This window comes from Mycobacterium sp. 852014-52450_SCH5900713, assembly GCF_001667075.1.
Classification (GTDB): Bacteria; Actinomycetota; Actinomycetes; order Mycobacteriales; family Mycobacteriaceae; genus Mycobacterium.
This window is the reverse complement of the sequence record NZ_LZIL01000023.1, coordinates 1-51746: the sequence shown is the minus strand read 5'-3', so window position 1 is coordinate 51746 and position 51746 is coordinate 1. Positions and strand designations below refer to the sequence as shown.

Here is a 51746-nt window from a genome sequence, read left to right as displayed (position 1 = left end):
GTTTTTCCGGGTTATCCCAATTTTTTTACACAAATTTTTTTCCTCACCCCCGGGGGGGGCCTACCGTTTTTTTAAAAAATTTTGTTAAACTCAACGCCGAGGAGGTTCTCCAATGACCGTCACCGTCATCCAAATCGGGCTCGATCCCGACGTGATCGACTACTCGTCACCGGACTTCGCGCAGTTCGCCGGGCTGTCCAGGGATGCGCTGCGGTTGGCCAACGACGACAACGTCGCGGGGTTGCGCGCCGCCGGCTACGAGGTTGATAACTGCCTGATCGGCTTCGGGGCCGCGGGCGCCGGCAAGGCGCGGCGCTGGCTGGAAGCCAAGCGCTACGACGCCGTGTTGATCGGGGCCGGGATACGCCTGGTCGCCGGCAACACCCTGCTGTTCGAGTCGATCGTCAACGCCGCGCACGTGACCCAGCCGGGCTGCCGCTTCGTCTTCAACCGCGCGGCGCAGTCCACCCCCGGCGACATCCGCCGCTGGTACCCGCAGCCGGAAGGAGCGGCGCGATGACGGCCCACGACGTCGACGTCCTGGTGGTGGGGGCGGGCCCCACCGGCCTGACCGCCGCGGGTGACCTGGCTCGCGCCGGGCGCTCGGTCACCGTGCTGGAACGCTGGCCGACCGAGAACCCGTCGAGCCGCGCGTTCGCCACCATGGCGCGCACGCTGGAACTGCTCGACGCGCGCGGGCTGGCCGACGACCTGCTGGCCCTCGGGCACCGCGCGCCGCGCGTGCGGCTGTTCGCCGGAGCGCAGATCGACCTCACCCATCTCGACTCGCCCTACTCGTTCGTGTTGGTCACCCCGCAGACCAACGTCGATGCGGCGTTGCGCCGCTACGCGCAGGCCCAGGGCGCCGAGATCCGGCGCGGCATCGAGGTGATCGCGCTCGAGCAGGACGCCGAGGGCGTCACGGTCACCGCCCGCCCCAAGGACGACGAGGATCCGGCGCACCGGCAGACGTGGCGGGCGCGGTACGTGATCGGCGCCGACGGCGCGCACAGCACCGTTCGACGGTTGGTGGGCGCCGGATTCCCCGGCAAGACGGTGCTGACGTCGATCGTGCTGGCCGACGTCAAGCTGGCCCACGGACCGGCCGGCGGGGGCCTGACGGTCGCGGCGCCCGGAGACGTCCTGGCATTTCTGGCCCCCTACAACCGCCAGGACCCGGATGGCTCGTGGTATCGCGCCATGGTGTGGGACCGCGATCATCAGGTGCCCGACGGCGAACCGGTTGAGGACGCCGAGATCGTCGAAATCCTGGCCCGCGGCATGGGCACCGACTACGGCATGGTCGAGGTCAGCTGGAAGTCCCGATTCCATTGCGACGAAAGGCAAGTCGAGCGGTACCGCCACGGGCGGGTGTTCTTGGCCGGCGACGCCGCGCACGTCCACTCCCCCATGGGCGGCCAGGGCATGAACACCGGCGTTCAGGACGCAGCCAACCTGGCGTGGAAGATCGACGTGGTGCTCGGCGGCGCCGACGACCGGCTGCTGGACAGCTACCACGACGAACGCCACCCGATCGGCAAGCGCGTCCTGATCCAGTCCGGGCTGATCGCCCGCGCCGCGACGCTGCATCCGCGGCCCGCGCGGTGGCTGCGGAACCTGTTGGCGCCCAGGCTGCTTCGGGTTCCGGCCGTACGGGACCGGGTGGCGGGCAGTTTCGCGGGCACGACGCTGCGCTACGGCCGCCGCGGCCTGGTCGGCACCCGCGCCACCGCGATCCCGCTGACCGAGGGACGGCTGACCGAACTGCAGCGCACCGGAGGTTTCGTCCTCGTGCGCGAACACGGCGCCCCACCGGTTGATGCGCTCGGGATGCTGCAGGCGGAGCGGACCGACCGCGGGCCCGCGGTACTGGTGCGCCCCGACGGGTACATCGGCTGGGCCGGATCATCGGCCCAGGCGCCGACGCGAATCCCGGAGCTGACCGCGACGCACGCGGGGTGAGTCTATTGCTGCTTCTCCCCGTGTGGCTCGACGAACGGGCGCAGGTGGATCCGCGTCTGGTGATCGGGGGCCCCGGCCTCCCCATCGGAATGCCTGCCGCGCGTGTAGTCGCCTTGCCACGGCACCTTTTCACCCAAAGCGATGTTGGTCGCGGCTTGTGCCTGCCCCAACTCGTTGCGTGAACGCAGGAAGAACTCGTGCTTACGGCGCACTTCCTCGTCGGAGTCGATCGGCCTGATTTCCGGGGCGAACTCTTCCAGCTCGGCCCGGCGCTGCGGGACAATCATGCAGATCGGTTCGTCGACATCGAAGCGCACCGGCATCATCTTGCGGGTGATCTGCCAGCTCATGCTGAAACTCGATGTGGCCCAGTCCGTTTCGACTATCCCTTCCAGCGGGGACACGGCGTCCTTCGGGTAGTTCGCCGGCCCGCGGACCAACAGGTTGTAGCCCGGCGGGGTGCGGAACAGCATCGGCAGGTGCCAGGTCAGGATGCCGTGACCGAAATGGCTGAACGGCAGCAGTTGACCGGGGTCGCGCCGGTCAGGCGCGATGATCACCCCCAGGCTGTCGTCCCCGCCCATCCACGTGGCGGTGAAGGCGCTCGGATTGCGCAGTTCCCAGCCACTTTGGTTGGCGATCAGCATCGGCAGGCACCGGTTCGGCCAACCGTTGCGCATCTGCGACATCCACGGCCGGCTGATGGGGGCCGGTGTGATCGGCGGCGCGTTGTCCTGCGTGGTGAACGCGATCAGCGGGCGGGCCTGCCCGCCGGGCTTGTCACTCATCGACTCCTCGATTCGCTGCTTGTCGCAGACGTTGTCCGGACAACTACCCAGTGTGCCCTGCGAGCGCAACCTCAATTGTGCGAGCGGGCAGATCCCACCATGGCCGCGGGTCGGCGGGCTGCGCGGGCGGGTGGGCCAGGCGGCAGTGCCACCAGCCGACGTCCCGCCACGCCCCATCCTTGAAGCCCACACCATCGAAGACGCCGACGCGGGTGAAGCCCATCGCCTCGTGCAGTCCGACGCTTGCGGGATTGGGCAGCGTGATGGCGGCGAATGCGTTGATATACCCCTGTGCGACAAGCAGTTTGAGCAAGGCGATGTAGATGCGGCGACCATACCCCTGGCGGCGATACGGCCTGCCCAGGTACAACGACACGTCAACAGACCAGCGGTAGGCGGCCCGGTCGCCGTGCGGGCCGGCGTAGGCGTATCCGACGATGGTGTGGCCAGTCGTCATGACCAGCCAAGGCAGGCAGGTCAACGTGGCGGTCAGCCTCGACCGCATCTCCTGGGCCGTCGGCGGCACCGCCTCGAAGGAGATCGCGGAGTCGCGCACGTACGGCGCATAAATGTCGGCGATCGCGTCCGCATCCTCCGGCGTTGCCATTCGGATCATCAGAAGAGCTTGCCCATCGCCTTCTCGGCGCCCCGGGGGTGGGTGGTGTTTTGCGTCGCGGCGAGCAGCCATCGGCCGTCGGTCCGCTGACCAACCTAATTGTTGCTTGGTGGCGGCTGCGTCTGGAAGGGTTCGTACCACCACCAGTCGGCACGCTCGCCGGTGGGCCCGGGGCACGGCGGGACGGCGGGCGGGGCAAGGTTGGGCGCACGCGCGAGCGATCCCGCACTGAGCGGTCGGCCCGAGCTGTCGGTGACGACGGGATCGTCGGCGGGTCCGGTGATCGTGATGACCCCCCAGTGGTGCAACCGGTGGTGATAGGGGCAGACCAGCACCAGGTTGGCCAACTCCGTTGGGCCGCCGTCTTCCCAATGCCGGATGTGGTGTGCATGCAGACCGCGGGTAGCGCCACAGCCGGGAACCACGCAGGTGGGGTGGCGATGCTCGAGTGCGCGGCGAAGCCGCCGGTTGACCTGGCGGGGCGCCCGGCCGGCGCCGATGACCTCACCGTCGCGTTCGAACCAGACCTCACACGTGGCATCACAGGTCAGGTATCGGCGTTCGGCGTCGGTGAGCAGCGGACCCAGATGCAGCGCGGCTGCGCGCTGCTCGACATCGACGTGCACCACCACAGTGGTGTGATGCCCGTGCGGCCGGCGGGCCGCCTCGGCGTCCCATCCGGCCTCGACCAGGCGCATGAACGCCTCGAGGGTGCCTGGCAACGGCGGCATGGCATCGGATGCGCGGCTTCGATCGCCGCGATCGCGCTTCCACTCGGCGATCAGCGCGTCACGATAAGACGCCAACGCCGCGTCGAACTTCGCCGCATCCAGGTGCGCGAGTTTGATCCGCCAACAGGTGAATTCATCGCTGGACGTCTTGGTGATCGACGGTAGCGGTTGCGGGCGAGAATCGGGTTCGGGTCGCGGTTCCAGCTTGACCGCCGTGCGCAGCTGGCTGACCGTGGCGACCCTGGCCAACTCCGCGTAATGCTCATCAGAGCCGTCGCTCGCCCGCGCTGCGATGACCCCGACTTGATCCAGCGACAATCGACCTTCCCGCATGCCCTGGGCGCAGCGCGGGAACGCTTCGAGCCTGCGCGCGACATCGGCGATCGTGTGGGCGTTCGCCGACGAGCAGCCGAGCTTCCAGGCGACCAACGCCGCGACCGACCGCGCACCCGTGACCCCGCACAACGCGTCGCGATCCAGCTCCGCGACGATCTCGACGATGCGGCCATCGATCGCGTTGCGCTGACCGGTCAACTCCGCCAACTCGTCGAACAACACCTCAACACGATCCGCTGGTTTGACCACCGCGGGAGACGATGCGATGGAGGACATGACGTCATCATCGCAGAGGGGTACGACAAGTCTCGGCTACCAAACCCGCGGAGTGCTGCCATCATTCGGCCAGTGGGGTCTCCGGGGCCGGTTGGGCCGGCGGCGCGTTGTCCGCGGCGGTGAACGCGATCAGCGGGCGGGTCGGCCCGCCGGACTTGTCACTTGTTCGACGGCCTTGAAGCCAGGTTGATTCGATGCGGTCTGCACCCATGGCGGTACCCGCCGCGGTTTCAATCGGTGCGGTCGGCCCAGCCCTCCGGAAGCTGGTCGGGGGCTACATCGATCACCGATTCGTCGTCGGCACCGACACGCTCGAACAGTGTGATGTAGGCGAATTCGGGCACGGTATAGATCGGGTAGGTCGGCCCCTCGTCGCGGTAGGCGCGCATCTCCTCGAGGTGATCGTTTTGGAAGCACACCGTGCGGTCGCCGTGCTGGCGGATCCACTGGGGAAAGAAGATCACCCCGTGGATGCGCCGCCTGCCGGGCATGACGTTGACGGCCACCGACGTGCCCGTGGGCTCGGTCCACGAGATCTTGTAACTGTCGTCGTCGAGCGCCACCAGGTCGACCTCTTGGCCCTTGACCCACCGCCCACCGACATGGCCGGAATGGATTCGATAGTCGATGGTCCGGTCGTTCTTGACATACATCTCGTAACGCCAGCCGTTGGCGTAGGTGTAGATGAACCGGCATCCAACGATCCCCGATAAGTCCTGCGGCGGAATGGGATTGTCGACGGCGGTCATGGTCAGATTCCGTTCAGCGGCCGGTTGGTTGGACGGGTCGCCAGTGCCCACGATCGCGCAGAAGCGTCAGTGCGGTCAGGCGGGGACGGCGCGAAATTCTGAATGCCTCCCGATTCTGTCGGTGGTAAGTACCATACGGCGAAGGTACGTGTGAGGGGCGTCGCGGAATGCACTGGATCGGCGTGTGGTGGCGTCAGCCCGACCACTACGAGTGGTTCTCTGATTACCTAGGCGCACGCGGATTGAAGCCGTTCGTCCGCTACCTGATGGTCGCCATTCTGTCTATCCTGGCCGCGGCGACGTTGCTGATGCTGAACAGCCCTTCGGGTATGCGGACGCCCACGCGGCGCGTCATCGCCGCGGCGTTCGTCGCCTGTTTGGTGGCAATGGCGCTGGTGTGGGCACGGCGCTGGCCCGGGCGCGTTCAATCACAGGTGTTTTCGATCGTGGGCACACTCGGTATCGGCGCGGCGTGCGTGCTCGAGGGCGACCCGCGCAGCGGGCTGCTGGGCTGCGCGGCATTCGGTGGCCTCGCGGGCTACGTCGCTTTTTGTCACTCGGCCCGCCTCCTGGTTTCACACTCGGCACCGCTTTGGGTACGGCGGCGGTGTGCGCCGCGCGGATCGCCTGGTCCGGTGACGCATCAATGGCGGCGGCCAACTTTCTGTTGCTCAGCGCGGGAATCCTGGCGGTGCCCTTCTGCGGACAGGTGCTCGTGCATTGGTTGTCGGTGGACGCCCTGAAGTCCTCGACCGATCCGCTCACCGGCTTGCGCAACCGCAGGGGCTTTTATCGAGCGGCGTCGAGAGTGTCAGCCGCCGACCGCCGCTCGCCGTGCCTGAGTGTCTTGATGGTCGATCTCGACAACTTCAAGCGGGTGAATGACACCTACGGTCACGCTACCGGGGACCGCATCTTGGTAGCCGTGGCCGACAATTTGCGGCGCATCGCCGATGAAGAAACGCTGATCGCCCGGGTAGGCGGAAAAGAATTTTTGGTCGCCCAGACGATCGAAACCGAACAAGCGCTTCGGGTGGCGGAGGCCATCCGCCAGGCCATCGCCGCCACCCCCTGGGGCGTGACAGCCAGCGTGGGCGTTAGCGGCTTCCGGCTGCCGGCCAACGGCGAAACTGTCGATCGGCCGATTATCGAACGCCTGGTACACGCGGCAGACCTCGCGATGTACGACGCGAAACGTGCTGGCGGGAACCGGGTTCGGCATGCCGACGTTCCCGTACCGCCGGTGCGCTGAGGGCCCCGCTGATTCGCCGTCCGCGCGGAACGCACGCCGTTTACCGCGCCCCGGCCAGGCCCGCGATGGTGTTGACCCGCCGGACGGCCGTGGCGATCTCGTCGGCGAACTCCCGCCGCCGCCGCGCGATATCCAAGTCCTCGAAGCCGTCCACCAGCTCGCGGTGTCGGGCCAACCGCAACGCGGTCTTGAACAGCTCCATCGACCTCGACTCGGCGCTGGCCATTCTGCGCTGCAGCTCCCACTGCTTGCCGACCTCGAGGCACTCGGCGAGAAAGGCGTTCTCGTCGAAGGATTCGTCCTCGTAGGCGGCCAACCGGTCGGCGACGATGTGGTAGGCGTCCAGGAACGGGCGCAACACCAGGTGCGCCAAGAGCAGGTCGGCCTTTTCCAGTAGCCCGCGCACATCGGCCGCGCTGGCGGCCTTGCTCGTGTCTTCCACCCGCCCGAGCAGTCGCACTTCGTCGGCGAGCTCCTTTTCGAATTGCGCGCGCGCGGAGAAGAGGAACTCGAATTTCAGCAACTCGCGCAGGGCCAGCGCCTCGTCTCGTACGCGCGTCGGCTGCACCAGCCCGTCGACCGAACCCTCGGCGTCTTCGATGGCCGCCAGCAACGCCGTCTCGGCGATCGCGCGATCGACCACGATGTGGATGGCCGCGTTGCGGTAGAACGCGGCGACCAGGTGCTGCTCCGCGCCGATGCCCCAAACCGGTTCGGTGCCGGCGTCATACACGCTGACCACCCCCGAGGCGACGAGCTGGTGCAGCGTCCAGCGGATGGTCGAGCGATTCGTCAGATCGGCGGCGCCCGCCACGCACCAATTCCGGGCCGCGATGTAGCTCGCCAGCGGCCGCACGGTGGCCAGCACCTCGCTGATGGACAACGAGCGGTCGGCGCCCAGCAGCGCGAGGCTCACCACCGCGGTGGGGGTGACCGGGGTGGCGCGGTTGATCCGGTGCTCGACATCCAGCGCGATGCGTTCGATCTCGGTGCCCGTTCCGGACTCCTCGGCGCGCAGCTCCTCGAGACGCTTGCGCAGCGGCAGCGGTTCGCCGAAGTCCAGGTACGCGCGGCCGAGCCGCTCACCCTGCTGCCGCGCGAGCCGGATCAGGAATCGGAAGTCCTCGGGCCGCTTCGCGGCTCCGTACGCCTCGGTGGTCATCGCCTCGACCTCGTGCAGCTGGTCGTACACGATCGAGGTAGGTACCAAATACACCTCGGGGCCGTCGATTTCGTCGACGGCGTCGCTGATGTAGCGCAGGATCCCGTACACCGGGGGACGCAGCTTGCCGGTGCGGGTGCGGCCGCCTTCTATCGACCAGGTGAGGTTGGCGTGGTTCTGCACCAGCTGGGCCGCGTAGGCGCGTAACACGAACCGGTACACGGGAATGTCTTTGGTCTGGCGCCGGATGAAGATCGTGCCGGTGCGCTTGGCCCAGGCGCCCATCGGGAAGAAGTTCAGGTTCGCCCCGCCAAAAGTGAGCGCTGGAGAGAGCCGGTTGGCCTGAATCACCTCCGGCAGCAGCAGGCCGTCCAGATAGGAGCGATGCGAAAAGGCAAACGCCAGAGTGGCTTTGCGATCCAACTTGCGCAGCTGCGCGATCTGGTCCTCGTCGACCAGGACGTCGTAGGCCCGCATCAGCCAGTTGCTGAAGCTGCGCCACGCCTTCACCGCGCGCTCGTCCAGCGAGGGCGCCATCTCGCGCAGGTAGCCCGCGGCCTCGGCGCGCACGCCGTCGTGGTCGCGCCCGAGCTCCTCGGCCAGCCCACTCAGCCGCTCGTCATACCACGGGGCGGCGAGCAGTTGGACGACCTCCACCGGGTCGGTCGTCAACGGTGTCGTCGACTCCTCGACAATGCCGGTGCGCTGCAGCAGCTTCCGCACACCGACCCGGCCGAATTCGCGAGCGGTCGCGCCCGGTCCCCCGCTCATGCCGGCTGCACCGTCGCGGCGGACGACGGCTCGTGCACGCCCGGGTGCAGTTCGGGCGCGTAGAGTTCCTCGATCTCGCTCGCGTACTTCGTCATGATCGGCTTGCGCTTGAGTTTCATGGTCAGCGTGATCTCGTCTCCCCCAGGCTCCCAGAGCTCGGGCAGTATCCGGAAACGTTTGATCTGCTCCACCCGGGACAGTTTGGCGTTGCCCTCGGCCACCCCCGCGGCGATCCGGGAGATGACTTCAGGATGGTTCGCCAGGGCCGCGGGCGACGCGGCGGCCAGGCCGTGCTGGGCCGCGTACGGCCCGACCGATTCGGCGTCGAAGACCATCAGCGCGGCGTTGTACGGCCGCCCATCACCGATCGTGATCATCACGCCGACCATCGGACACGCGGCCAGCACGGTGTTCTCAATGTTGGCCGGCGACATGTTCTTTCCGGCCGCATTGATGATCAACTCCTTCTTGCGGTCGATGATCCTCAGGTAGCCGTCGTCGTCGACGTCGATGATGTCACCGGTGTGCAGCCAGCCGTCGGCGTCGATGGCCTCCGCCGTCTTGGCGGGCTCCTTGCGGTAGCCCCTCATCACCAGCGGACCGCGCACCAGGAACTCACCGTCGTCGGCGATCTTTCCCTCCAGACCCGGAAGCAGCTTGCCGACCGTGCCCAGGCGCGCATCGCTAGGGTGGCTGATAGTGGCGACGCAACTCAGCTCCGACATCCCCCAGCCCTCCGCGATGGGGATGCCGATACCGAGGAAGAACGCCAGCGTCTCCTTCGGGATGGGCGCCGCACCCGACACCGCCCAGCGGAGGTCCCCGAAGCCAAGCCGCTCGCGCAGCTTCGACAGCACCAACTCGTCGGCCTGGGCCCATTCGGCGGCCAGCTCGTCCGGCATCGGCTCGCCGGCCACCAGGACGGCGGCGCGCTTGTCGGCCACCGACATCGCCCACTGCAAGGCCTGACGCTTGACCTCGTCGGTCTCGCTGCTGACGGCGAATTCGATTCCGGCCTTGAGCTTTTCCCACACCCGCGGCACCCCGCCCCACACCGTGGGGCGCACGTCGGGTAGCGCGGCGGCGATGGCCCGGACATCGGAGACAGCCGTGACCTGGGCGCCGAAAACCTCCAGGGCGTACAGACCCATCACCCGGTCGGCGATGTGGGCAGTCGGCAGATACGACGTGACCCGCTCGCCGAACTGGAACGGCAGCACGGCGTTGAGGGCGTACGCCTCGAACAGCAGATGGGCATGGGTCATCTCCACACCCTTGGGATTTCCGGTGGTCCCGGACGTGTAGATGAGCGTGACGACGTCGTCGGGTCGCACCGCCCGCCAGGCCGCCTCGAAGTCGAAATCCTGTTGCGCGGCGGCGTATAGGTCGTCCACCGAAATGGTGCCGGGCGGCGAACCGTCGATGCAGACGATGTGCTCGATCGGCGCGCCGCTGGCGCGGATGCGGTCCACGTATTGCTCCTCGCAGATCGCCACCTTTGTGCCGGCGTTGTCGAACAGGTAGGTCAGCTGCTCGGCGGGCAGCGTGTTGTACACCGAAAACGAAGTGGCGCCGAGGTGTTGGGCGCCGATCTCGAAGGGGTAGAACTCGACGCGGTTGGCCATCATCAGTGACACCGTGTCGCCCCGCGCGACCCCCAGGCCGGCCAGGCCGGCGGTGACTTTGCGCACCTGCGCGGCGAGCTCGCGCCACGTCATGGTCTGGGTGTCGCCGGGCGTGCGGAGCGCGACGGTGTCCGGATCGATCGACGCGTTGCGCTGGAATGCCTCGCATAGGGTGCCCGGGCGCTCGGCTGTCGTCATGTGTGTCCTCTCAGCTCTGCCTTCGTGAGCGTACGTCCGTGATCGGGGACGCGGAATGGATCACGCTGGATCCGGGCGCCAGAGCTGCAGCGTGCTTGATATGCCGGCGGGCAACTCCAGCAGTTCGATGGGGGTGCCGTCGGGGTCGTAGATGAAGAACATCCGCACCCCGCCGATGTCGACGGGCGGCTCGGCGCGCACGTCGGGATGTTCGCGCCGAACGGCGTCGAAGGCGGCGTCGAGGTCGTCGACCCGGAACGAGATGTTGGTGTAGCCCAGGTGCGGTCCGCTCGGGCAGTCGGGGACGGCGCCCAGCGACAGCAGCTCGACCATGGCGGCACCGATCAGCCCGCCGACCATGCGCCCGCGTTGCGCGGCCCCGCCGGTCACCGAGTCCAGCCCCGCGCCGTCGAGTTCGACGTCGAATACGACGTCCATGCCCAGCACGGCGGTGTAGAACGCGAGCGACACCTCGATGTCGGAGACGCCGATGCAGACGTGGGAGAAATTGCGCACGGCGATGGGCTGGTTCATGGAGCTCCTTTGCTCAGGCGGGCAACGCGGTATGAATTCCACAGGTACATGCGTCAATTGAGGGACACGTGCAGCGCATGCCCCATTCGATGACCGCCCGGGCCTGGGCCAACGACTCCATTTGGGCATCGATTTCGGCGAGCTTGGCCTCGGCCAGGGCGCGGCTGGCCGGCCGCCCCGGTGCGTCGTCGGCGAACAACAGCTGGATCTCCTCCAGCGCGAAGCCGGCCGATTTGCAGAGCCGGATCACCTCGAGCCGGGCCAGCACCGAATCGTCGTAGCGGCGCTGCCCGCCCAGCCGCCCGGGCGGCGGCACCAAGCCGATCTGTTCGTAATACCGCAGCGTCGTCGCCGCGACCCCGGCCTGACGCGCCACCTCGCCGATCGTCAGCCGTGGACTCATCGGCCCTCCTTCGACGCTTGACTTAGAGCCAACTCTAAGTCGTTGACTGGTGTCATGCACACACATTCACTCGACGGACTGGGCGCGGCTCGCTACGCGCTGCTCCGATCGTTCCGCCGCGACGGATCGCCGGTCGACACACCGATCTGGTTCGGGCTGGACGGCGACGCGCTGGTGTTCCGCACCAAGGTGGGGCCCAAGACCAGGCGGCTGACCACGCGCCGCGACGTCGAACTCACCGCCTGCGACCATCGCGGCCGGGTCCGTCCGGGCGCGAAGCCGGTGGCGGGCCGCGCCACCATCCTGTCCGGCGACGACGCCGAGCGGGCCAACCGCGTCCTGAACAAACGGTATGGCTGGCAGTGGAACATCGTGCCGCTGATCAAGGTCCCGGGCGTCACCAACGTTCACCAAGACCTGTGCGTGCGCGAGAAGCTGAGCCGCGCGCGCGACCGCGGCGTATGGCCCGACAGTGTCATCGTGCGGGTGGACGTACCATGACGCATGACCCCGTCCGCTCCCCCAGCCTGCGCCAATGTTGCTCCGCCGCAACCGGATTGGTTTGGGGCGCGGTGCGTCCCAGACGGCCCGACCACACGTTCCTGCGCAGCATCGCCGACGCCGGACTGCCCGGGCCCCGGCGCACCGTCACGGTGACTGCGCTGCCCCAGGTGCCGCGCTCGGTGCCGACCGCGGCGATCGTCGAGGGCACGTTCACCCCGCGGCGCGTCGGGAACTCGATGACCTCGTTCATCGTCAGCCATCCGGACGCCACCTTCATCGTCGACCCGGCCGTGTGCCGCGACGTCGAGCGGCGGGCGATCGCCCAGCTACCCGCGGTGCTGCGGGTCGCGGTCCGCCCGCCCGCCGACACCGTTCCCACGGTCACGGCCCTGCACCGGCTGCCGGAGCCGCCGGCGTTGGATTTCGCCTTGCCGACCCACGCGCACTGGGATCACGTTTCGGGCCTGCTGGATATGCCGGATCTCCCCGTTCACCTACACCGCACCGAGCGGGACTGGATCGGGTCCGGCCCCGTCGCGCCGGTCGGCGGTGTCCGCGATTCGCTGCGCGGACGGCCCGTGGTCGACTACGAGCTGGACGGCCCACCGGTGCTGACCTTCGCCCGAAGCCGCGACCTGTTCGGGGACCGGTCCGTCCTCCTGGTCGACCTGCCCGGCCACACCCCGGGCAGCGTCGGGGTGCTCGCCCACACCGGGCGCGGCTGGATCCTGATCGCCGGCGACGCGGCCTGGCACTGGCTGCAGATCGAGAAGGTTCGCCAAAAGTCAAGCTATCCCGGCGTTTTGGTCGACGAGGATCGCGACGAAGCCTTCCGGACGCTGCAGCGGCTGCACCTGGCGCGCCACGCGGTGACGATCATTCCCACCCACGACCATCAGGCGGCGCTGGGGTTGACCGCGTAGCTGCCGCCGAGTGTGCGGCTGGCCGCACATTCGGCCGCGAGGGTGCGGCCCGCCGGGACAGCTAGCCCGCGAGTGTGAAGCCAGTTTCACGCTCGGCCGCGGGTGTGAAACTAACTTCACGCTCGACTACGGCGAAGGGGGCGGAACTGGCCTCGGCGGCCGCCGGCCTAGCTGCCCAGGCACCCCGGGCCGAGCAACTCCTTGAGGTCCCCCATCAGTGCGGGCGACGGCGTGACCCGCAGCGAGGCGTCCAGCTCGAGGGTGGTGATCCGGTCACCACTGATGAGCCGCAGATGCACCTGGGAGGTGCCGGGGTGGCGCGCCAGCACCTGCTTGAGCGCGCTGACCTTGTCGATGGTGCACTGCCGGGTGGGCAGGCTGACAGCGATCGGCCGGTTCGGCTGGGCGTTGGAAAAGTCCGGCACCACAAGCTCGTTGGCGATCAGGCTGATCCGGTCGTCGCGGATGGCCACCTTGGCGTTGATCAGCACCACCGCGTCGTCGGCGATGTCGGCGCCATAGGCGGAGTACGCGTGCGGGAAGAACATCACCTCGATGCCGCCGGTAAGGTCCTCGAGTTGGGCTGAGGCCCAAGGCATTCCGTTTTTGTTGACCCGCCGGTTGACCGACGCCAGGATCCCGCCCACCCGCACCTGGCTCTCGTTGGGGACGTCGCCGTCGAGGATGGCCGGGATCTGGGTGTCCACCTGGGCGGCGAGCAGGTGTGCCACGCCGTTGAGCGGGTGGCCCGACACGTACAGGCCGAGCATCTCCCGCTCCAGGGCCAGCTTGTGTTTGTCCTCCCACTCGTCTTCGGGCACCTTGATGGTGAAAACAGAATCGGTGACGCTGCCGTCACCGCCGCCGCCGAACAGGTCGAATTGGCCCATCGCCTCGGCCTTTTTGGTGCCCAGCACCGAATCGACCGCGTCGGTGTGCACCAGGAAGAGCCCCTTGCGGGCATGGCTGAGCGAGTCGAACGCGCCCGCCTTGATCAGCGACTCGGTGACCTTCTTGTTGCAGGCCGAGACGTCGATCTTGTTCAGGTAGTCGGAGAAGTCGGTGAACTTGCCCTTCTCGTTGCGGGTCTTGATCAGCGAACCGACCACGTTCGCGCCGACGTTGCGCACCGCGCCCAGCCCGAAGCGGATGTCCTGGCCGACCGACGCGAAGTTCACCAGGGACTCGTTGACGTCCGGCGGCAGGACGGTGATGCCGAGCTTGCGGCAATCGGCCAGGTAGACCGCGGCCTTGTCCTTGTCGTCGCCCACCGAGGTCAGCAGGCCGGCCATGTATTCGGCCGGATAGTTGGCCTTCAAGTAGGCGGTCCAGTACGACACCAGGCCGTAACCGGCGGCGTGCGACTTGTTGAACGCATAGCCCGCGAACGGAAGGATGGTGTCCCACAACGCCTTCACCGCTTTTTCGGAGAAGCCGTTGGCGGTCATGCCCTCGTAGAAGCCCTTGTACTCGGCCTCGAGCACCTCGAGCTTTTTCTTGCCCATCGCCTTGCGCAGCGCGTCGGCCTTGCCCATCGTGTAGGAGGCGACCTTCTGGGCGATGAACATGATCTGCTCTTGGTAGACGATCAGACCGTAAGTCTCCGAGAGGATTTCGCGCAGCGGCTCCTCGAGCTCCGGGTGAATCGGCCTGATCGCCTGCCGGTTGTTCTTGCGGTCGGCGTAGTCGTTGTGGGCGTTCATGCCCATCGGGCCGGGGCGGTACAGGGCCAGCACGGCGACGATGTCGTTGAACTCGGTTGGTTGCATGCGGCGCAGCAGATCGCGCATCGGGCCGCCGTCGAGCTGGAACACCCCCAGGGTGTCGCCGCGGCCCAGCAGTTCATAGGTGGGCTTGTCGTCGAGCGGCACCGATTCCAGGTCGAGGTCGATTCCCCTGTTGGCCTTGATGTTTTCCAGCGCGTCGCCGATGATCGTCAGGTTCCGCAGGCCCAGGAAGTCCATCTTCAGCAGGCCGATGGCTTCACACGACGGGTAGTCCCAGCCGGTGATGATGGCGCCGTCCTGCGGCCGCTTCCACAGCGGGATGGCCTCGGTGAGCGGCTCGCTGCTCATGATCACGGCGCAGGCGTGCACGCCGGCGTTGCGGATCAGCCCTTCCAGCCCGCGCGCGGTCTGGTAAATGGTGCGGACGTCGGGGTCGGTCTCGATCAGGCCGCGCACCTCGGCGGCCTCCTTGTACCGCTCGTGCGCCGGATCCGTGATGCCCGACAGCGAGATGTCCTTCGCCATGATCGGCGGCGGCAACGCCTTGGTGATCCGGTCGGCGATGGCGAAGCCGGGCTGGCCGTAGTGGATCCGCGCCGAATCCTTCAGCGCCGCTTTGGTCTTAATGGTGCCGAAGGTGATGACCTGAGCGACGCGGTCCTGGCCCCACTTGTCGGCGGCGTAGCGCACCATCTCGCCGCGACGACGGTCGTCGAAGTCGATGTCGATGTCGGGTGCCGACGGACGCTCTGGGTTGAGGAACCGCTCGAACAGCAGGCCGTGTGGGATCGGGTCGATGTTGGTGATGCCCAGCGCGTAGGCCACCAGCGAGCCCGCCGCCGAACCGCGCCCGGGCCCCACCCGGATGTCGACCGACCGCGCGTAGTTGATCAGGTCGGCGACGATCAGAAAGTACGACGGGAAGCCCTTGTCGCAGATGACCTTGATCTCGTACTCGGCCCGGTCGATGTAGTCCTGGCCGACATTGGATCCGAAACGTCTCCGCAGTCCCGCCATCACCTCGTGGTGCAGCCAGGTCGCCTGGTCGTGCCCCTCGGGCACCGGGAAGATCGGCATCCGGTCGCGCGGCGCCCACACGTCGTCGTAGGGCTGCACCCGCTCGGCGATCAACAGCGTCGAGTCGCACGCGCCCGGAATCTGGTCGTCCCAGAGCTGGCGCATCTCGGCGGCCGACTTCAGGTAGTAGCCGTCGCCGTCGAATTTGAACCGGTTCGGATCCGAAAGGGTCTTGCCGGTCTGCACGCACAACAAGGCCTCGTGGTTGTGGGCGGCGTCGCGGGTGACGTAGTGACAGTCGTTGGTGGCCAGCGGCGGGATGCCGAGCTTGCGGCCGATCTCGAGCAAGCCCTCGCGGACCCGCTGCTCGATGGACAGCCCGTGGTCCATCAGCTCGAGGAAGTAGTTGTCGGCGCCGAAGATCTCGCGCCACTTGGCGGCCGACTCCAGCGCCTCGCGGTCCTGCCCCAGCCGCAGGCGGGTCTGCACCTCCCCCGACGGGCAGCCGGTGGTGGCGATGATGCCCTCGGCGTGTTCGGCGATGATCTCGGCGTCCATGCGCGACCACTTGCCGAGCTGGCCCTCGAACGACGCCAGTGAGGACAGCTTGAACAGGTTGCGCAGCCCGGTGGCGTTCTCGGCCACCATCGTCAGGTGCGTGTAGGAACCACTGCCCGACACGTCGTCGGACTTCTGGCCGGGGTCACCCCACAGGATGCGCCGGGTATCGAAGCGCGAGCCCGGTGCGATATAGGCCTCGACCCCGATGATCGGCTTGATCCCCGCCTTGGTCGCCGCGTTATAGAACTCACTGGCGCCGAACATGTTTCCGTGGTCGGTCATCCCCACCGCGGGCATCTGCAACCGCTCCACCTCGGCCAGCATCGGCGAGATCTTCGCGGCCCCATCCAGCATCGAGTACTCGGTGTGGTTATGCAGGTGCACGAAGGAGGAGTGGTTCATAGAGACGCCAGTCTATGACTGCGCACCGACGGGTTTCGGGCGTGTCGCGTAAGTGTGTCTCGCGTTTCTTGGACCCGATTATCCGTACAACTCGACGAAGTTCTTCAACGACTTCTGCACGTCGCCTTTGACGGCGCGGGCCGCCGCCGAACCCACTGGGCCGAACAACGCACGCCCGCCCAGCTCAAGGCGCACGCCGAGCGTCGATCCATCTTCGGCGGCCTGCACGGTGAGCGTGACGGCGTACTTGGCGCCGCCCTTGCCGGACCCCGATAGCGCCACCTCGTGCGGCGGATCCCAGGTGGTCACCGTCCACGTCACCCGGTTGCGGAAGCCCTTCGCCCGGGCCACGCCCACGACTTGGACGCCCTCGCCGAGCTCCTCGGGCAGATCACTGCGCCACCCCTCATGCATCACCAGCCAGTCGCCCAGGTCCGACAGGTCGGAGACGCGGTCCCACATCTCCTGCGGGGTCATCGGCACGTCGGCGGTCAGGTCGACAGCGGCCACACGATCCTCCTTGCTCCCCCGCCGAACGCCACGCTGGCGTGACGCTCGGCGCTCAATGCCACGCTGGCGTGACAATCGGCGAAACTAGCGGTTGGGTCCCCCGCGGAAGCGGTTGCCGATGCGGATCCCGGGCAGCAGCAGGCTGCGCGGCACGAACCGGCCGCCGGTGCTGACGACCTTGGGCACGACGCCCGGCACCACCGTGCGCCGGCCGGACAGCATCCCGCCGATCGCCGCCTCGGCGACGTCGCGGGGCGAGACCTGCGCGATGGGGATGCTGAACCGCTCGGCGTTGGCGATCTCGGCCCACTCGGTCGGGACCGGTCCAGGGCACAGGCAGGTGACCGACACCCCGGTCCCGTGCAGCTCCTCGTGCACGGCTTCGGAGAAGGTCTGCACGAAGGCCTTGGTGGCCGAGTAGACCGCCATGTAGGGCACCGGCTGAAAACCGGCGATCGACGCGATGTTCATCACCGCGCCGGCGCCGCGCTCGACCATGCCGGGCAGCGCGGCGTGGGTGAGTTCCATCAACGCCAGCGCGTTGAGGGTGACCTCCTCAGTTTCGCGATCGAGCGGCAGCTCGTGAAAGACCCCGCTGGTGCCGAACCCGGCGCTGTTGCACAGGCCGGCGATCGGCTCGGCGCGCAGCCGGTCCGCCAGCTTCGCGCGGCCCTTGGAATCGCCGAGATCCAACGGCAGCACCTCGACGGCCACCGAGTATTCCTGGCCCACCTCGTTGGCGAGCTCGTCGAGGCGTTCCCGGCGCCGCGCGACCAGGAGCAGCGGGAAGCCGCGACGGGCCAGCCCGCGGGCCAGTTCGGCGCCGATGCCGGAGGAGGCGCCGGTGATCACGACGGTGGTCTCGATGTCAGGTTTCGGAAGGCTCATGATGTCACCAATGTATCCCGCGAGTCGCCCGCACAAACGTCTCGCTGCGTTTGTCGAATTGCGGTGAATCGCTTGGCGATTCGTCGCCCTTGGCGGCGTGGGAGTCGCCGAACATGGCGAACGCGCGGTTGCGCACCCGGTCCATCACCGCCGGGTTCACCGCGTCGGCGACGGCCGCGAATTGTCCGAACGGCGAGCTGGCCCGGCGGGGCCGGTGCACGATGGCGTCCGCGATCACCCCGGCCGCCTGATCCGGCGTCAGCGCCGGGAACTTGTCGTAGAGCGTGGTCGGACTGATCATCGGGGTGCGCACCAGGGCCATGTGGACGGTGGTGAACTTCACGCCGTCATTCACGGTCTCGGCCTGCAGGGAGTCGCACAGGCTGTCCAGCGCGGACTTGCTGGCGATGTAGGCGCCGAAGCGCGGCGCGCGGGTCTGCACGCCGACCGAGGAGACGTTGATGATGTGCCCGAACCCCCGCTCCCGCATCCCGGGGATGAATTTGAGGATCAGCTGGACCGCGCCCAGGTAGTTCAGTTGCATGGTGCGCTGATAGTCGTGGATGCGGTCGTAGGACAGCTCCAGCGATCGCCGGATCGACCGCCCCGCGTTGTTGATCAGGATGTCGACGCCCCCGAGGTCGGAGAGCACCTGATCGGCCATCCCGGCGATCGCGTCCATGTCGGTCAGATCGCACGGGTAGACGTGGGCGGTGCCACCGTCGCCTTCGATTTCGGAGGCGACCTTCTCCAGGTTCTCGCGGGTGCGCGCGACCAGCACCACCACGCCACCGGCTTCCGCGATCCGCTTCGCGGCGGCCTCGCCGATGCCCGACGATCCCCCGGTGATCAGGACGGTCTTGCCCTTGACGGCTTCGTCGAGCGTGCGGCCCTGTACCGCGTCGAGCAGATTCCTCAGATAGAAGGGGCGGTAACGGCCCGCGGAGTTCGGGGTGTTGACGATGTGGGACACCGCCGCGATCGGCTTCTCCACCAAGTTCGCGAGCGGCTTTTCGACGAGATTCGTTAAGTCACCCAGATTCATCGGCTTTGGCTCCTGATGATGTCGGCCCCCCGACCGCAGCTGGCCTGCCCGATGACCATGTGCTCCTTGCGGGGCGGTGTGAACGATGTGACGTGAGTCATTAAGCCAACCTAGGACATCAGGCCGGTGGCTCGATGCACATTGCTGGCATGTAACGCTTGCCGAGCGTCTCACGCCGCGGCCGACACGACCGTCAAGAGTGGGCAATCCGCTTGTTACGCAAAGATATCCGTGCGTGATCGCGAACTAACTGGCGGGCAACGCCGAAATGTTCCAATCGGACTTATGAAAATTCTGGCACGCTTCCGCAAACCACAGCCGGTCGCGGTCTACGACCGGATCGGCGGGCACGAGGCGATCGAGGTCGTGGTCGAGGACTTCTACGTCCGTGTGCTTGCCGATGACCAGCTTTCCGGCTTTTTCACCGGAACCAACATGAACCGCCTCAAGGGCAAGCAGGTCGAGTTCTTCGCCGCGGCCCTCGGCGGGCCCGAGCCCTATACCGGGGCCCCGATGAAGCAGGTGCACCAGGGTCGCGGCATCACGATGCACCACTTCAACCTGGTGGCCGGGCACCTGTCCGACGCGTTGGCCGCGGCCGGGGTGTCAGCCCAGACGGTCACCGAGATCATCGGCGCCATCGCGCCCCTGGCTCCCGAGATCGCGACGGGCGACGCCAACAAGGCCACGGTCTGACGGTTCCGCCAAGGTCGCCCCGGCGTGTCGTGCCCGGGGCGCGGCCGGCAGGCGGTAGTCAGCACGTATGCGACTGCTCGCCGTCATCGTTGCGGCCCTGATGCTGGGCGCCTGCGGTGCGAAATCGACCCCGCCGCCGGACGGCACCACCACGGGAACGACCACCACCACCGCCCCACCGACCGCGGCGGCGCTCGACTGTGCCAAACCGGCCAACGCGGCCCAGCAGCAGGTGTGCGCCGATCCGCAGCTGACCGACCTCGACCACCATCTGCAGGCCGCCTACCAACAGGCGCTTGCCCGGGCCGGCGCGGACCAGGGCGCGCTGACGTCCGCGCAGAACGGCTGGGCGACCACACGCGACGGTTGCGCACAGAACCCCGAAGCGCGCACCTGCCTGGTCGAGGCGTATCAGACGCGGCTGGTCCAGTTGGCCATCGCCGACCCCGGCACCCTGAGCCCGCCCGTCGTCACCTACCAGTGCCCGGCCGACGCGGGGCCGTTGACCGCGCAGTTCTACAACGATTTCGACCCGCCCGCGGCGGTGCTCAGCTGGAAGGGCAACCAGCAGATCCTGTTTCAAGAACCGTCCGGCAGCGGGGCCCGATACGGCCGCCAGGGCTCCGAATACTGGGAGCACCAGGGCGAGGTCAAGCTCGACCTCAACGGCACAAAATTCGTCTGCCGCGCGCCGTGATCGCTGCCTAGCATGCTCGACATGGGACGCACTTTCGACGACCTCGTGGCGGACGCGGACGCGGCCCCCGTCGACGGCTGGGACTTCTCCTGGCTGGACGGGCGCGCCACCGAAGAACGCCCGTCGTGGGGCTACCAGCGCCAAATGAGCCAACGGCTGGGGAGCGTGTCGGCGGCGTGCGACATCGACACCGGCGGCGGCGAAGTGCTCGCCGGCGCCGAGCGGTTTCCGCCCGCGATGGCCGCGACGGAATCGTGGCCGCCCAACGCGGACCTGGCCACCCAACGCCTGCATCCGCGCGGCGTGGTGGTCGTGGTGACCGGCGACCAGCCGCGGTTGCCGTTCGCCGACGCGGCCTTCGACCTGGTGACCAGCCGCCACCCCATCGCGGTGCGATGGCCGGAGATCGCCCGGGTGCTGCGGCCTGGCGGCACCTACTTCGCCCAGCAGATCGGGCCGGCGACCATGGCCGAACTCGTCGAATACTTCATCGGGCCGCAGCCGGAGAAATGGGCCGAGCTACACCCCGACGTCCAGAGCGCCGAGGCCCGGGCCGCCGGGATGGACGTCGTCGATATGCGGATGGAACGGGTGCGGGCCGAGTTCTTCGACATCGGCGCCGTTATCTACTTCCTGCGCAAGGTGATCTGGACGGTGCCGGACTTCACGGTCGGCGCGTACCGGGAGCGGCTGCGGGAACTGCACGAGCGCATCGAGGCCGACGGCCCCTTCGTCGCGCACTCCACGCGGCTGCTGGTCGAGGCGCGCAAGCCCCGGTGATCAGTCCTCGGCGCGCAGCACGTCCAGCGCATGCTGCAGATCGGCCGGGTAGGGGCTGACGATCTCCATCCGCCTGCCGTCGGCCGGATGGGCGAACGACAGCGACCGGGCGTGCAGCCATTGCCGTTGCAGCCCAAGCCTTTTCGCGAGTTTGGGATCAGCCCCGTAGACGAGATCACCGCAGCAGGGGTGGTGCAGCGCGGAGAAGTGCACCCGGATCTGGTGCGTGCGGCCGGTTTCCAGGTGCACGTCGAGCAGGCTGGCGGCGTGGAAGGCTTCGATGGTGTCGTAATGGGTGAGGCTGTGCCGGCCATCCTTGGTGACGGCGAACTTCCACTCGCCGCCGCGGTGCCGCCCGATCGGTGCGTCGATCGTCCCGCTCGACGGGTCCGGATGCCCCTGCACCAGCGCGTGATAACGCTTGTCGACCGTGCGCTGCTTGAACGCCCGCTTGAGCACGGTGTAGGCGCGCTCCGATAGCGCCACCACCATCACCCCGGAGGTTCCGACGTCGAGGCGATGCACGATGCCCTGCCGCTCGGGCACGCCCGAGGTGGTGATCCGGTAGCCGGCGGCGGCCAGCCCGCCGAGCACCGTGGGCCCCGTCCACCCCACCGACGCATGCGCGGCCACCGACGCCGGTTTGTCGACCGCGACGATGTCGTCGTCGGAATACAGGATCGTCATGCCCTCGATGTCGACGGGCGTGTTCTCCACCGGCGCGGGGGCCTCGGGCAGGCGCACCTGCAGCCACGCGCCGCCGGTCAGCCGGTCGGATTTGCCGGCCTGCACACCGTCCAGTTCCACCCCGCCGTCTTCGGCCAGGGCGGCCGCGGCGCTGCGGGACAGCCCCAGCAGGCGCGCCAGGCCCGCATCCACCCGCATGCCCGCCAGCCCCTCGGGCACGGGCATGGAGCGGTCACTCATCGGCGCTGGTCGGCCTGCGCCTGCCCACGGTGTCGAAGTCGTAGCCGAAGATCGACAGCACCACCAGCAGGATGGCGCCGCCCACCACCGAGGGGTCGGCGACATTGAACACCGGCCACCAGCCGACCGACAGGAAGTCCACGACATGGCCGCGCAACGGCCCGGGCGCCCGGAAGAAGCGATCCACCAGGTTGCCCATGGCGCCGCCCAGGATCATCCCCAGCCCGACCGCCCACCACGGCGACACCAGCCGGCGTCCCATCCAGAAGATCCCGACCACCACTCCGGTGGCGATCAGCGTCAACACCCAGGTGTAACCCGTCGCCATCGAGAACGCGGCCCCGGAATTGCGCACCAACGTCCAGGTCACCGTGTCGCCGATGATCGGCACCGGCTGGCCGGGGGGCAGCAGTTTGACGGCGAGCACCTTGGTCACGATGTCCAGGGCCAAGACGATCGCCGCGACCGACAGCAGCAGGCGCAGCCGCCTCGGCGGCCGCCTCGGGTCGGTGGCGGCGGCGTCCTCGGCCTCGTCGGTCGAGGTCACGGGCTCAGTGGATCCGGTGGGTTCCTCGGGCACTCTCACATCATCCCCCAAATGCGGACGCGGTCTGACCGATGTTCGCGGTCGGCGTGCGCGATGATCTCATCATGGGCCGGCTCACCGTCATCGCCACCGGGGGCACGATATCGACCGGCACCGGTGCGGACGGCGTGCACCGGCCCTCGTACGGCGCGGCCGACCTGGCGGCCGGCCTCGACGTCGACGTCGTGGACGTGCTGGCGTTGGACAGCTCCCAGCTGGTGCCGGCCGATTGGGACGGGATCCGAGGCGCCGTGCGGGCGGCGATAGACGGCGGCGCCGACGGTGTGGTGGTCACGCACGGCACCGACACCATGGAGGAGAGCGCGCTGTGGCTCGAGCTCACCCACGCGGGTGACGTCCCGGTGGTCCTCACCGGGGCGATGCGCAGCGCCGACGCGCCCGACGCCGACGGCCCGGCCAACCTGCGCGCCGCTCTGGCCGTGGCGGGCCACCCCGCCGCCCGCGGCCTGGGCGTCCTGCTGTGTTTCGCCGGCCGGGTGCTGCAGCCGTTGGGTCTGACCAAGGTCGCGACGAACGACCTGAGCGGCTTCGCCGGTGAGCTGATCGGCACGGTGAACGGCGGCGTCACCCTGACCGGCACCAAGACGCGGCCCCAGCTCGGCGGGCTCAGCGCGGCGGACGCACCTCGGGTCGACATCGTCGCCGCCTACCTGGGCAGCGACGGGGTGGCCCTGGACGCGTGCGTGGCCGCCGGGGCGCGGGGCCTGGTGCTCGAGGCGCTGGGTTCGGGCAACGCCGGCGACGCGGTGGTCGAGGCGGTGGCCCGCCATTGCCGGGCCGGGGTCGCCGTGGCGGTGTCCACCCGCGTCCCGGGCGGCCGAGTCGGCGCCAGCTACGGGCCCGGGCACGCGATGGTGGCCGCCGGCGCGGTGATGGTGCCCCGGCTGCGACCGCCGCAGGCCCGCGTGCTGGTGATGGCCGCGCTGGCCGCGAAGCTACCGGTCGGCGACGTCATCGCCCGCTGGGGCTGACGCCGCATTCGCTTCCAGGGCCTGCAGCGCCCCCAGGTAGTCCGGCCAGTCCAGGGAATCGACCGGGTTGGCCTTGCTCAGCTCGGCGGTGTCGGCGGGGAACGTCCGCGCCGGGCCCGGCCCCGAGGCGCGGGTTTCGAACCGCGCGGTGACCACGCCGTGGCCCGCCCCCTGCACCCAGCCGTGCCCGAGTTCGCGGTGCGACACGTCGTCGCCGACCCGCCACTGCGAGCCCGCTTCGGCCACCGGGGCGAACATGGCCTCGGCCGCGGTCTCTACGGGTTGCCCCTCCGAGGTCTCCCCCGCCAGGTCCAGGTCGGGGAACAGCGACTCCTGGCGCACGTCGCTCAATCCCGAAAAGCCCACGCCCAGTAGGCGAATCGGCCCGATTTCACGGGGGTCGAGCAGCAGCCGCCGGGCCACCGCGACCAGCGCGCCGGGCTCGGTCGTCGCGTAGGGCAACGTCGCCGAGCGGGTCAGCGTGCTCATGTCGGATTTCTTCAACTTCACCGTGACGGTGCGGGCGCCGCGCCCGTCGCGCAGCAGCCGCTGGTGCGCGTGCTCGGCGATCGGGTCGATCGCCTCACGCAGCTGCTCGAGGCTGGTCAGGTCGACGGCGAAGGTGGACTCGGAGCTGATCTGCTTGGCTTCGGCGCGCTCGGCGACGGGGCGGTCGTCGATGCCGAGCGCCAGGCGGTGCAGTGCCGGCCCGATCGTCGCGCCCAGGATGTTGGCGGCCTCGGCGTCGGTCAGCGCGGCCAGCTGGCCGATGGTGTCGATGCCGAGTCGATTCAGCTTCTCCTCGGCGACCGGACCGATGCCCCACAACCGCCGCACCGGCAACCCGCCGAGCAGCGACCGCTCCTCGGCGCGGCGGACCACCCGAATGCCGTCGGGCTTCGCCAGGCCCGACGCGATCTTGGCGATCTGCTTGCCCGAGCCCGCGCCGACCGAAGCGATCAGGCCGGTCTCGTCGCGGACCCGTCGGCGCAGGTCCTCGCAGAACGCCTCGACGTCCTCGGCGGACGCGCCCGCGAGGTGCGGCGGTTCCCCGAAGCCCTCGTCGAACGACAGCTGCTCGACGACCGGCACCACGCTGCGCACAGTGTCGAAGACCCGCCGGCTGGCCACCCCGTACACCACGCCGCGCGGCGGCAGCACCACCGCGGTCACGCCGATCAGGCGGCGGGCCTGATGCATCGGCATGGCAGAGCGGGCGCCATACACGCGGGCTTCGTAGCTGGCCCCGGCCACCACGCCCCGTCCGCCCAGGCCGCCCACCAGCACCGGCCGTCCGCGCAGGGTCGGCCGGGTAAGTTGTTCGACCGAGGCGAAGAACGCATCCATGTCCAGGTGCAGCACCCAACGGGACTCCACACTTCGAAATGCTATTGGTCTAGCGTCGTTGGGTATGGAGGCTGACGGCACCGACGCACCGCGGTCTCGGTGGGAGCGCCTGCGCCATCAATGGGACCAGCGGCTGCAGCCCGGCGAGCAGGCCACGGTGCTGGCCTGGACGTCGTTCACCCTCACGTTCGCCGGACTGCGGGCGCTCACGCATTGGATCCGCGCCGGCCATGGGCCGTCGGGTGGTGGTATGTCGATGGGCGGCAGACACTTTCACCACTACAACATCGGTATCGGGATGCTGGCGACGGTGGGTGGCGTGGGCCTGCGCGGAACCGACAGGCAACGCCGGCATCCGGCGGCGGCCGTCGCCTACGGCGCCGCGAACGCGATGATCGTCGACGAACTTGCCCTGCTCTTGGACCTCAAGGACGTGTATTGGGCGCGCGATGGCCGCCAAAGCGTCGACGTCGCGGTCGGACTCATCGCCACCGGCGCGACCGTGGTGGCGGGCATGCCGTTCTGGCCGCACGCCCACCGCGCGCTGCGCTCGCGTGCGCAATAGGGCGAGACCGGACCTGGTTGTCCGGCCTCGCCCTGCGCACCCGCTGTCTCAGGGATGCTGCAGCGGCTGCAGGCGGATCGGTTGCGGCTGAATCGGCTGCGGGTGAATCGGCTGCGGGTGTACCGGCTGCGGCGGGTGGCAGGCGAAACACTGGATCGGCCCGTGGCCGCTGCCACCGCTCGGCGCGGGCTGGCCGCCGCCCTGCTGGCTGCCACCTTGCTGGGGCGGCACCGGTACCGGAACGGGCACGGGCACGATCACCGGCGGGACGTTGACCGTCACATTGGGCGGGGGCGGCGGGGGACCCGGGTCCGCCGGTGCGGGGGGTCCGGCCGGGGCCGCCGCGGGCGGCGGTGCGGGCACGATCACGACGGGTGCATCCCCGCGGCTGACGGGTCCGGGCGAGACCTGAGCGGCGTCAGCAGGGGCGGGCGCCGACGGCGGGGCCGGCGCCACCGGCGGCGGCGCAACCGCGCTGGGAGCCTGCGGCTGCACCGAGCCGACGCTGGCATTCGGCGCCACGACGGTGGGCTTCAGCTCCTTGGAGCCCGACCCGTCGATGAGCAGCAGGCCGAGCCCGGCGACCGCTCCGAGCGCCGCGACCACGGCCCCGGCGACCAGGGCATTCGTTCCCCACGAGCGCGGCTTCGCGATCACGGTCGTGGCCGGAGAATCCTCAGACTCGACGGGTTGGGCCGAGGAACCGTCCTCGATCGTGGGGTCGCCCAGCGGGCTCGACGCCCACGCCTCGGCGACGGTCAGATCCTCGTGCGGGAGGGCGGCGAATGTCGTCGACGGGAAGTCCTCGATGGTGCTCATGGGTGTTCCTTAACTGTGGTCGCGACCCCCAGTGGGCCGCCGTCACAGGTATGAGCAGCCGGCCCGCACGGCTTGGACACTTTTTTCGGAACTTTTTCCAAACCCCCGACCGGGGTTCTGTGCCGCTAGACCTTGGCGATGCTCACCCGCACGCCGTCGCCGATGTCGGCGCCGTCGGCCGGTTCGCCGAATTCGAAGCTGGTGGCCAGGATCTCACCGGCGATCAGGTCGCGGTGCGAGCGCGCCCAGTCCGCCCGCTCAGCCGGCACCGACATCACCACGGAGATCCGGTCGGACACGTCCAGGCCGGTCGACTTGCGCAGGTCCTGCAGCTCGCGGATGCGGTCCTTGGCCCAACCCTCGGCCTCCAGCTCCGGGGTGACCGTGCCGTCCAGCACCACCAGCCCCGCCCCGTCGGGCAGCGCCGCGGTGAACTCCGGGTCTGCGGCGACCAGCCGGGAGCTGTACTCCTCGGGTTGCAGCACCGCGGGGCCCGCCGTCAGCGTGCCGTCGGGGTTGACGACGCCCTCCCCCGCCTTCACCGCCTTGATGGCGGCCTGCACATCCTTGCCCAGCCGCGGCCCGGCCACCCGGGCGTTGACGGTGAGCTCGAACCGCCCGTAGGTGTCGATGGCGTCGGTCAACTCGACGCTCTTGACGTTGAGCTCGTCGGCGATCAGGTCGGCGAACGGGGCCAGCCGCTGCGGATCATCCACCGCCACAGTCAGTTTCGGCAACGGCAGGCGCACCCGCAGCTTCTTCGCCTTACGCAGGGACGACGCCGCCGAGCACACCTCGCGCACCTGATCCATCGCGGCCACCAGGTCGGGGTCCGCGGGCACCACACCTTCTTCCGGCCAGTCGGTCAGGTGCACCGAGCGCCCGCCGGTGAGACCGCGCCAGATGATCTCGGTGACCGACGGAAGCAGCGGCGCGGCCAGCCTGGTCGTCACCTCGAGCACCGTGTGCAGGGTATCGATGGCGTCGGCGTCTTCCTCCCAGAACCGCGAACGTGACCGCCGCACATACCAATTCGTCAACGCCTCGGTGAATTGACGCAGCTGCTCGCAGGCCCGGGAGATGTCGCACGTATCCATTTCCCGGGTGAGGTCGTCGCGCAGTTCGGCGAGCTTGGCCAGGATGTAGCGGTCCAGGACCTGCCGCGAATCGGCGCGCCAGGTGCCGACTTTGGGCGCATAGAGGGCCAGGAAGCTGTAGGCGTTCCACAACGGCAACAGGACCTGGCGCACACCCTCGCGAATGCCCTGCTCCGTGACGATCAGGTTGCCGCCGCGCAGGATCGGCGAGGCCATCAGGAACCACCGCATGGCGTCGGAGCCGTCGCGGTCGAACACCTCGGACACGTCCGGGTAGTTGCGCAGCGACTTGCTCATCTTCTGCCCGTCGGAGCCCAGCACAATCCCATGCGCGACACAGGTTTTGAATGATGGCCGGTCGAAGAGCGCGGTGGCCAGAACGTGCAGCGTGTAAAACCAGCCGCGGGTCTGGCCGATGTATTCGACGATGAAGTCGCCCGGGTAGTGGGTGTCGAACCAGTCGCGGTTCTCGAACGGGTAGTGCACCTGGGCATACGGCATGGACCCCGAGTCGAACCACACGTCGAGCACGTCGGGGATGCGCCGCATGGTGCTGCGGCCGGTCGGGTCGTCGGGATTGGGGCGAGTCAGCTCGTCGATGTAGGGCCGGTGCAGGTTGGTGGGCCGCACCCCGAAGTCGCGTTCCAGCTCGTCGAGGCTGCCGTAGACGTCGATGCGGGGGTATGCCGGGTCGTCGGATTTCCACACCGGAATGGGGCTGCCCCAGTATCGATTTCGGGAGATCGACCAGTCGCGGGCGCCCTGCAGCCACTTGCCGAACTGGCCGTCCTTGACGTGTTCGGGGTACCAGGTGATCTGCTGGTTGAGTTCGACCATCCGGTCGCGGAAGGCGGTGACGGTGACGAACCAGGACGAGACGGCCCGGTAGATCAGCGGATTGCGGCACCTCCAGCAGTGCGGGTAGGGGTGCTCGTAGGTTTCGTGGCGCAGCAGCACCGCGCCGTTGGCCGCCGCCGGGCCGGTGCCGTTCTTCAGGTCGCGGATGATGTGCGGGTTGGCGTCAAAGACGTGCTGACCCTGGTAATCCGGGACGGTGGCGTCGAAACGGCCCTTGGAGTCGACCGGGGTGACGGGCACGATGCCGACCTTGTCGGTGGTCGCCATGTCGTCCTCGCCGTAGGCCGGGGCCATGTGCACGATGCCGGTGCCGTCCTCGGTGGTGACGAACTCCCCGGGCAGCACCTGAAAAGCCTTGGGGCTGTCCATGAAATACGGGAACGGCGGCAGGTATCGCGTGCCGAGCAGCTCGGCCCCGGAGCGGGTGCTCAGGATCTCGGGTTCTTCGCCGAGCTCGCGGGCGTAGGCGGCCAGCCTCGGCTCGGCCAGCACGAAACGCTGATCGCCGGACCGGACCTCGACGTAGCTGACCTCGGGGTTGACCGCGACCGCCAGGTTCGACGGCAGGGTCCACGGCGTCGTCGTCCACACCAGCAGGTGCGCGCCGTCCAGCGTGCCGCCGACCACCTTGAAACCCACGGTGAGCGCCGGGTCTTGGCGGCTCTGGTAGACGTCGTCGTCCATGCGCAATTCGTGGTTGGACAGCGGGGTTTCGTCGCGCCAGCAGTAGGGCAGGACGCGGTAGCCCTCGTAGGCCAGGCCCTTGTCCCAGAGTTGCTTGAACGCCCAGATCACCGACTCCATGTAGGACAGGTCGAGCGTCTTGTAGTCGTTGTCGAAGTCCACCCAGCGGGCCTGGCGGGTGACATAGGCCTGCCACTCGTCGGTGTAGCGCAACACCGATTCCCGGCACGCGTCGTTGAACGCGGCGATCCCCATGTCGTCGATCTGCGATTTGTCGTTGATGCCGAGCTGGCGCTCGACTTCGAGCTCGGCGGGCAACCCGTGGGTGTCCCAGCCGAAGCGACGCTCCACCTTGTAGCCGCGCATGGTGCGGTACCGCGGGACGATGTCCTTCACGTAGCCGGTGAGCAGGTGCCCATAGTGCGGCAGCCCGTTGGCGAAGGGCGGGCCGTCGTAGAACACGTATTCCCGGGCGCCCTCGCGGCGGGCGATGCTGGCCCGGAAGGTGTCGTCGCGGGCCCAGTAGTCGAGGACCTCGAGTTCGAGGGCCGGGAAGTCGGGCGCGCCGCCGACCAGTTTCGGATAGGCCTTGACGTCAGGGTCACTTGAAGTCACTTTGTGCGTCGTCTCCTGTGCCTCAGTGCCGTTGGGCACTGGTAGCGCCTGTTGGGGACGACGACGCGCTGCCTGCGCGAGCGCCGCGGTACCACCCCGCTTGCCACGCTGCCGCGTGGCCGCTCGTTGGAGGCTGTGACGGGCCCACCCGTTCGGTTCTACTGAGCTGGCCAGAGAAAGAAGCCGGCTGTTCTTCCGAAGGCTCCCCGGTGATGCCGGATCAACGCCAGTGGGTCGATTCTACTCAGGCGGAGTGCCCCAAGGGGCTACCTGGCCTCAGGAAACACCTGCGGCCGGGTAGCCCCTTGGAGCCTCGGTTGGTCGCTGCTCATCGGATCAGGCCTGCACCTCGAGCACACCGACGCGCCACAGGGCCGCGTAGACGTGCCGCAGGGGGACGCTCAACAGGCGGGTGGCGCCCTCCACCAGCGGGTCGCCGGCGAGAACGGGCTGCTTGGTGACCTGGCGGGTGGCCTTCTTGGCCGGGACCTGAGTTGTGTCGTTGTCGCGCACCACCGTCAGTGTGCGGGCGGGCGCTTGGGTTACCACTTCGTCGTAGAGAGCTGCGGTCATGGTCGCCTCCTGGAGGGGATTTCTAACGGGGACTATCTGGACTGACGCGTCGAAGTCCCGTCGCGGTTCCGATCCCAGAACGCTTGGCCGATAAGCCACTTAGCGTTGCGACGCTCAGCTGAGAACGTCGTGCCGGAGACCGGATCGGGACGAGACGGAGTTCGGACTTCGGTCCGGACTGTCGCTGGAACTCATGTGTCCCTCACCTCCTCGCGGTCACGAACGCGTGCGGTCATCCGCACGCGGCTTGCGCGCAGCATGAGGAGCGAAAACCCGACGACCGTCGGAGATCCGCACCCCTCTCGTCAGAGCTTCGGCACCACACGACGTGTCCGGTATTCCGGAAGCCACCTGGGCTCAACCCTTAAGCCGGGAGGAGCTGTCCTGACCCGGGGCGTCTTTCGACGTTCGGGGTCAGTGGCCTGTATTCGTGTAGACGCCTCACCTAACGAGGTGCATACCCGACCGATAATGCACGACGGGTCCGACCGGGGTCAAACTCCTCGGGGCCACGTTTCGCGATCTTTACGGTTTTCCGGGGCGCCTCCACAGGATTCGGCCAGGTTCGAGCCTTTGACCTGCGGGAATGACGCGCCCGGTCGGCACCGATTGTTCATCTTTTGTTTGCCGGCCCCGGCCGGATAGGGGTCAAAACCCTTGCGGGGAAAGCCCTGTCACTTCTCGACGAGGCCCTCGAGCCGCCCGATGGTGTCGATGAACTCCTCGACCATGTCGAGCACAACCGTTCGCGCGGGCCGGACCCGGTCGAGGGAGCCGACCACCTGTCCGACGAAGTAGGTGGCCAGCTCGCGCGCCTTGGCGCCGGGGTGCGCGGCCGCGGAGTTGATGCGTACCTGCGGTTCGGTGACCAGCGCGGTCTGCAACGGCATGCCGAGCGGGTCGGGTTTTTCCGGGCGCTCCCATTCGTCGGTCCAGGCCGTCCGCAGCATCCGCGCCGGCTTGCCCGTCATCGACCGCGACCGCACCGTGTCGGAGGAGCTGGCGGCCAGGAACTTGTCCTTGACCACCGGCGGCGTCTCGGCCTCCTCGGTGGTCAGCCACACCGACCCGCACCACACGCCTTCGGCGCCGAGGGCCAGCGCGGCCGCGATCTGGCGGCCTCGGGCGATGCCGCCGGCGGCGAGAACCGGCACGGGCGACACGGCATCGACGACCTCGGGAACCAGGACCATGGTGGCGACCTCGCCGGTGTGTCCCCCGGCCTCGGTGCCTTGCGCGACGATCAGGTCAACCCCCGCGGCCGCATGCCGTTCCGCGTGGCGCGTGGTGCCGGCCAGCGCGGCCACCAGCACGTCGCGGCCGTGGGCGCGTTCGACGAGGTCCGCCGGGGGTGGGCCCAGCGCGCTGGCGATCAGCCGGATGTCATGGGCGAACACCACGTCCAGCAGCGGCTCGTAGCCCTTGGGCGAGATGTTGAGGCCGCCGGCGGAGCCGCGCGGCTCCTGGGCCGGCGCCGTGATTCCGTAGCGGGCGAGGATGTCGTCGACGAACGCGCGGTGCTCCTCGGGCAGCAGCGCCTGCGCTTGTTTGGCGTCGATGCCGCCTTCGTCCGCGCCGACGTACTTGGGCGGCAGCAGCAGGTCGACCCCGAAGGGCTTGCCCCCCGTCTGCTCCTCGATCCAGCTCAGTTCGTTCTGCAGCCGCTGGGGACTGTGCGCCACCGCGCCGAGGATGCCGAACCCACCCGCATTGGTCACCGCGGCCACCACATCGCGGCAGTGACTGAAGGCGCAGATGGGGAACTCGACGCCGAGCATCTCAGCGACTCTGGTACGCATTGCCCGACGCTAAAGAGCTATCGATCGATATGTCAATCGATGACGGCGTCCGCGGGCGACCGGCCGTCCGGCGGCCAGCTCGCCACACCCTCCTCGAGCGGGACCTGGAGGCTGTGCAGGAGCGAGGAGACCATCCGCCACGCGCCGATCGCGGAGACGAGCTCGATGAGAACCGTTGTGTCGCCTTGCAATTCGCGCTCGCAGGCCGCCCAGCTCGCGGCGCTCACCGCGCCGTCGCGGACCACGTCGTCGGTGGCGGCCAGCACGGCGCGCTCGGTGGGTCCGAACCCGTCGTGCGCCTGCCAGTCGCGCACGCCGAGCAGGTCCTCGGGGGCCACGCCCAGCCTCGAGGCGACGCGCCAGTGCTGTGTCCATTCGTAGTCGCATGCGGTGAGCCAGCCGATCCGCATGATCACCAACTCGCGCAACCGCGGATCGAGCGCACCGTGCCAGAGCATGGTCGCGAGCAGGTCGTTGATGGCGCGTGCCAGCGGCGGGTGGTTGAGCAGCACCTGGAAGATGCTCAGTTCGGCCATGTAGTTCGGCACGGCCGCTTCGTCGGCGGCGGCCGTGGCTTCGTCGAGTGGCAACTTGGGCACGCGAGCTGTTGTCATAGTGAGCACTTGAGTGTAGCGAACACGCGGGGCGTTCCGATCGCCGACGTGGAAGCCGTTGATGCCGAAGTGTTTACGAGCAGCGCTCAGAGCAGTCCGAGCAGTTGCAGATCGGTGATGTACTTGACGATCACCGGCGCCGTCACGCGCGGGATATCCGGATCGTCGGTGTCGGGGCCGATCTTGGCTTCTCGCACCGCGGCGCGGAAGCGGTCGGTCGGCGCGAGCGAACCGCGGTCCGGTTCGCCGGGCTCGACCTGCTGGGTGCCGGGCAACTGCAGCAGTGGGAGCACCGAGTGTTGACGCTGCCGCTCGGGCAAGTCCTGCAGCGCGGCCTCGAACCGCCGCAGCCACTCCCCGAAGTCGTCGATCCGCTCGATCGGATAGCCGGCATCGACCAGCCAGTCCACGTACTGATCGATGCCGATGCCGTCGTCGTGTGGGTTCATCACGTGATACGTCTCGAACCCGGCGACCGCCTGCACACCCAGCGTGGCGATCGCTTCGGCGGCGAATTCGACGGGCAGCGCGTCGAAGTGCGCGCGCGGCGGGTTGCCGTCGGCGTCGAGGCGATAGAACGAGCGCGGCGCGACCCCGGTGGCCGCGATGCTCAGCACCATCCGGGTGAACATGTCCGACAGATTCAGTTGGCCCGCATAGCTGGTGTCGGCGAGCAGCATGTCGCAGCGGAACACCGAGACCGGCAACCCGCACAGGTCGTGGGACTCCCGCAGCAACACCTCGCCGGCCCACTTGCTGTTGGCGTAGCCGTTGGAGTAACCGCCGTCGATGATTCGGGTGGGGCTGATGACCCGGATGTCGGCGTCCTCGGTGAACGCCGCCCGATCGACCCCGTCGCCGACGTTTGCGGTCGAAACATAGCTGTAGGGCTTGCGTTTGGTGGTCAGCGCCAACCGGATGAGCTCGGCGGTGCCGGCCACGTTGGGGCCGAACAGCTCGCTGTAGGGCAGCACGCCATTGACCAGTGCGGCGCAGTCGACGATCAGGTCGACGGTGTCGGCCAGCCGCTGCCACGTCTGCTGGTTCAGGCCGAGGTTCGGCGCGCCCTTGTCGCCGGCGACGACCTCGAGATGGTCGGCGGCCAGGCCCTCGAAGTGGCCCAGCAGTCGGGGGTCGCCGCTGTCGAACGTCTTCTCCAACCGCTGCCATGCCTCCTCGTCGGAACCGGCGCGCACCAGGCAGATCAGCTTGCCGTCCACCCGCTCCAGCTGTTCGAGCCACTGCAGCGCCAGGTAGCGGCCCAGAAAGCCCGTCGCACCGGTCAACAGAACCGTCCGCACCTCCGAGCTTGGGCCGGGTAGCGACGGCGCGTTGCTCAGCGTCGTGGCGTCGATGAACTTGTCCAGCGTCAAGTCGCTGGCATACACCTCGGTGGCTTCACGGCCGTGCACGGACGCAAAGCTGGCCGCGGCGTTGTGCGCCGCCGCGAAATCGTGCCGATCCAACTGCTGACTCAGGCTGCGCACTGACGGCGCATCGAACACGGTTCGCACCGGCACGTGGATATCCAGAGCGGCGTGGATCGCGGCGACCAGGCGCATCGCCGACAGCGAATCGCCGCCGAGGTCGAAGAACGACTCCTCGACCCCGACCCGCTCCACCCCCAGGACCTGGGCGTAGATGTCGGCCAGCGTCTCCTCCACCGGCGTGGCGGGCGGGCGGTAGCGGTCACCGTCGGCGTAGTCCGGCGCCGGCAACGCCCTGGTGTCGAGCTTGCCGTTGACCGTCAGCGGCAGTCCGTCCAGCTTCACCACGGCGGCCGGGACCATGTAGGCGGGTAGCCGGTCGGCCAGCGCCGCCCGCAGTCCGGCCGGGTCGGCGGTCCCGGTGAAGTACGCCACCAGCCGCTTGTCCCCGGGACGGTCCTCGCGGGCGATCACCGCGACGTGTCCGGCCCCCTCGAGACCGGCCAGGGTCGTGCGGATCTCGCCGAGTTCGACGCGGTGCCCGCGGATCTTGACCTGTTCGTCGGCGCGGCCCAGGTACCGCAGTTGCCCGTCCGGGCCCCAGCACACCAAGTCCCCCGTGCGATACATCCGAGTGCCGGGCGCCCCGAAGGGGCACGCCACAAACCGCGACGCGGTCAGACCGGCTCGGCGCACGTAGCCGTACGTCAGCCCCGCTCCGGCGACGTACAGCTCCCCGATGACCCCGGCCGGCGCCTGCCGCAACCAATCGTCGAGGACGAACAGCGCGGCCCCGGGCACCGGTGAACCGATCGGCGGTTGGCCCGACTCCGGCGCCAGCGGCGCACTGATCGCCACGCACATCGTGGACTCGGTCGGGCCGTAGACGTTCAACATCGTCCGCCCCGGCGCCCACCGGTCCACCACCTCTTCCGGGCAAGCCTCACCGGCCACCACCAAGGCCGCCGAGTCCAGACCCTCCACGGCGAGCATTCCCGCCTCCGACGGTGTCTGGGTGAGCACGCTGACCTGTTCGGCAGTGAGCAGCGCGTGCAGCTCCTTCGGCGAGCGGGCTGTGGCGTCGGGCACCACCAGCACCCGCCCGCCGTGCAACAGCGCACCGAAGATCTCCCACACCGACACGTCGAAGACCAGGGAGTGGCTTTGCGACCACACGCCCGCGGCCGGCAGGGGCGCTTCGAGGGGGCCGAACAGCTGCGTGACGTTGCGGTGGGTGACCGCGACTCCCTTGGGGGTCCCGGTGGTGCCGGACGTGTAGATGACATAGGCGATGTCGTCGGCGGTCGGCGCCGGCAACGCGCCCTCGGGCTGGGCACCGACGGCGGGGTCGTCGACATCGATGACCCCGCGTTCGAACCCGTCCAGCCGCGACCGGAGGCCGGCCGTCGTCAGCGCGGCGATCGGCGCGGCATCGGCGAGGATGAACTCGATCCGCGGCGCGGGCAGCCCCGGATCGATCGGCAGGTACGCCGCCCCGGTCTTGAGGACCGCCAAAATCGCCACGATCGCCTCGGCCGAGCGGTCCACGAACAGCCCGACGCATTCACCCGGGCCGGCCCCGCGGCCAATCAGCAAGCGTGCCAACCGGTTTGCGGCGTGGTCGAGTTCGCGGTAGGTCAACGAGCGGTCGCCGCAGCTGACCGCCACCGCCTCGGGAGCGCGGGCCGCCTGGGCGTCGAACAGCTCCAGGATCGACGGCCAGGTCACCCTCCGGTTCGACGCCGCGCGATTACCCCACTCGTCGAGGCGGGCGCGCTCGCCGTCATCGAGCACGTCGATCGATGACAACGGCCGGGCGGGGTCGGCGGTGACGGCCACCAACACCCGGTGCAGGCGATTGATCAGCGTTTCGACGGTGCCGGCATCGAACACGTCGGTGCGGAATTCGACCTGCCCGCCGATCCCGGCGGGCTCACCGGCGTCACTGAAGTGCTCGGCCAGCGAGAAGGTCAGGTCCATGCGCGCGGTGTGGCTGTCCACCGGCAGCGGGGTGACCTGCAGGTCCCCCAGGTTCACGGCGGCGGGATCGTTGTTCTGCCAGGCCAGCATGACCTGGACGAGCGGGTGATGGCTCAGGCTGCGGGCGGGGCGGAGCCGCTCCACCAGCACCTCGAAGGGAACGTCCTGGTGCTCGTAGGCGGCCAGGCTGCGCCCCCGGACCTGCGCCAGCACCTGCGCGACCGTCGGGTCGCCACCGAGATCCGTCCGCAGCACCAGGGTGTTGACGAAGAAGCCCACCACGTCGTCGAGCAGCGGGTCGCGCCGGCCGGCGATCGGGAAGCCGACGGCCACCTCGCTGCTCCCGCTCAGCGCCGACAACAGCACCGCCAGGGCGGCCTGAACCACCATGAAACTGGTCGCGTTGTGGGCACGCGCCACCTCGCGCACCCGCCGCTGCAACTCGACCGGCCACCGCACACCCACCGTGGCGCCGCGATGGTCGGCCACCAGCGGGTAGGGCCGATCGGTGGGCAACTCGAGCCGCTCGGGCATCCCGGCCAGGTTGTGTTCCCAGAACCGCACCTGCCCGGCGATCGGGCTGTCCGGGTCGTCCAGGTCGCCGAATTGGGCGCGCTGCCACAGCGTGTAGTCGGCGTACTGCACCGCCAGCGGCGCCCATCCGGGCGCAGCGCCCACGCATCGGCTGGCGTAGGCCACGCCGAGGTCACGGACCAGCGGCGTGAGCGACAAGCCGTCGGCGGCGATATGGTGCAGCACCGAGACCAACACGTGTTCGTCCTCGGCCGTGCGGAAAAGCCAGGCGCGCAGGGGGATTTCGGTGCCGAGGTCGAACGCGTAGTGCGCCACCGCCTCGACGGCCTCTTCCAGCCGGTCCGGTGGCCAGGTGGTGGCGTCGACCACGTCCCACCCGACATCGGCATTCTCGGGCGCGACCACGACCTGTTGCGGGGTCCCTTCGGCCGCGATGAACACCGTGCGCAGGCTTTCGTGACGGGCCACCACGTCGCCCAACGCGGCACCGAACGCGTCGGCGTCCAGGCGGCCCTGCAGCCGCAACGCCGCCGCCATGTTGTACACCGCCGAGGGCCCCTGCAACTGGTCGAGGAACCACAATCGGGATTGGGCGAAGGACAACGGGATCACCGGTGGACGCTCGATCGCCACCAGGGCCGTGCGCCCCGCCCCGTCCGCACCGAGGTGCGGCGCCAACTGGTGGATCGTGGGTGCCTCGAACAGGGACCGCACCCCGAGGTGGACGTTCAGGCCGGCGTTGACGGCGGCGATCAAGCGCATCGCCGCGAGTGAATCCCCGCCCAGATCGAAGAACGAGTCGTCGACGCCGACGCGGTCGAGGCCGAGGACCTGGGCGTAGATGCCGGCCAAAATCTCTTCGGTGGGCGTGGCGGGGGCACGGTAAGGAGCGTCGCGGTAATCGGGCGCCGGCAGGGCGCGGGCGTCGAGTTTGCCGTTGACCGTCAACGGGATTGCGTCCACGGCGACGACCGCGGCGGGCACCATGTAGGCCGGCAACCGCTCGGCGAGTGCGGCGCGGACGTGGGCCGGCTCGGCGGCCCCGGTCACGTAGCCCACCAGCCGCTTGTCCCCCGGCCGGTCTTCACGGGCGATCACCGCCGCCTGCTCCACCCCGTCCAAACCCGTTAGTGCCGCGCGGATTTCGCCGAGCTCGATGCGGTAGCCGCGGATCTTGACCTGATCGTCCGCGCGCCCGAGGTAGCGCACCTGCCCGTCGGCGCCCCAGCGCACCAGATCCCCGGTGCGATACATCCGTCGACCAGGCGCTCCCGACGGACACGCCACGAAGCGTGACGCCGTCAGGCCCGACCGGCCCACGTACCCACACGCCAGACCCCGGCCCGCCACATACAACTCGCCCACCACTCCGACCGGCACCGGCCGCAACCAGTCATCCAGCACGAGGAAGGCGAGGTGCGCCAGGGGAATTCCGATGGGGCTGCCCGCGCTGCCGGCGTCCCAAGCGACGATCTCGCGGAACGAGGCGTGCACCGTGGTCTCGGTGGTGCCGTACATGTTGATCAGCCGCGGCCGCCCCGGATGGTTGTCCAGCCAATTGCCCAGCCGCTGGGGTTCGAGCGCCTCGCCACCGAACACCAGCGTCTGCAGCTTGAGTTGCTGGGCGAGGTCGGGTGAGAGCGCATCGGCGGTTTGCAGCGCGTCGAACGCGGACGGCGTCTGACTCAGCACGCTGACCTGTTCACGAACCAGCAAGGCATACAGGTCTTCTGGTGATCGGACCACCGCGTCGGGCACGACCACCAGACGGCCGCCGCGCAACAGGGCGCCGAAGATCTCCCACACCGAGAAGTCGAACGCCAGCGAGTGGCACTGCGTCCACACCTGCCCGAGTTCCAGCTCCCCATCCAATGCCTCCAAGAGCTGGGTGACGTTGCGGTGGGTGACCGCCACCCCCTTGGGAATTCCGGTCGTACCGGACGTGTAGATGATGTAGGCGATGTCCTCCGGGGCCGGTGCCGGCATCGCGGCATCGGGCAGCGTATCCACCCTCGGGTCGTCGATCTCGATTACCGGGAGGCCGCAGCCATCGAGCCGCGACCGCAGCTCGCTCGTCGTGAGCACGGCGACCGGCGCGGCATCGGTGAGCATGAAGCCGATCCGCGCCGCCGGCAGCCCCGGATCGATCGGCACATAGGCCGCACCGGATTTCAGTACCGCCAGCATCGCCGCGACCGCACCGGCCGACCGGGGAATCAGCAGCGCCACCCGCTGTCCCGGACCCGCGCCATGGTCGGCCAACAGACGAGCCAATCGGTTTGCGGCGAGGTCGAATTGGCGGTAGGTCCACGAGCGATTTCCGCAGCTGATCGCAACCGCGTCCGGGGTGCGATTCACCTGGGCGGTCAACAGCTGGGGAATCGACAGTCCCGTCGGCGCGGGTTGATTGAGCGCGGCGTGGTTGCCGATGACCTCGAGGCGGGCGTGTTCTGCCTCGTCGAGCACGTCGATCGACGACAGCCGGCGGGCGGGGTCGGCCGTGATGGCCGCCACCACCCGCTGGAGTCGTGCGACAAGCGTTGCGACGGTGGCGGTGTCGAACACGTCGGTACGGAACTCGACGGCTCCGCCGATCCCGGCGGAGCGGCCGTCGTCGGTCCAGCGTTCGGCCACCGAGAACAACAGATCCGTGCGGGCGGTGCGGGTGTCCACCGGCAGCGGGGTAACCTGCAAATCGCCAAGGCTCAGGGCGGCGGGGTCGTTGTTCTGCCAGGCCAGCATCACCTGGACGAGCGGATGATGGCCCAGGCTGCGGGTGGGGTTCAGCCGTTCCACGAGCAGCTCGAAGGGCACGTCCTGGTGCTCATAGGCGGCCAGGCTGCGCTGTCGCACCTGGGCCAACAGCTCGGCGACGGTGGGATCCCCGGCCAGATCCACCCGCAGCACCAAGGTATTGACGAAGAAGCCCACGACCTCGTCGAGCACGGGATCGCGGCGCCCGGCGATCGGAAAGCCCACGGCCACATCGGCGCTCGCACTGAGCTTGGCGAGCAGTACCGCCAGGGCCGCCTGCATCACCATGAAACCGGTCGCATTGTGCGACCGGGCCACCTCGCGTACCCGGTCCTGCAACTCGGCCGGCCAGTCGACTTCCACGCTCGCCCCGCGGTAATCGGCCACCGCCGGATAGGGCCGATCGGTGGGCAACTCGAGACGCTCGGGCATCCCGGCCAAAGCGTCCTGCCAGTACCGCAACTGGCCGGCGATCGGGCTGTCCGGGTCGTCGAGATCACCGAGTTGGGCCCGCTGCCACAGCGTGTAGTCGGCGTACTGCACGGCCAGCGGCGCCCATCCCGGCGCCCGCCCCTCGCACCGGCTGGCGTAGGCGACGCCGAGGTCGCGCACCAGTGGGGTGAGCGACCAGCCGTCGGCGGCGATGTGATGCACGACGGCCACCAGCAGGTGCTCGGCCTCGGCCACTCGGAAAAGTTTTGCGCGCAGGGGCAGCTCGGCGGTCAGGTCGAACGGATGCCCCGCGGCCGCTCCGACGGCCTCACCCAACCGCGTCGCGGACCAGCCGGTGGCGTCCACCACTGCCCATCCGGGGTCGGCGTCCTCGGGCCGCACCACCACCTGCTGGGCTGTTCCCCCGGTCGCGACGAACACCGTGCGCAGGCTTTCGTGCCGGGCGAGCACGTCGGCCAGCGCGGCGCGCAACGCCTCGGCTTCCAGGTGTCCGCGCACGCGCAGCGCCGCGGCCATGTTGTACACCGGCGAGGGCCCGTGCAGCTGATCGATGAACCACAGCCGGGACTGCGCGAACGACAAGGGCAGCACCGCCGGCCGCGCGCCGGCCACCACGCGCGCCGGTGCACCGTCGCCCGCGGCAAGGAGCGGCGCCAGCCGGCGAATGGTGGGTGCCTCGAACACCGCACGCACCGACAGCTGGGCATCCAATCCCGCGTTGACGGCGGCGACCAGGCGCATGGCCGTCAGCGAATCGCCACCCAGGTCGAAGAACGATTCCTCGACACCGACGCGGGCCAATCCCAATACCCTGGCATAGATTTCGGCGAGGATGCCCTCGACCGGCGTCGCCGGGGCGCGGTAGGAATCGGTGTCGTGGTATTCCGGCGCCGGCAGGGCCCGGGTGTCGAGTTTGCCGTTGACCGTCAACGGGATCGCGTCCATTGCGACGACCGCGGCGGGCACCATGTGGGCGGGCAACCGCTCGGCGAGCGCGGAGCGGATCCCCGCCGGGTCGGCGGTTCCCGTCATGTAGCCCACCAGCCGGCCCTCGCGGGCGATCACCGCCGCCTGCTCGACTCCGGCCAAAGTGGTCAGCGCCGAATGGATTTCACCAAGTTCGATGCGATAGCCCCGAATCTTGACCTGGTCATCGGCGCGCCGCACATAACGAAGCTGCCCGTCGGAGCCCCAGCGCACCAGGTCCCCGGTGCGATACATGCGCGCCCCGGCCCCGCCGAACGGGCACGCCACGAAGCGCGACGACGTCAGCCCGGATCGGCCCAGATACCCGCACGCCACACCGCGGCCGGCGACATACAACTCGCCGACCATACCGGCCGGCACCGGCCGTAACCACTTGTCCAACACCATTATCGCGGCGCCGGACACCGGGGCGCCGATCGGCGGGGCTCCGGCTCCCCCGGTCAGCGGGGCGCTAATCGTCGCGTCCACGGTGGTCTCGGTCGGGCCGTAGGCGTTGACCACCACCCGGCCCGGCGCCCACCGATCCACCAGCTCGGCCGGGCAAGGCTCGCCACCGATCACCAGGGCCACCGCATCCAGGCCCTCCGGCGACAACGCACTCGCCTCGGACGGGGTTTGGCTCAGCACGCTCACTTGTTCGCGAATCAGCAACGCGCGCAGCTCTTCCGGTGCCTGGACCACCGGTTCGGGCACCACGACCAGCCGCCCCCCGTCGAGCAGCGCGCCGAAGATCTCCTGGACCGAGACGTCGAAGCCCAGCGAGTGGCAGTGCGACCAGACGCCCGCCGCCGGCAGGGGCGCGTGCAGCGACGCCATCAGCTGGGTCACGTTGTGGTGGGTGACCGCCACGCCCTTGGGCACACCCGTGGTGCCGGACGTGTAGATCAGGTACGCGATGTCCTCCGGGGCGGGCGAGGGCAACGCCGTGGCGGGTTGGGTGCGCACCGACGGATCGTTGACGTCGACGACCGGCACATCAGACCCATTGAGCCGCGACCGTAGGGCCGCGGTGGTGACGGCGACCACCGGCGCGGCGTCGGCGATCATGAACCCGACCCGCGCGGCCGGTAGGCCGGGGTCGATCGGCAGGTAGGCGGCCCCCGTCTTGAGCACCGCCAGGATCGCGGCGATGGCGTCGGTGGACCGCGAAAACAGCAGCGCCACAAAGGCACCGGGGCCGGCGCCGTGGCCCGCCAGTCGGTGCGCCAGGCGATTCGCGGCCTCGTCCAGTCTTTGATACGTCATGGACGTGCCGTCGAAGCTCAGCGCCACCGCCTCCGGCGTACGGGCCACGTGGGTGGCGAACACCTCCGGAATCGACCTCCCGGGCACCGGGTCGCTCAGTACCGCGTGGTTTCCCCACCCGGCCAGACGGGCGTGCTCCGACTCGTGGAGCGTATCGATCGTCGACATCAGGCGGGTGGGGTCGCCCGTCATGCCCGCCAGCAACCGACGGAACCGCTCGACCATCGCCTCGATGCCGGCCGCGTCGAACACGTCGGTGTCGAATTCGACACGCAGGCCGAGCACTTCACCCGGAACGGCTTGCACCGACAGCGGATAGTGGTTGAACTCACGGCTGGTGAAGTCGGTGACAGTGAGCTCATGGACGCCCGCCAATGCGGCGGTGTCGACCGGATAGTTTTCGTACACGAACAAGGTGTCGAACAACTGGTCGTGTCCAGTCGCGCGGTGGATTTCGGACAGCGCCAGATGCTGGTGTTCGAGCGTGTGATTATGGGCGCGGCGCAGCTGGTCGAGCAGGCCGGCGACGGTGGTTGCCCCGGTGATGATGGCCCGCACCGGAACCGTGTTGATCAGCAAGCCCACCATTGACTCGGCGCCCGACACCTCGGCCGGCCGGCCCGAGACCACGGCGCCGAAGACCACGTCGTCGTGGCCGGTCAGCCACGCCAACAGCTGCGCCCACGCGGCCTGCAGGACGGTGCTGACGGTGGTGTGCGACGAGCGCGCCAGCCCGCTCAGGGCCCGCGTCGTCTCCGCCGGCACTTGGAAGGTGGCCACGCCCCGCCGGCCTACCCGACCCGGTGGGCGCACCAACGTCGGGGTGTCGAACCCGTCGAACGCCTGGCGCCACGCGGCTTTTGCCGCCGCCACGTCTCGGTCCGCGAGCCAGCTGAGGTAGCTGCGAAACGGCGCCGCCGGCGGCAACCGCTCTCGGTAATAGCCGGCGAAGATCTCCTGAAGCAGGATCGGCAGCGACCATCCGTCCATCACGATGTGGTGGACGGTCAGGACGAAGCGGTGCCGGTCGGTTGCGGTGCGGATCAAAGCGGCCCGGAACGCCGGGCGGACGGCGAGGTCGCAGACCGCAGCGCGTTCGGCGGCGCACAGCTGCCCGATCTGCTCGCCCGGGTCCGGGTCGTCGGCGTCGAGTTGGAGATAGCGCCAGGCCAGCGCCGGGTCGGCCGGGATGAGCTGCACGGGTTCGTCGAAATCTTCGCAGAACCGGGCCACCAGATTGGGGTGCCGGTTCAGCACGGTGTGCACGGCCTCGCGAAGGCGCTGCGGCTCGAGCGGGCCGCACACGGTGATGTCCAGTTGCACCGCATACACGTCGTCGCCGGGGCCGCGTTCGGTAGTGGCGTGGAAAAGCAGGCCCTGCTGCAGCGGGGTCAGCGGCAACACGTCGGCGGTCGGGTGCCGGCCGCACACCTCGTCGATCTCCTGCTGGCTCAGCCGGGCCGGTGCGATGTCCGACGGGGTCAATCCGCCCCCGCCGTTTCGCACGTGCGCGCAGATGCCGGCCAGCGCGTCACACCACAATTGGCTGACTCGGCTGACTTGAACGCGCCCGAGCGCTGACGGCGCCCATGTCCAATTCGCCCGCAGGCTAGGCCCATTCGCGGTTTCCGCGGTGCCGGCGTTGAGTTCCAGCGTGTGCCCCAGCGGCATGGGCAGCGCCGCGGTCGCGGCGGTCAGCGACAGGCCCTCTTGGTCGAGTCGCCACAATTCCGCTGGCAACTCGGCCGCCCCACCGAGCCGTCCCAGGTAGTTGAAACCGATCACCGGATCCGGACCATCCAGTCCCACTTCGGGATTCAGATAGCGCAGCAGCCCATAGGTCAGCCCGTCCGGCAGTGCCCGCAACTGTTCTTTGGCGTTCTTGACGAGCGCGCCGAGCTCGCCGTCACCGGCTTTGACCTTCGCCCAGTCCGGCTTACCCAGGGTGAACGCGACCGGATATTTGGCCGTGAACCACCCCACCGTGCGCGACAGGTCGACGCGCGGGCCCACGTCTTCGTGGCGGCCGTGGCCCTCGATATCGATAGAAAGCGGCGCGCCGGTGCCCAGGAATTCGTTGATCGCCAACCCGAGGGCGACCACCAAAATGTCCTGGACACCGGCGTGAAGCGCCGCCGGCACTGCCCCCAGCAACAAGCGAGTGGTTTCGACATCCAGTGAGACCGACAATTGTTCGGCCGTCTGATAGGTATCCGCGTCGGGGCGCACCGCCGGCAACGCGGCGGGGATCGCCGCCACCCGGCGCCAGGTGTCCGCCAACGCGACAACCTCGGGGCGGCGGGCGTGCTCCGCCAGCAGTGCCGACCAGCGGGCGAACGACGTCCCACCCGCGGGCAGCGCCACCGGCCGCCCGCTGTGCAGCTGGCTCCACGCGATGTTCAAGTCCTCCAACAGGATTCGCCACGACACTCCGTCTACAGCGAGGTGGTGGACGACCAGCGCCAACCGGCCGGTGGACTCCGCCCATACCGCCCGCAGCATCGTCCCCGCGGCCGGGTTCAAGCGCGACCGCGCCGCTACCAACGCGGCTTCGGACAACACGTCGACAGTGCGTACGCACCCGCGCGCGTCGACCGTTCCGGGTTCGGGCACCTGCAGCGACCAGCCGCCGGCGCCGTCGTCGTCGACGCGCAGCCGCAGCATGGGGTGCCGATCGATCATGGCCTGTAGCAGCGCCACCACGTCGTCATGGGTGGCGCCCGCGGGGGCTTGGACCACCATGGCCTGGTTGAACTGGTCGACCGCCCCGTCGACCCGGTGCAGCCAGTGCATGATCGGGGTGGCCACGACTTCGCCGATGCCCTCGTCGATCACGTCGTCGTCGGTGACCACTCCGGCCACCCGGGCCAGCCTGGCCACGGTCTGCTCGACGAAGATGTCGCGCGGGCGGAACACGACGCCGGCCGCCCGCGCCCGGGCCACCACCTGCATCGACAAGATGCTGTCGCCGCCCAGGTCGAAGAAGGAGTCGTCGACCCCGACGCGGTCCACGCCCAGCACCTGGGCGTAAATGCCGCCGAGGACCTCTTCGACCGCGTCGCCCGGCGCGCGATAACTCTCGGCGGTTTGGTAGTCGGGCGATGGCAGTGCTCGGCTGTCGAGTTTGCCGTTAACCGTCAGCGGCAGCTGATCCAGTGCGACGACCGCGGCCGGGACCATGTAGTTGGGCAACCGGTCGGCCAGTTGGGCGCGGGCATGGGCGGGCTCGGCCGTCCCGGTGATGTAAGCAACGAGGCGCTTGTCGCCGGGTCGATCCTCGCGGACGACCACGGCCGCCTGCGCGACCCCGGTCAAACCGGTTAGCGCCGTGCGGATTTCGCCGAGCTCGATGCGGTAGCCGCGGATCTTGACCTGCTCGTCGATCCGCCCAAGGTATTGCAGCTGACCATCGGGATCCCAGCACGCCAGGTCTCCGGTGCGATACATGCGTTGTCCAGGCGCCCCGGCCCCGCCGAGCGGGCATGCCACGAACCGCGAGGCGGTCAACCCCGACCGGCTCACGTACCCACACGCCACGCCGCGTCCGGCCACATACAACTCGCCCACCACGCCGACCGGCACCGGCCGCAACCACTTATCCAACACGAACAACGCCGCACCCGGCACGGGCGACCCGATCGGCGGCGCTCCGGTTCCCGCCGCCAGCGGCGCGGTCATCGCCGCGTACATGGTGGTCTCCGTCGGACCGTATTGGTTGACCATCACGCGCCCGGGCGCCCACCGGTCCACCACCTCGGGCGGACAGGGCTCCCCGCCCATCACCAGCGTCGCCGCCGCCTCCAGACCCTGCGGCGATAACGCCGCCACCGCCGAGGGGGTCTGGCTCAACACGCTGACCTGCTCGCGAACCAGCATGGCATGCAGGTCTTCCGGTGAGCGCACGACGTTCTCGGGCACGATGACCAGCCGGCCGCCGCGGAGCAGCGGCCCGAAGATTTCCCAGACCGAGAAGTCGAACGCCAGCGAGTGGCATTGCGACCACACCTCGCCGAGTTCCAGCTCTTCGTGCACCGATTCGAGCAGTTGGGTGACGTTGTGGTGGGTGACTGCCACGCCCTTGGGCACTCCGGTGGTTCCCGAGGTGTAGATGATGTAGGCGATGTTCTCGGGGTCCGGCGCCGCCGGTCCGCCGTTGGGTTGGGTTGCTATTTCGGGGTCGTCGAAGTCGATGACGGCGAGGTCCGACCCGTCGAGCCGCGACCGCAACTCGGGGCTGGCGATCGCGGCGAGCGGTATGGCGTCGGTGAGCATGAACTGGATGCGCGCGGCGGGCAGCCCCGGGTCGATGGGCAGGTAGGCCGCCCCGGTTTTGAGCACCGCCAGTATCGCGATGACGGCCTGGGCCGAACGCTCGGCCAGCAGCGCCACGCACTCCCCCGGGCCGGCGCCGTACTCAATCAGCAGGTGCGCCAACCGATTAGCGGAGTGCTCGACCTCGGCGTAGGTCCACGGACGCCCGCCGCAGGTGATCGCCACCGACTCGGGTGCGCGGTCGACCTGGGTGGCGAACAACTCCGGGATCGAGGTTCCCGGGGACGCGGGCCGGCTCAGCACCGCGCGGTTGCCGATGACCTCGAGCCGCGCGTGCTCGTTCGCATCGAGCACATCGATCGACGAGAGCCGACGCGCGGGATCGGTGGTCATCGCGACCAATACGTGGTGCAGTTGCTCGATCATTCCCTCGATGCGGGTGGTGTTGTATACGTCGGTACGGAATTCCACCGCCCCTCCGATGCCGGCGGGCTGGCCGTCCTCGGTCCAGCGTTCGGCCAGCGAGAACACCAGATCCATGCGGGCGCTGTGGGTGTCCGTCGGCAGCGGGGTGATTTGTAGGTCACCCAGGGTGAGGTCGGCGAAATCGTGGTTCTGCCAGGCTAAGACGACTTGGATGAGGGGGTGGTGGCTCAGGCTGCGGGTTGGATGCAACCGCTCCACGAGGACTTCGAAGGGCACGTCCTGATGTTCGTAGGCGGCCAGGCTGCGCTGCTGCACCTGAGCCAAAAGCTCAGCCACGGTCGGGTTCCCGGATAGATCGGTACGCAACACCAGCGTGTTGACGAAGAAGCCGACCAACTCGTCCAGCGCGAGATCACGACGCCCGGCGATCGGAAAACCCACCGCGACATCCGAAGTCGCGCCCAGCTTGGCCAACACCACCGCCAACGCGGCCTGCACCACCATGAAACTGGTCGCATTGTGTTCACCGGCCACCTCACGCACCCGCTGCTGCAACTGCGCGGGCCACTCCACGGCCACCCGCGCCCCCCGATAATCAGCCACCGCCGGATACGGCGATCCGTCGGCAACTCCAACCGCTCAGGCATCCCCGCCAACGCGTCCATCCAATAGGCCAACTGCGCGGCGATCGCACTATGCGGATCATCCAGATCACCAAACTGCGCCCGCTGCCACAAGGTGTAATCCACATACTGGACGGGTAATTCGGCCCAGCCGGGCGCTTCACCCGCACACCGACTGGCATACGCCACCCCCAGATCACGCACCAACGGCGTAATCGACCACCCGTCAGCGGCAATATGGTGAGCCACCGCCACGAGCACATGCTCACCCTCACCCAACCGGAAAAGCGTCGCCCGCAACGGAACCTCAGCAGCCAGATCAAACGAGTAACGCGCCGCCGCCTCGATGGCATCAGCGAGCCGGCTCGCCGGCCAGCCGTCGGTGTGCACTACGTCCCAACCGACGCCGGCCTGCGTGGACGGCAGCACGACCTGTTGCGGGTTGCCCTCCGGCGCAGCGAAGACGGTGCGCAGGCTCTCGTGGCGGGCCACCACGTCGGCCAAGGCGGCGCGCAACGCGTCGATGTTCAGCCGGCCGACCAGCCGCAGGGCAGCGGCCATGTTGTAGACCGGTGACGGCCCGTGCAATTGGTCCAGGAACCACAACCGGCTCTGGGCGAACGAAAGCGGCACCGTCGCAGGCCGTTCGGCGGCGACCAACGGCATCAGGCCGCCCCCGCTGCTGCCGGTTCGGGGCGCCAACTGCGCCACCGTGGGTGCCTCGAACAGCGCCCGCACCGTCAGTGCGGTATCCAGCCCACTGTTGATGGCCGCGATCACCCGCATCGCCGAGAGCGAGTCGCCGCCGAGGTCGAAGAACGACTGGTCGATTCCGACCCGCTCGAGGCCCAGGACTTGGGCGTAGATGCCGGCGAGGATTTCCTCGATCGCGCTGCCCGGGGCGCGGTAGTGATCGGTGTCGGTGTATTCGGGTGGGGGTAGGGCGCGGGTGTCGAGTTTGCCGTTGATGGTGGTGGGCAGGGCGGGCAGTGCGACGATGGCGGCCGGGATCATGTAGTCGGGTAGGCGTTGGGCGAGGTGGGTGCGCAGCGCGGTGGGCTCGGCGGTGCCGGTGATGTAGCCGATGAGGCGTTTGTCACCGGGGCGGTCCTCGCGCACGATGACGACCGCGTCGGCGACCCCGTCCAGGGCGGCCAGGGCGGTACGGATTTCGCCGATCTCGATGCGGTAGCCGCGGATCTTGACCTGCTCATCGGCGCGCCCGACATAGCGCAGCTGCCCATCAGCACCCCAGCACACCAGATCCCCGCTGCGATACATCCGCGCACCCGCCGGCCCGAACGGACACGCCACGAACCGCGTCGCGCTCAACCCCGCCCGGCGCACATACCCATAACCGACCCCGCGCCCGGCCACATACAACTCCCCGACGACCCCGACCGGCACCGGGCGCAACCAGCCATCCAGGACGAACAACGCCGCACCGGGGACCGCCGCCCCGATCGGCGGCGCCCCGGACTTGGCCGCCAACGGGGTACTGGCCGTGGCGAAGATCGTGGTCTCGGTCGGGCCGTAGACGTTGATCATCGTCCGCCCCGGCGCCCAGCGGTCCACCACCTCGGGCCCCACCGGTTCGGCCCCGATCACCAGCGCCGTGCCCTCCAAACCCTGCGGGGACAGCACCCGCACCGCCGCGGGGGTCTGACTCAACACCGTCACCTGCTCGGCGACCAACAGGGCGTGCAAGTCCTTCGGGGAGCGGGCCACCGCATCGGGGACCACCACCAGCCGCCCCCCGTGTAGCAGCGCCCCCCAGATCTCCCACACCGAGAAATCAAAGGCATACGAATGGAACTGGGTCCACACCTGCCCCGACCCCAACACCACACCCACCTGCGGTGCGTCGAACAACCGGGTCACATTGGCGTGGCTGACCGCCACCGCCTTGGGCACCCCGGTGGTGCCCGAGGTGTAAATAATGTGCGCCACATCCTGCGGATCGGGGCCCGGCGGCGCCGTGGTGGGCTGCGCGGCCAAAGCGGGGCTGTCCACGTCGATGACCGCCACCACATACCCGGCCAACTTGCCGGCCAGCGCGGCGGTGGTCAGCGCGGCCACCGGCGCGGTATCGGCGATCATGAACTCAATGCGCGCCGCCGGCAACCCCGGGTCGATCGGCAAATACGCCGCCCCGGACTTGAGCACCGCCAAGATCGCCACGATCGCCTCGGCCGAGCGGTCCAACAACACCGCCACCGACTCCCCCGGACCCACACCGCGCCCAATCAACAAATGCGCCAACCGATTCGACGCCTCATCCAACTCCCGATACGACCACGACCGACCCTCACACCGCACCGCCACCGCCACCGCCGCACCAGCCACCCGCGCCGCAAACAACCCCGGAATCGACACCGGCACCCACGACCGGGCCAGGACCGCGCGGTTGGCGATCTCGTCGAGCCTGCGGTGTTCGCCGGCACCGAGCACGTCGATCGCCGACAGCGGTCGGGCCGTATCGGTCGTCAACGAGACCAGCACCCGCTGGAAGCGATCGATCAATGTCTCGATGGTGTCGGCGTCGAACACATCGGTGCGGAACTCCACCGTCCCGCCGATGCCGTCGGGCTGGGCGTCCTCGGTCCAACGTTCGGCCAACGAAAACACCAAATCCATGCGGGCGGTGTGACTGTTCAGTGGCAGCGCGGTAACGTGCAGATCGCCCAAGCTCAGTTCGGCGGGGCTGTTGTTCTGCCAGGTCAACATCACTTGGACCAACGGGTGATGGGTCAGGCTGCGCGTGGGGTTGAGCCGGTCCACCAGCGCTTCGAAGGGCACATCTTGGTGCTCGTAGGCGGCGAGGCTGCGCCGCCGCACCTGAGCCAACACCTCCGCGAGGGTGGGATTTCCGGCGAGGTCGACCCGGAGTACCAGGGTGTTGACGAAGAAGCCCACCAGCTCATCCAGCGCCGGGTCCTGACGGCCGGCGATCGGAAAGCCCACGGCCACATCCGAAGTCGCGCTGACCTTGGCCAGCAACACCGTCAAGGCGGCCTGAATCACCATGAAGCTCGTCGCATTGTGCTCGCGAGCTACCGCGCGGACCCGATGCTGCAACTCCGCCGGCCACTCCACGGCCACGCTGGACCCGTGATGGTCGGCCACCGATGGGTAGGGCCGGTCGGTGGGCAGTGCGAGATGCCCGGGCATGTCGGCCAAGGTCTGCTGCCAATACCGCAGCTGCCCCGCGACAGGACTGTCGGGATCGTCCAGATCCCCCAACCGGGCCTGCTGCCAGAGCGTGTAGTCGACGTACTGCACCGCCAGCGGCGCCCATCCCGGCGCCTTGTCCGCAGACCGGCTGGCATAGGCCACGCCGAGGTCGCGGACCAGCGGCGCCAGGGACCACCCATCTGCGGCGATATGGTGGGCGACCGCCACGAGCACATGCCGGTTCTCGGTGACCCTGAAAAGCTCAGCACGCAGGGGAATTTCGGTTCCCAGATCGAACGAGTGGCGCGCCACTGATTCGATGGCCTGCTCGAGGCGGCTGGCCGACCAATCGCCGGCGTCCACCACCTGCCAACCGAAGTCGGCCCGATCGGCGGGGACAACCACCTGCCGGGGTGTTCCCCTCGGCGCGACGAACACCGTGCGCAAACTTTCGTGTCGGGCCACCACATCGCCCAGTGCCGCCGCGAGTGCCTCGACATCCAGGTGCCCGTCCAGCCGCATGGCCGCGGCCATGTTGTAGACCGGCGACGGTCCCTGCAGTTGATCGGTGAACCACAGCCGGCTCTGAGCGAATGACAACGGCAGCACCGCCGGGCGCGCACCGGCCACCACCCGCGCCGGTCGCTCGTCGCCCGCACCGAGACGTGGGCCCAATTGGCGAATCGTCGGCGCCTCGAACAAGGTTCGCACCACGAGGTCGGCATCAAGCGCGGCATTGACTGCCGCAACCAAACGCATGGCCGACAACGAATCCCCGCCCAGATCGAAGAAGGAGTCGTCGACCCCGACGCGCTCCAGTCCCAACACCCGGGCATAAATGCCGGACAGCATTTCCTCGACCGGGGTTGCCGGAGGGCGGTATTCGCCGCTCTCCCGGTAGTCGGGCGCCGGTAGGGCGCGGGTGTCGAGCTTGCCGTTGACAGTCAGCGGCAGTTGGTCCAGCGCGACAATCGCCGCCGGGACCATATAGTTGGGCAGCCGGTCGGCCAGCTGCGCGCGGAGGCGGGCGGGCTCGGCTTTCCCGGTGATGTAGGCGACGAGGCGCTTATCGCCGGGGCGATCCTCCCGCACGACCACCGCTGCCTGTGCCACCCCGGCCAAACCGGTTAGCGCCGTGCGGATTTCGCTCAGCTCGATGCGGTAGCCGCGGATCTTGACCTGCTCGTCGGCGCGGCCCATGTACTGCAGCTGGCCATCGGCGCCCCAGCGGACCAGGTCGCC

The 51746-nt window shown here is 68.8% G+C and carries 30 protein-coding genes, 1 pseudogene and 1 riboswitch; of the genes and pseudogenes, 10 read left to right on the top strand and 21 right to left on the bottom strand.

Annotated elements, in window-relative coordinates; genetic code table 11:
* The first annotated feature begins 112 nt into the window (after positions 1 to 112).
* Positions 113 to 520 (top strand): hypothetical protein, encoded by a 408-nt coding sequence (locus tag A5773_RS06175; RefSeq protein WP_067790017.1) that lies wholly within the window; start codon positions 113 to 115, stop codon positions 518 to 520.
* Positions 517 to 1962: an FAD-dependent oxidoreductase gene (locus A5773_RS06170; protein ID WP_067790013.1), complete on the top strand. Its 1446-nt coding sequence runs from the start codon at positions 517 to 519 to the stop codon at positions 1960 to 1962. Before A5773_RS06175 ends, A5773_RS06170 begins: the two co-directional genes overlap by 4 nt.
* Before the next feature lie 2 nt (positions 1963 to 1964).
* On the opposite strand, the gene A5773_RS06165 is transcribed toward A5773_RS06170, so the two are convergent.
* The 4 genes from A5773_RS06165 to A5773_RS06150 all read right to left on the bottom strand — a co-directional run bounded on the left by A5773_RS06165 (position 1965) and on the right by A5773_RS06150 (position 5458).
* Positions 1965 to 2750, bottom strand: coding sequence for a DUF6065 family protein (locus A5773_RS06165; protein WP_066953277.1), 786 nt, complete (start codon positions 2748 to 2750; stop codon positions 1965 to 1967).
* A gap of 43 nt (positions 2751 to 2793) precedes the next feature.
* Complete coding sequence (locus tag A5773_RS06160; RefSeq protein ID WP_067790010.1) at positions 2794 to 3357, bottom strand: arsinothricin resistance N-acetyltransferase ArsN1 family B; 564 nt, start codon at positions 3355 to 3357, stop codon at positions 2794 to 2796.
* A 104-nt stretch (positions 3358 to 3461) separates the two neighbouring features.
* Positions 3462 to 4709 (bottom strand): HNH endonuclease signature motif containing protein, encoded by a 1248-nt coding sequence (locus A5773_RS06155; RefSeq protein WP_067790007.1) that lies wholly within the window; start codon positions 4707 to 4709, stop codon positions 3462 to 3464.
* Between the two features lie 230 nt (positions 4710 to 4939).
* Complete coding sequence (locus A5773_RS06150; protein ID WP_067790026.1) at positions 4940 to 5458, bottom strand: phenolic acid decarboxylase; 519 nt, start codon at positions 5456 to 5458, stop codon at positions 4940 to 4942.
* A 592-nt stretch (positions 5459 to 6050) separates the two neighbouring features.
* Between A5773_RS06150 and A5773_RS26450 the strand changes: the two genes are divergently transcribed.
* Positions 6051 to 6710, top strand: a complete 660-nt coding sequence (locus A5773_RS26450) for a GGDEF domain-containing protein (protein WP_232001803.1) — start codon at positions 6051 to 6053, stop codon at positions 6708 to 6710.
* A 40-nt stretch (positions 6711 to 6750) separates the two neighbouring features.
* Here A5773_RS26450 and A5773_RS06140 read toward each other — a convergent pair whose 3' ends face one another.
* Genes A5773_RS06140 through A5773_RS06125 form a run of 4 tightly spaced genes read right to left on the bottom strand, consistent with a single transcriptional unit; the run spans position 6751 to position 11403 of the window.
* Positions 6751 to 8643: a lysophospholipid acyltransferase gene (locus tag A5773_RS06140; RefSeq protein ID WP_066953283.1), complete on the bottom strand. Its 1893-nt coding sequence runs from the start codon at positions 8641 to 8643 to the stop codon at positions 6751 to 6753.
* Complete coding sequence (fadD11, locus tag A5773_RS06135) at positions 8640 to 10466, bottom strand: fatty acid--CoA ligase FadD11 (RefSeq protein ID WP_067790004.1); 1827 nt, start codon at positions 10464 to 10466, stop codon at positions 8640 to 8642. The genes A5773_RS06140 and fadD11 overlap by 4 nt, the downstream gene beginning before the upstream one ends.
* A gap of 60 nt (positions 10467 to 10526) precedes the next feature.
* A complete protein-coding gene (locus A5773_RS06130; protein ID WP_066953287.1) occupies positions 10527 to 11000 on the bottom strand; it encodes a VOC family protein in 474 nt (157 codons plus the stop codon).
* A gap of 13 nt (positions 11001 to 11013) precedes the next feature.
* Complete coding sequence (locus A5773_RS06125; RefSeq protein ID WP_066953289.1) at positions 11014 to 11403, bottom strand: helix-turn-helix domain-containing protein; 390 nt, start codon at positions 11401 to 11403, stop codon at positions 11014 to 11016.
* Between the two features lie 54 nt (positions 11404 to 11457).
* Between A5773_RS06125 and A5773_RS06120 the strand changes: the two genes are divergently transcribed.
* Both A5773_RS06120 and A5773_RS06115 read left to right on the top strand, forming a co-directional pair.
* A complete protein-coding gene (locus tag A5773_RS06120; protein ID WP_066953292.1) occupies positions 11458 to 11904 on the top strand; it encodes a PPOX class F420-dependent oxidoreductase in 447 nt (148 codons plus the stop codon).
* A gap of 71 nt (positions 11905 to 11975) precedes the next feature.
* The gene (locus tag A5773_RS06115) at positions 11976 to 12830 is read left to right on the top strand and encodes an MBL fold metallo-hydrolase (protein WP_232001802.1); all 855 of its coding nucleotides are present in this window, start codon (positions 11976 to 11978) and stop codon (positions 12828 to 12830) included.
* Between the two features lie 167 nt (positions 12831 to 12997).
* Here A5773_RS06115 and dnaE read toward each other — a convergent pair whose 3' ends face one another.
* From dnaE to A5773_RS06095, 4 genes are all read right to left on the bottom strand, one after another.
* On the bottom strand, positions 12998 to 16537 hold the full coding sequence (gene dnaE / locus A5773_RS06110; protein WP_066953296.1) for a DNA polymerase III subunit alpha: 3540 nt from the start codon (positions 16535 to 16537) through the stop codon (positions 12998 to 13000).
* Between the two features lie 78 nt (positions 16538 to 16615).
* Positions 16616 to 17047 carry an SRPBCC family protein gene (locus A5773_RS06105; protein ID WP_066953298.1) on the bottom strand — a complete coding sequence of 144 codons (432 nt, stop codon included), beginning with the start codon at positions 17045 to 17047 and terminating at the stop codon, positions 16616 to 16618.
* An 84-nt stretch (positions 17048 to 17131) separates the two neighbouring features.
* Positions 17132 to 17935, bottom strand: coding sequence for an SDR family oxidoreductase (locus A5773_RS06100; RefSeq protein ID WP_067790001.1), 804 nt, complete (start codon positions 17933 to 17935; stop codon positions 17132 to 17134).
* 4 nt (positions 17936 to 17939) lie between these two features.
* Complete coding sequence (locus A5773_RS06095) at positions 17940 to 18980, bottom strand: SDR family NAD(P)-dependent oxidoreductase (RefSeq protein WP_067789998.1); 1041 nt, start codon at positions 18978 to 18980, stop codon at positions 17940 to 17942.
* Positions 18981 to 19265: 285 nt separating this feature from the next.
* Here A5773_RS06095 and A5773_RS06090 point away from each other — a divergent pair, with 285 nt between their 5' ends.
* The 3 genes from A5773_RS06090 to A5773_RS06080 all read left to right on the top strand — a co-directional run bounded on the left by A5773_RS06090 (position 19266) and on the right by A5773_RS06080 (position 21153).
* Positions 19266 to 19676: a group 1 truncated hemoglobin gene (locus tag A5773_RS06090; RefSeq protein WP_066953304.1), complete on the top strand. Its 411-nt coding sequence runs from the start codon at positions 19266 to 19268 to the stop codon at positions 19674 to 19676.
* A gap of 67 nt (positions 19677 to 19743) precedes the next feature.
* Positions 19744 to 20373 carry a lysozyme inhibitor LprI family protein gene (locus A5773_RS06085; protein ID WP_066953306.1) on the top strand — a complete coding sequence of 210 codons (630 nt, stop codon included), beginning with the start codon at positions 19744 to 19746 and terminating at the stop codon, positions 20371 to 20373.
* A gap of 21 nt (positions 20374 to 20394) precedes the next feature.
* A complete protein-coding gene (locus A5773_RS06080) occupies positions 20395 to 21153 on the top strand; it encodes a class I SAM-dependent methyltransferase (RefSeq protein WP_067790020.1) in 759 nt (252 codons plus the stop codon).
* Here A5773_RS06080 and A5773_RS06075 read toward each other — a convergent pair whose 3' ends face one another.
* Positions 21154 to 22080, bottom strand: a complete 927-nt coding sequence (locus tag A5773_RS06075; protein WP_066953308.1) for an RluA family pseudouridine synthase — start codon at positions 22078 to 22080, stop codon at positions 21154 to 21156.
* Positions 22073 to 22660, bottom strand: a complete 588-nt coding sequence (gene lspA / locus A5773_RS06070; protein ID WP_082948108.1) for a signal peptidase II — start codon at positions 22658 to 22660, stop codon at positions 22073 to 22075. Before lspA ends, A5773_RS06075 begins: the two co-directional genes overlap by 8 nt.
* Before the next feature lie 71 nt (positions 22661 to 22731).
* On the opposite strand from lspA, the gene A5773_RS06065 reads away from it, so the two are divergent.
* Positions 22732 to 23658, top strand: coding sequence for an asparaginase (locus A5773_RS06065; protein ID WP_067790023.1), 927 nt, complete (start codon positions 22732 to 22734; stop codon positions 23656 to 23658).
* On the opposite strand, the gene A5773_RS06060 is transcribed toward A5773_RS06065, so the two are convergent.
* Entirely contained in the window at positions 23623 to 25020 is a 1398-nt protein-coding gene (locus tag A5773_RS06060) for a DNA polymerase IV (RefSeq protein ID WP_197505406.1), read from the bottom strand. The genes A5773_RS06065 and A5773_RS06060 overlap by 36 nt on opposite strands.
* A 49-nt stretch (positions 25021 to 25069) precedes the next feature.
* Here A5773_RS06060 and A5773_RS06055 point away from each other — a divergent pair, with 49 nt between their 5' ends.
* Positions 25070 to 25570, top strand: a complete 501-nt coding sequence (locus A5773_RS06055) for a hypothetical protein (RefSeq protein ID WP_066953312.1) — start codon at positions 25070 to 25072, stop codon at positions 25568 to 25570.
* A gap of 48 nt (positions 25571 to 25618) precedes the next feature.
* Here A5773_RS06055 and A5773_RS06050 read toward each other — a convergent pair whose 3' ends face one another.
* The 6 genes and pseudogenes from A5773_RS06050 to A5773_RS06025 all read right to left on the bottom strand — a co-directional run.
* Positions 25619 to 26389 (bottom strand): hypothetical protein, encoded by a 771-nt coding sequence (locus A5773_RS06050; RefSeq protein WP_066953314.1) that lies wholly within the window; start codon positions 26387 to 26389, stop codon positions 25619 to 25621.
* A 125-nt stretch (positions 26390 to 26514) separates the two neighbouring features.
* Positions 26515 to 29643, bottom strand: coding sequence for an isoleucine--tRNA ligase (ileS, locus tag A5773_RS06045; protein WP_066953352.1), 3129 nt, complete (start codon positions 29641 to 29643; stop codon positions 26515 to 26517).
* A gap of 336 nt (positions 29644 to 29979) precedes the next feature.
* Entirely contained in the window at positions 29980 to 30216 is a 237-nt protein-coding gene (locus A5773_RS06040) for an Rv1535 family protein (RefSeq protein ID WP_067262010.1), read from the bottom strand.
* A 290-nt stretch (positions 30217 to 30506) separates the two neighbouring features.
* Positions 30507 to 30676, bottom strand: a riboswitch (M-box (ykoK) riboswitch).
* Between the two features lie 214 nt (positions 30677 to 30890).
* Positions 30891 to 32015, bottom strand: a complete 1125-nt coding sequence (locus tag A5773_RS06035; protein ID WP_067789996.1) for a nitronate monooxygenase family protein — start codon at positions 32013 to 32015, stop codon at positions 30891 to 30893.
* A gap of 32 nt (positions 32016 to 32047) precedes the next feature.
* On the bottom strand, positions 32048 to 32629 hold the full coding sequence (locus A5773_RS06030; protein ID WP_066953319.1) for a carboxymuconolactone decarboxylase family protein: 582 nt from the start codon (positions 32627 to 32629) through the stop codon (positions 32048 to 32050).
* A gap of 86 nt (positions 32630 to 32715) precedes the next feature.
* A pseudogene (locus A5773_RS06025) lies at positions 32716 to 51746 on the bottom strand (non-ribosomal peptide synthase/polyketide synthase); the annotation flags it as partial.

Bases quoted from the DNA above. Each gene is read 5' to 3' on its own strand.
- A5773_RS06175 (WP_067790017.1), top strand. From the start codon at position 113: ATGACCGTCACCGTCATCCAAATCGGGCTCGATCCCGACGTGATCGAC.
- A5773_RS06170 (WP_067790013.1), top strand. From the start codon at position 517: ATGACGGCCCACGACGTCGACGTCCTGGTGGTGGGGGCGGGCCCCACC.
- A5773_RS06165 (WP_066953277.1), bottom strand. From the start codon at position 2,750: ATGAGTGACAAGCCCGGCGGGCAGGCCCGCCCGCTGATCGCGTTCACC.
- A5773_RS06160 (WP_067790010.1), bottom strand. From the start codon at position 3,357: ATGGCAACGCCGGAGGATGCGGACGCGATCGCCGACATTTATGCGCCG.
- A5773_RS06155 (WP_067790007.1), bottom strand. From the start codon at position 4,709: ATGTCCTCCATCGCATCGTCTCCCGCGGTGGTCAAACCAGCGGATCGT.
- A5773_RS06150 (WP_067790026.1), bottom strand. From the start codon at position 5,458: ATGACCGCCGTCGACAATCCCATTCCGCCGCAGGACTTATCGGGGATC.
- A5773_RS06140 (WP_066953283.1), bottom strand. From the start codon at position 8,643: ATGAGCGGGGGACCGGGCGCGACCGCTCGCGAATTCGGCCGGGTCGGT.
- fadD11 (WP_067790004.1), bottom strand. From the start codon at position 10,466: ATGACGACAGCCGAGCGCCCGGGCACCCTATGCGAGGCATTCCAGCGC.
- A5773_RS06130 (WP_066953287.1), bottom strand. From the start codon at position 11,000: ATGAACCAGCCCATCGCCGTGCGCAATTTCTCCCACGTCTGCATCGGC.
- A5773_RS06125 (WP_066953289.1), bottom strand. From the start codon at position 11,403: ATGAGTCCACGGCTGACGATCGGCGAGGTGGCGCGTCAGGCCGGGGTC.
- A5773_RS06120 (WP_066953292.1), top strand. From the start codon at position 11,458: ATGCACACACATTCACTCGACGGACTGGGCGCGGCTCGCTACGCGCTG.
- dnaE (WP_066953296.1), bottom strand. From the start codon at position 16,537: ATGAACCACTCCTCCTTCGTGCACCTGCATAACCACACCGAGTACTCG.
- A5773_RS06100 (WP_067790001.1), bottom strand. From the start codon at position 17,935: ATGAGCCTTCCGAAACCTGACATCGAGACCACCGTCGTGATCACCGGC.
- A5773_RS06095 (WP_067789998.1), bottom strand. From the start codon at position 18,980: ATGAATCTGGGTGACTTAACGAATCTCGTCGAAAAGCCGCTCGCGAAC.
- A5773_RS06090 (WP_066953304.1), top strand. From the start codon at position 19,266: ATGAAAATTCTGGCACGCTTCCGCAAACCACAGCCGGTCGCGGTCTAC.
- A5773_RS06085 (WP_066953306.1), top strand. From the start codon at position 19,744: ATGCGACTGCTCGCCGTCATCGTTGCGGCCCTGATGCTGGGCGCCTGC.
- A5773_RS06080 (WP_067790020.1), top strand. From the start codon at position 20,395: ATGGGACGCACTTTCGACGACCTCGTGGCGGACGCGGACGCGGCCCCC.
- A5773_RS06075 (WP_066953308.1), bottom strand. From the start codon at position 22,080: ATGAGTGACCGCTCCATGCCCGTGCCCGAGGGGCTGGCGGGCATGCGG.
- A5773_RS06065 (WP_067790023.1), top strand. From the start codon at position 22,732: ATGGGCCGGCTCACCGTCATCGCCACCGGGGGCACGATATCGACCGGC.
- A5773_RS06055 (WP_066953312.1), top strand. From the start codon at position 25,070: ATGGAGGCTGACGGCACCGACGCACCGCGGTCTCGGTGGGAGCGCCTG.
- A5773_RS06050 (WP_066953314.1), bottom strand. From the start codon at position 26,389: ATGAGCACCATCGAGGACTTCCCGTCGACGACATTCGCCGCCCTCCCG.
- A5773_RS06040 (WP_067262010.1), bottom strand. From the start codon at position 30,216: ATGACCGCAGCTCTCTACGACGAAGTGGTAACCCAAGCGCCCGCCCGC.
- A5773_RS06035 (WP_067789996.1), bottom strand. From the start codon at position 32,015: ATGCGTACCAGAGTCGCTGAGATGCTCGGCGTCGAGTTCCCCATCTGC.
- A5773_RS06030 (WP_066953319.1), bottom strand. From the start codon at position 32,629: ATGACAACAGCTCGCGTGCCCAAGTTGCCACTCGACGAAGCCACGGCC.